The following is a 55,987-nucleotide window of genomic DNA, read 5'->3' on the forward strand; positions in this document are numbered from 1 at the left end:
AGGACACTATCGCCGCCTTCAAGGGCCGCACTATCCACGCCTTCCACACCGAAGGCGCCGGGGGCGGCCATGCACCCGATATCATCAAGGTTTGCGGGCTGGAAAACGTCATCCCCTCATCGACCAACCCCACCCGTCCCTATACGGTCAACACGCTGGCCGAGCATCTCGACATGCTGATGGTCTGCCACCATCTCGATCCCTCGATCCCCGAAGACGTCGCCTTCGCGGAAAGCCGCATCCGCAAGGAAACCATCGCTGCCGAAGATATCCTCCACGACATGGGCGCGTTCTCGATCATTTCGTCGGACAGCCAGGCGATGGGGCGGGTCGGCGAGGTGATCATCCGCACCTGGCAGACCGCAGACAAAATGAAGCGCCAGCGGGGACGGCTGCCTCAAGAGACAGGCGACAACGACAATTTCCGCGCCAAGCGCTATGTGGCCAAATATACGATCAACCCCGCCATTGCGCATGGCATTGCCGAGCATATCGGTTCGGTTGAGGTCGGCAAACGTGCCGATCTGGTTCTCTGGAGCCCTGCCTTTTTTGGCGTGAAACCGGAAATGGTGCTGCTGGGCGGCATGATAGCGGCGGCCCCAATGGGCGATCCCAACGCCTCGATTCCAACGCCGCAGCCCATGCACTACCGCCCCATGTTCGGCGCCTACGGCAAGGCGATTGCCAATACCTCCATCACCTTTGTCTCCAAGGCCGCGTTCGAAAGCGGTCTCCAAGAGAGGCTCGGTGTAGACAAGGGGATGCTCGCGGTCGGCAACACCCGAGGCGGCATCGGGAAAAAAGCGATGATCCACAACAGTGCGACCCCGCAGGTAACGGTCGATCCGGAAACCTATGAGGTCCGTGCCGATGGAGAACTCCTCACCTGCGAGCCTGCCGAGGTGCTTCCCATGGCGCAGCGGTACTTCCTGTTCTGAAAGATATCGCCATATTGAATTAAATTGCTCCTCCGGTCTTTCCACCACTTGCACTGCGCTATCCGATGTTGAGGGTCCGGTAAAAGCGTCAGCTAGAGGCGAAGCTTGTGAGCGATGTCGCGATCTTGGTAATAATTGCCGCAGTGGCGATTGTAGCTTTTCTGGCTATGTCCGACCGAAAACGAGGCAACAAGCCCTTCAAGCAAGGTTGGACGCCGAGAACCGTATCCCAAAATTTCAATACCGCGTCCGTCATCCGCGACGCGCACGATCAACTGCGTGTTGTCACCAATGCCAAGTTCGAAGTGTCCAAAGTAATGAACGCTTCGGAATACCGCGTGTTTAGGATTATTGAGAACGAAATTCGCAGACAGTGGCCGCGATATCGGGTCTTTTCTCAGACATCTCTTGGGGAGATCATCAGATCTCCGGATCCCCAAGCCCATAGTTGTATAAATTCCAAGCGGGTTGATGTCGTGGTAATTTCTCCTTTGGGGACACCTGCATTGGTCGCTGAATATCAGGGCGGCGGACACTTTCAGAATAGTGCCGCTGCACGCGACGCCGTAAAGAAAGAGGCATTACGCCGGGCGGGTGTCGCTTATCTGGAAATACTAGAATCATCTTCGGACACCGACATTATCACCTTGATCCGTCGTGAGATGGTTCAAGAATCTGATGGTTCACGAGCTCAAGCTCCGGCATTTAGACAGCTGAATTCGCCCCAACCGACATGGAAAGGAGCGACGGCGCGAGAGTAGCAGAATAATTTCAGCTATCGAGAGCGCGAATGACCTGCTAGGTATCAGACACCGGCAGTTCGATATATCCCATCCCAATGCCCCAATCTTTCCCCCTCGATAGTTTTCGCTCGGGCATGCGATCCAGCCTTGCCGTAACGCTGGGCTATTTTCCGGTTGGTATCGCTTTTGGCATTGCAGCGGCACGGGCCGGATTTTCGGTTTTTGAGGCCGGGTTCCTCTCGGCCATCATCTATGCCGGATCGAGCCAGTTTCTGGTGGTAGCCTTGCTCGGTTCCGGCGCACCGCTAGTCGTTACGGCGCTCTCCATTCTGGCGACCAATCTTCGCCACGTGCTCTATGCGCCCGCCATTCTTGAAAAGGCACGCGACCGGGCCGCGACCCGTTATGCCTGGGGTTGGTCCGGCGGGTTGAGCGACGGCGTGTTCGGGGCCGCAATCGTTGCGCTCAATAAATCCCGCGAGCATTTCTCCGAGCGCTTCATGTTCGGGCTCGGCCTGGGACCATATTTGTCATGGCTTTTCGGCACCATCGCCGGGGCGCTTTTTTCAGGCGCGGTGTCAGGCTATCCGGTGGTCGATGCCGCGCTCGGCTTTCTGATGCCCGCCTTGTTTCTTGCCATGCTGCTGGCAATGGTTTCGCGGCGCACGCTTGGCGTCGTCGCCGTCACCATTCTGGCGGCCATTCCTTTGACGCTGTTTGTCTCGACCACCGTCGGCATTGTTGGCGGCATGGTGGCCGGGGCGCTTTCCGGCCTTGTTGACTGGAGGAGGCTCGGCAAATGAATACCGATCTGCTCATCACCGCCCTGATTGTCGGCATTGGCACCTGGCTGATGCGCTTTCTGCCCACGCGGATCGATACAAGTGCCATCACGCCGGACGGCCCCGTCAGCCGGTTTCTCGATGCTACCGGCCCGGCGGCCATCGCGGCATTGTGCGTGGCATCCTTCTTGCCCATGATGGAAGCAGATTGGAGTGCATTGACGATGCTGGCCGCAGGGGTGGCTGGAACATTTCTGGGCTTCCGCTTGCGCCGGGATATATCGCTGGCCTGCGTTTGCGGTGCGGCGGCCTATGGGCTGGCATATTGGCTGGTGTGACACGCCGCCTTGGACTCGTCATCGAACTGGATTAGGTTTCGTTCAATCGTCATCCGGTCCTTGAGGAGAAGGTCCCGTGAAAAAATTCATTGTAGCGGCAGCGTTGGGCTTGGCCGCCTTTCCAGCGCCAGCCGTCGAAACGTCGATGCAGCTCGTCCTCACCCTTGAGGGCAACGCGCAACGGGATGTCGTTATCTATCAGTGCCAGGGGATCGATGACTCCTTGACGGTCGAATACGTCAATGCCCACCCGATCTTCCTCGCCATTGTGCCGGTCGACGGTGAACGCCTGATTTTCGTCAACGTCATTTCTGCCTCGGGCGCCCGTTATGCCTCCGGCCAATACGTGTGGTGGTCGCGTGGCAACGATGCCCAGCTTTTTGACGAGATGGCCGGCGAGGATGCCGAGCCGGTCTCATGCTTTGCCGACGCCGATACGCCCTGAGGGCACTGGCACGCTTCGTGCATCGGCACAACGGACATTGGATCAGTCGGGGGAAGAAGATGCGTGTGGTAGGACACGATCACAAGGGACATAATCGCGGAACGCCGTTCGATGTGGCCGTACTCGCCCATGACGAGCGGGTTTTGCGCCGCAAGCTCATAACGCTCCGGAATGGCCATGAGGTTCTCGTGGATCTCCCCCACACAGTCGCCTTCGAAACCGGCGATGTGCTTGTGCTCGAAGATGGCCGGGTCGTTGAAATCGTCGCCGGTGAAGAGGCCCTTTATGAGGTGAGAGCGCGCGACGCCCAGCACCTGGCCGAACTCATCTGGCATATCGGCAACCGCCACCTGCCCTGTCAGATCGAAGCGCAAGGCGGCCGCCTTCTGATCGGGCGCGACCACGTAATCAGGCAGATGCTGGAAGGCCTGGGCGCCTTTGTTCGCGACGTTATCGAACCCTTCTCTCCGGTCCGGGGCGCCTATAGCGGTGACGGTCATCATCATCACCATCATCATGGCTGAGCACGACCGGCTTTTGCGGCTGTTCACATGGCTTTCGCCGGCCTTTCCCATCGGGGGTTTCGCCTATAGCCAAGGGCTCGAAACCGCGATTGCAGACGGGCGGATCGCTGACGCGCCAACATTGGTCCATTGGCTCGAAGGCCAGCTTCACCTCGGCTTCATCCGCGCCGATGCCTATTTTCTTGCCATCGCTGCCCGCGCCGTGAGCAGCGTTGACGCGCAAGCTTTCGCCGAAACTGCAGAGCTGGCGCTTGCACTTCAGGTTACCGCCGAACGCCATCTCGAAACATGCGAACAGGCGCGTTCGTTTCTTTTCGCTGCCGCAGCCTGGCCGGTAGAAACACCCCCCTGGCTTGATGCCGCGCTGTCCAAGCCGGTTGCGCTGCCCATCGCCTTTGGCGCGCTGGTGTCTGCGCATGGGATCGGGACACGCGCCGCAGTGCTCGGATTCATCAATGCCGCGATCGGCCAGCAGATATCCGTTGCCGTCCGGCTCGTCCCGCTCGGCCAGACCCAGGGGCTCGCCGTCCAGGCGCAGCTGGAACCGAGGGTTACAGCACTTGCCGATGACGCTGCCGTCGCGAGTCTCGAGGATATTGGCGGTATCGCCTACGGCTCCGATATTGCCGGGATGCGGCATGAAGATCTCAACGTAAGGATATTCCGCTCATGAGCACATCCAATGGTCCGCTTCGCGTCGGCATCGGTGGTCCGGTCGGCTCGGGCAAGACAACCCTCACCGAAAAGCTGTGCAAGGCCTTACGCGAGCAGTATTCGATCGGCGTCGTCACCAACGATATCTATACAAAGGAAGACGCGCTGATGCTGGCGCGGCTTCAGGCGCTGCCTGAGGAGCGTATCGTGGGGGTGGAAACCGGCGGCTGCCCGCACACCGCGATCCGGGAGGATGCATCCATCAATCTGCGTGCCATCGCCGAGCTCGGTAGCCGCATCCCCGATCTCGATATCGTTTTCATCGAATCTGGCGGGGACAATCTGGCCGCGACCTTCTCGCCCGACCTTGCGGACCTGACGCTCTATGTCATCTCGGTCTGCCAGGGCGAGGAAATCCCGCGTAAGGGCGGCCCGGGTATCACGCGCTCAGACCTTCTCGTCATCAACAAGGCCGACCTCGCGCCTTATGTCGAAGTCGATCTCGATGTGATGAATACCGACGCCGCACGGATGCGGGGGGGCAAACCCCACGTTTTCACCGACCTCAAGCGTTCCAAGGGCGTCGAGGAGATCGTCGCCTTTCTCGAAAAACATGGCGGGCTCGCACGGCGGAAAACCGTGGCCTGATTCCGGCAACGTTTGAGCCCCGTTTCGGCTTCTGCTATCGTTTGTCCATTATGGCCGAACCGATCCAAATGCGCAGAGACCTGTCGGCGGATTTTCCGGAGCCGTCCTGGCCCGAGGGCGTAGTGCCGGTGCTGTTTTCCGAAACGATGGCTCCAGAACTCCATACGCTTCTGACGGCTGCCTATTGCAAGGGCGAAGGCGACGTGTCCGATTTTGAAACGTGGTGGCATGCGACCCGTACGGATCCCGAATACGACGCTGAGTTGATGCTGGTCGCGCAAGGGCCGAATGGCGCACTGGTTGGTCTCGCCCATTGCTGGAACTCGGCATTTCTCAAGGATTTCGCCGTCCTACCCGGCTGGCGCCGGCAGGGGATTGGCGAGGCTCTTCTCTTGCGGTCTTTTGAAGCCTGCCGCAATCGCTACCGTACGGCGATCGATCTCAAGGTTAAGCCGGATAACCTCGCGGCCATCCGGCTTTACAGGCGCGTAGGTTTTGTGCCGCTCGACTGAGCGCTCAGCAGGCGGCAAATCGAGTGCACCCATCCACAGAGGGTTCCTGGGGCCGTTGGGCTTTCCCTTTTGGCCATAGCGCCCTCTCGTCGTCGGGCCGGGCGCCGCCCAAGTTGTAGATGCTGACCAAGGCTTCTTCCCGGGCGGCTTGGGCGGCGACAGTCGCCAGATCGGCGTCGGTCAGTCCGAGATCTTCTTGAAGTCGCGGGTCGAGTTTTCCAAGTGTGCGAAGCGTATGGCGGTAACGCCGCCATTGGCGGAATGCGGCAAGCGCTGCATAGAGCATTGTGGTAATCCTTTTCTTGCGGAGCAGCATGGCGTCTCAAAGACAGCCATTTCTGCAATACGTTTCCGGATCGTTTGAGAAGAGCTACGGTCCGGATGAACAAGAATTGCGCATATCCAAGGGGCTGCGCTACGGAAACAAACGCAATATTCTTTTCAGGAATGAAAAACATTCGCCGCGCGACAGACCGCTTCAACCGCGATCACAGGCGTCCCGGCTCAGGTCACGTATTTGCAGGCAAGCGCCTGCGAGCGTAAACTGGCGTAATGAGCCAGTACGATTCCAACGAGCCACTACTTGTCGATGGCCGCCAGTCGCCCACGGCCCTGGGTGTGCAGCGCGGCGTGATGCGGTTCTTGCGCTCGGTCCACGATATGGCGTGCTACGCCGAAGTGCCGCTCGTCAACGGGCGACGGGCAGACGTTCTCGCGGTCGGCGCTAGGGGAGAAATCTGGATTGTCGAGATCAAGTCGAGCCTCATCGACTACCGCGTCGATGCCAAATGGCCGAACTACAAGGATTTCTGCGACCGCTTCTTTTTCTGCAAGCCGCCTGAACTCGACCCCGGGATATTCCCATTTGAGGAGGGGCTGATGGTCGCGGACGGGCATGGCGGGGACATTTTACGCCCCGCCCCCCTCGATACGCTTGCCCCTGCCCGCCGCAAGGCAATGATGCTCAAGCTGGCCCGGCTGGGGGCCGACCGGGTCCATACGCTCATGGACCCCGGTCTCTAAGGCGCTTATTGCGCCGAAAGAGTGGCCAGTTCCCTGTCGTCCGCATCGAGCAGCGTCAGGGTTCCGTCTTCGAGCACGTACCGGGTCGCCGCGCTGAGCGCTTCAAAGAAGGCGCGCTCTTGTTCCATTGCCGGATCGTCGCAAGCCATCATGGTCGAAAAGACCTCCGTGATCGCGATCCCGCTTTGGCCTGTCAGGGCCAGCGAGCCGCCATAGACATTGCATCCGCCTTCGCCACCCACTGCGCCTTCGTCGATGTTGAGCGTTGTCGTCACCCCATCGCTCACCGCCGAGTCGCCCAAGGCGACAAGGCGCCAACTGGTACCATCGAGAGAGCCGCCCTGCCCCCCGGCAAACGCCGTGGCCCCCAAGGCAAGTGCCGCAAATACCGAAATCGTCAAAATGCCCATGCGATACGCCATCTCAATGTCCTTTCATGAAATTTGAAATGCTGAACCCGCCTTTTAGTGCTCGCCCCCTGAACCCGCGCTGAATACTGTTGGTTCCCCCACCTTCCTGAAGACATGAATTGCGACGCTTCCAGCCAGGCAGCCGAATGCCATGCGCCACGCCGGGCGCCACCTTGATCGCCACGTCCGATTTCCGTTGAACGGGCGTCACGCTCTCTGGCAAAAGGGGTTCTGGTATCTGGAGGAAGCTGAATGATCGTCGTTTACGGGTCCATCAATATCGACGTTGTCGGACACGCGCCCACGCTCATGCGACCGGGCGAAACGGTCATGGGTACGACGCTCGAATTTGCGCCGGGAGGCAAGGGAGCCAATCAGGCACTCGCGGCGTGCCGTGCCGGCGGCGAGGTGAGGATGGTCGGCTGCGTGGGGCAGGATGATTTTGCCAACCGAGCCCTTGCGCTGTTGAGCGAAGCGGAAATCGACCTTTCCTTCGTCCGCGTCATGGACCGGCATACCGGCACGGCGCTGATCGTCGTCGACGATGCGGGCGAGAACATGATCACCGTGCTCCCGGGTGCCAATTCGCGCCTCACCTGCACTGCGCTCGAACAGGCCGGGCTCCAGTCCGGCGACTGGCTGCTCCTTCAGCTTGAAACGCCGCTCGACGGCGTGCTCGCGGCAGCCCGTTATGCGCGCCGACAAGGAGCAAGGACAGTGCTTAACCTTGCTCCCTTCATGGCTTTCCCGGCACCACTGCTCGACGAGATCGATATTCTCGTCGTCAACGAAACCGAACTCGAAGGCGTGCTCGACATGCTCGGCGCCCCGGCTCTTGACCGCGGATCGTCCGTTCGCTGGCTGGCCGAACGGCTGGATGTCACCGTGGTCGCAACCCTCGGCGCGGAGGGCGCCCTGGCTGTGTCGGAAAGCGAAGCGATTCACGTGCCCGCGATCAAAATAACCCCCCTCGACACCGTGGGAGCGGGCGATACTTTTGTGGGTTATCTCGCGGCCGGACTTGCTGGCGGACTTGATATCAGGTCTTCGCTCAATCGCGCTTCGGCCGCAGCCGGCCTTGCCTGCCTCAAATCGGGGGCACAGAATTCCATCCCTGAACATTTCGAGGTGGACGACTGGCTGGCCCGATTGGCATGACCCCTGCGCAAACGCTAGAAATCATCGGGCTTGGCCATCGGGGCGAGGGAATAGCGTATGTCGAGGGGGCGCCGGTGTTCGTGCCCCATACGCTGGCGGGCGAGACCATTATCGCCGAGGTCAGCGGCAATCGCGGACGCCTTCTCGACATTGTTGAACCTTCTCCGGACCGCGTCGCTCCGTTCTGCCCCCATTTCGGTCGTTGCGGGGGCTGCCAGCTCCAGCATATGGCGCCCTCTTCATATGGCGCTTTCAAGCGTGACCTCGTGGTGTCAGCGCTCGCCCATGCAGGGGTCGAAGCGGACGTTGCTGAACCGGTGATCGCTCACGGCACCGGGCGCCGCCGCGTGACGCTCCACGCGACAAGGCATGGTGCGGGCTTCATGGGCCTGCGCAGCCACGACATCCACCCGATTGAAGCCTGTCCGATCCTCGTGCCCGCCCTTGTCAAGGCGCCCGAGATCGCTGCGAGGATCGCGGCGCTTCTCGGTCCCTGCGATGTCGCCTTCACGGTGGCCGATACCGGCCTCGACGTCGCAATCAAGGGCAAGGGTTTAAAGCCATCCGCCGCCATTGCCGAACTTGCACGCCGCTACGATATTGCGCGCGTATCGCTCAACGGGGAACCACTCTATTCGGTTCGCGCGCCCTTGCTCGCCCTCGGCAAGGCCGGCGTCGCTCTCCCGGTTGCGGGTTTCCTGCAGGCAACCGCCGCAGCTGAAGCCGAACTCGCCACGCGCGTTACCGATGCCGCCCGAGGGCTCAAATCCATGGCCGACCTTTTCTCCGGCATTGGCCCCTTCGCCTTGCGTCTTGCACAAATCGCACCTGTTTTTGCTGCCGACAGCGACAAGGCGGCAATCGATGCGCTGGCCAAGGCGGTACGCACAACGACCGGCCTCAAACCGTTGTCCGCGGAATGCCGCGATCTCTTCCGCGAACCGCTGACACCGTTTGAACTCAACCGGTTCGATTGCGTCGTCCTCGATCCGCCGCGTGCGGGGGCGAAAGCCCAGGTGCTGGAGCTGGCAAAGGCAAAGGTCAAACGCGTCATTTATGTCGCGTGCGATCCCCAGAGTTTCGGCCGAGACGCTGCGATCCTCGTCGCTGCCGGATACCGCATCGGAACGGTCACCCCGGTCGACCAGTTCGCCTTTTCGGCCCATATCGAACTTCTTGCCGTTTTCGACCGTTGAAATCCAAGTGCGTTTTTCACAGACGGCCGCTTTGATTTCGCACACGTGTGCAAAGTCGTTGCCAAGGGCGGATCGGGTTGTCACAATGGCGTCATGGTAGACGCAAAAATGCGCTGCCATCGGCATACGAGCCGGCCGGGGAGGATGTTGAAGCGACTGGAGGGCGCAGTACGGCGGGCATGGAGTCCGGCAGGTTTTCAACCGTCATACAATTGTCATCCAAATGTCACCCGTGGTTTATCACCACGGTCTAGGCATCCCTCCCGACGGCGTGTTGCCGCCTGGCCCCTGCGGCCAGCGTTTTAACAATGATCGGGAGACTATCATGCTGAAATCTCTTTTGGCCTCAGGTGTCGCGCTGGCGGCACTCTCGGCCGGCGCGGCCCAGGCCCAGACCGAAATCCAGTGGTGGCACGCCATGGGCGGCGAACTGGGGCAGAAGCTCGAGGCCGTTGCCGAAGCTTTCAATGAAACCCAGGGCGATTACCGCATCGTGCCTGTGTACCGCGGTACCTATCCGGAGACCCTGACCGCGGCAATCGCGGCATTCCGCGCCAACGAACAGCCAGCGATCGTACAGGTCTTTGAAGTCGGCACCGGCACCATGATGGCTGCCCAAGGCGCCGTCTACCCGGTCTACCAGCTCATGGCCGATCACGATAAGCCCTTCGATCCTGCCGATTATCTCTCCTCGGTGGTGGGCTATTATTCTGACACCGAAGGCAACATTCTGTCGCTGCCCTTCAACTCGTCCACCCCGATCATGTACTACAACAAGGAAATCTTTGAAGCTGCCGGTCTCGACCCCGAGACACCTCCGGCCACCTGGGCCGAAATGGAAGCAGCGATGAACCAGATCGTTGAAAGCGGCGCCGCACCGTGCGGGCTGACCACAGCCTGGATTTCCTGGATCCACACCGAAAACTTCTCGGCACTTCACAACTCCCCCATCGGCACCCTGGAAAACGGCTTTGGCGGCCTCGGCACCGAGTTCACGCTCAACAACGAAATCGTCGCCCGCCACTGGGACAATTTCAAGCGCTGGCAGGATGAAGGTCTTTATCGCTACGGCGGTCCGGTAGGCGGACCCGATGCCCAGCCCATGTTCTTTGCCGGCGAGTGCGGCATCTTCATGAACTCCTCGGCCGGCCGTGCCGCGGTCGTCGCCAACACCGATTTCGAAGTCGGTTTCGCTCCGCTTCCCTATTACGACGACATCGTCGACAGCCCGATGAACTCGATCATCGGCGGCGCAACCCTGTGGGTTCTCCAGGGGCGTCCGGCCGAAGAATATCAGGGTGTCGCCGAGTTCTTTGCCTATCTCAGCCAAGCCGATGTCCAGGCCTCCTGGCATCAGGATACGGGCTATCTCCCGATCACCAACGCCGCTTATGACCTTGGCGTCGAGCAGGGCTACTATGAAGCCAATCCGGGTTCGGACGTTTCCATCCTGCAAATGACCCGCGTTGAACCCAATGAAAATTCCAAGGGCCTGCGCTTTGGGTCCTACACCCAGATCCGTACGATGATCGACGAAGAGTTCGAAGCCGTGCTCTCTGGCGACAAGACCGGCATCGAAGCGCTCAACTCGCTGGTTGAACGCGGCAATGCGCTCCTGCGTGAATTTGAAGCTGCAAACAGCTAAACGCTGATCAACCAAAGGGGCCCGCGTCCGGCTGACGATGCGGGTCCCCTATCCGTTTTACGGACAATAAGAACAACGAGACTAATTGCGGGGCGTCATGCAGACCAAGCGCACGATCTTTTCCAACAAGGGGCTGCCATATCTGCTGCTGGCGCCGCAATTGGCAATCACCATCGTCTTTTTCATCTGGCCGGCAGCGCAGGCGGTAAAGTCGAGCTTCGAGCGCGAAGATCCCTTCGGTCTACGCACGAGCTTTGTCTGGTTCCAGAACTACACACGGCTGTTCACCGACCCCAACTACCTCAATTCCTTCGGTCGTACGCTGATCTTTGCCGTTTCGGTTACCTTTCTGGCGATGGCCATTGCCCTTCTGCTGGCCGCTGCCGTCAACCGTCTGATCCGATCCTCCAATGTCTACACAACCCTGCTGGTCTGGCCGTATGCGGTCGCGCCGGTTGTGGCCGGTATCCTGTGGTGGTTCATGTTCAACCCCTCGATCGGGATTCTGCCTTATGCGCTCGGCCAGTTCGGGATCACCTGGAACCACCGCACCAGCGGCACCGACGCGATGATCCTCGTCATCATCGCGGCGACTTGGAAGCAGATTTCCTACAACTTCCTGTTCTTTCTCGCCGGCATGCAGTCGATCCCCAATTCGCTCACCGAAGCTGCGGCGATCGACGGAGCGGGGCCGTTCAAGCGGTTCTGGACCATCGTCTTTCCGCTGCTCTCGCCGACGACCTTCTTTCTCATGATCATCAACATCAACTATGCCATGTTCGATACCTTCGGCATCATCGACGGCACGACCTCGGGCGGCCCCAATCAGGCGACCAATATTCTGGTCTACAAGGTCTATGACGACGGCTTTTTGGGATTGAACATCGGGTCATCGGCCGCCCAGTCGGTCATTCTCATGCTCATCGTCATCGCGCTCGTGTTCGTGCAGTTCCGCTTCATCGAGCGGCGCGTGCAGTATTGAGGAGAGTGACCCATGGTTGAAAATCGTCCCTTCCTCAATGTCCTGACCCATCTGGTTCTGATCCTCGGGGTCGCCGTTGTCGTCTTTCCGGTCTATGTGGCCTTCATTGCCTCAACCCAGGCACCGGGAACCTTCTTCCGCGGCGTGACCCCACTGTTGCCGGGCCCGGCGATGGTCGAGAACTATGCCCACATGCTGACCGAGGGCATGTCGACCTCCGGCGCACCGCCGCTTTGGCTGATGCTGATCAATTCCACCTGGATGGCCATCATCATCACTGGGGGCAAGATCGCTATTTCGATCATTTCGGCCTACGCCATCGTCTATTTCAAGTTTCCCTTTCGGACTCTGGCCTTCTGGATCATCTTCGTGACGCTGATGCTGCCGGTCGAAGTGCGCATCATTCCCACCTTCGCGGTTGTCTCTAACCTGGGACTGCTCAACTCCTATGTCGGTCTCACGCTGCCGCTGATCGCGTCAGCGACAGCCACATTCCTGTTCCGTCAGTTTTTCCTGACCATTCCGGACGAATTGATGGAGGCGGCGCGAGTCGATGGGGCAGGACCAATCAAGTTCTTCAAGGACATCCTGCTTCCGCTGTCGCGCACCAATATCGCCGCACTCTCGGTCATCATGTTCATCTATGGCTGGGTGCAGTATCTGTGGCCGCTGCTCGTGACCACCGACAGCCGCTATTATACCATCGTCATGGGCATCAAGCGCATGGCCGCCTATGCCGACCAACAGCCGCAATGGCATCTCGTCATGGCCGCCGTAATCCTTGCCATGCTCCCTCCTGTCCTCGTCGTCATCTTCATGCAGCGCCTGTTCGTCAAAGGCCTTGTTGAAACGGAGAAATAAGAACAATGGCAAGAATAGAGATTTCCGGCGTCTCCAAGGTCTATCCCGGTAATGTCGAGGCCATCAAAGACCTCAGTCTCTCGATCAATGACGGTGAGCTTGTCGTGCTCGTCGGGCCGTCGGGCTGTGGGAAATCGACGCTGCTGCGCATGATCGCGGGGCTGGAGACCATTACCGGCGGCACGATCAGCATCGGGGAAACAGTGGTGAACAAGCTCGAGCCTGCCGAGCGCGATATCGCCATGGTGTTCCAGAACTACGCGCTCTATCCGCATATGAGCGTGCGCGGAAACCTCGAATACGGCCTCAAAAACCGCGGCACGCAGCGCGCAGAGATCGACAAGCGCGTGGCCGATGCCGCCCGCATTCTCGAGATCGAGGCCTTTCTCGATCGCAAGCCGCGCCAGCTTTCCGGTGGTCAGCGTCAGCGCGTCGCCATGGGTCGGGCCATCGTGCGCCAGCCCAAGGCGTTCCTGTTCGACGAACCGCTATCGAACCTCGATGCCAAGCTGCGCGCCCATATGCGGGTCGAAATCCGCCGCCTGCAGCGCGCATTGGGCACGACCTCGGTCTATGTCACCCATGACCAGCTCGAAGCCATGACGCTGGCCGACAAGCTCGTGGTGATGAATGGCGGGGTGATCGAGCAGGTAGGCAAGCCGCTCGACGTCTATTCCGATCCCCAATCGCTTTTCGTCGCCGCCTTCATGGGGTCGCCGGGGATGAATCTCATCGATATCGAAAGCCTGCGTGCAATCGGCGCCGATCTGCCCGGCTCGATCCCGACAGCGACCGGAACCGTTGGCGTCCGGCCCGAAGACATCGTACTCGAAAAGCCCGCAGGACCGCATCTGACGATCGCTGCGACCCTCGACGCGGTCGAACTGGTGGGGTCCGAGAGCCTCGTTTACGCCAACGCCAAAGGAATTGAAAAGGATATCATCCTGAGGAGTTCCGGCATTCATCGCGGCAATCCGGGCGACGTGCTGGCGCTTCATATTCCCCATTCCGCGCTCCATAGCTTTGCGCGCGAGTCGGGCCGCAAGGTTGCGGCTGCCTGACACGGCTACGCCTTTCGTGCTAAGGACTTCCGCATTCCGGTGGTATCGACGTGTGGAGGTCCATGCGATGAAGTGGTTGATGGCGGTAGCTTTGGTGGCGCTTGCGGGTTTTTCGGCGAGCGTTGCCGCCGAGGACGCCGATTCCTCCCCTTACTTCAAGACGCTGTACAAATCCCTGCCCGAAGGCAGCTATGAGGCGCTGGACGGTTGGGAGGAAGCGCTGCGCGACCACCTCAAGATGATGCTTGAGGAACATGGCGACGCCGAAAACAGGGCGGGTGCCGAGGCTATACTGGAACTGGCCGATGCGCCCCGGATCGATATGGAAAGCGACGACGAGTTGATCGGGAACTGGCGGGTACGCAGCCTGCAAACCGACGCTCTCGGTGCTTACGTTTATTCCTGGTTTCCGGCTCGCATCTACCAGGAAGGCCAGGCGCTGGTCTTTGATAAGAATTCGGGTAGCCAGCGCCATCGCGGATTGATGGCCCGCGCCAGTGCCGGCACGGTCTTTTTCGCAGGCGCGCTCTATTATGGTTATCAAGAGCCACGCCTGCACAGCGTCCACATGGCCCCGGAGGCTAATGCCGATCCCGAAATGGACGCCACTGCCCTCATCTACAAACTCGCACCCGAGCGTTATCTGATGGTGTTCGATTACGCACCCAGCTATTTCCGCTTCTACGAAATCGCGAAATAGCTTCCTTGCGAGTCAAATCGCCTCGCAATTGACCGCTCTCGTGCCCCGGCGATCCACGGTCGGCCCCCGAAAGCCACTGTATGTATTTGCCATCTAGGCCGCGACGCTACCGACGGCATTTGGCGGACTCGGCTCGGTTCTTACCCTAGCTCTCGGCGCGCGACGAGGTCAGGATGAACGTTGCGGGCAATCCAGAACAACGCTTTGCCCAGAAATAAGTCAGGCCGTCCACACTAGAGCAGCGATAGCGTGAAAGATTGCGACCATCACCACTACGGCAGGGTCCTTGGTTCGCAGCGCAGTAGCGCCTGCCCCCTGCCCGTCGACGAGCAAGGGGCCGAATTACAGGGTGACCAACCACCGGTACCGCCGGGCCGAACTGCAAGCAAAGCAAAAGCGACAAGCCAGGAGTTGTCCTTGACCTATCTCAAATACAACCGTGGTGAGGCCCCTTAATGTCGGGCAACATCTTCAGCCCGGTAGTCAGCATGTCCCTTCCTGCTCCACTTGCTCAGGCACTGGCAATGGTGCCCGCCCGATTGGCAGCTCCCGCCGCCGATTGGGCCTTCAACGCCGTGCTCGGCCGACACCCGCTTCTGCTGGACAGGATGGGGAAACACGCCTCAGCGAGCTTTCTCATCAAACCAACAGATCTCCCCCACGGCTTCCTTTTGCACCCCGACAAGCATCAGATTTCGGTCGTCAAGGGCCGTAAGATGCCCAAGGCCGACGTGACGATAAGCGGTCCCATTCTCACCCTGCTGGCATTGCTCGAAGGCAGGCTCGACGGGGATGCCGCGTTCTTTTCCCGCAAACTGTCCATTGAAGGCGACACTGAAGCCGTCCTCGCCTTGCGCAATGCGATTGACGATGCGGCCCTCGACCTGCCCACTGAACTTTCAGCGCAAACAGGCCCTTTTGCCCCGGCGATCAAGCGACTGCTTGAGCGCATCCGCAGCAAGGCCCTTGGCAAGGAGGGCGGTGCATGGAACTGATCTGCCCCGCCGGAACGCCTTCGGCCTACAGGGACGCCGTCGATGCCTGCGCCGATGCTATCTATTGCGGATTCCGCGACGAGACTAACGCCCGCAACTTTCCCGGTCTCAATTTCTCGCGCCGGGAAATGGCCGACGCAATCGCCTACGGGCGGCACCGAGGCGTCAAGACGCTGGTGGCCATCAATACGTTCATGCGCGCAGGAGAGGAAGGCCTCTGGTACCGGGCAGTGGACGACGCAGTGGAATTCGGAGCCAGCGCTGTCATTCTCGCCGATTTGGGTCTCATGGCCTATACGGCCTCTGCGCACCCCGATCAGCGACTGCACGTTTCGGTGCAAGCTGCCGCGACCAATGCCGAAGCCATCGCGTTTCTTGCGGCCGCGTTCGGCGCCCGCCGGGTCGTCCTGCCGCGCGTCCTGACCCTCAACGAAGTGGCGGCTATAGCGAGCACGGTTTCATGCGAGGTCGAGGTCTTCGTCTTCGGGGGATTGTGTGTCATGGCGGAAGGCCGATGCTCGCTCTCATCCTATGCCACGGGCCAATCCCCTAACATGCATGGCGTGTGCTCGCCCGCGAGCCATGTACGCTACCGGGAGGATGGCACCCACATGGTGTCCGAGCTCGGCGGCTACACCATCAATCGTTTTTCCCGCGATGAGCCGGTCGGCTATCCCACGCTGTGCAAGGGCCGTTTCAACATCGGCGATGCCAATGGATACGCGTTCGAAGACCCAGTGAGCCTCGACATCCTAAAGGAAATCGACGTTCTTCGCAAAGCCGGGGTAAAGGCCCTGAAGATCGAAGGCCGCCAGCGCGGGCGAGCCTATGTCGCAAGCGTGGTTTCCACCATCCGCAAAGCCCTGGCCGCTCCGCCAGAAGCCGTTGCGGACGTGACGGCCGGTCTTAGGGAATTCAGCGAAGGCCAGAAGACGACCAGCGGTGCTTACAAAAAGAGATGGCGATGAATACTCGGGCGATGAACATAACCCTCGGCCCCGTTCCCTATCTCTGGGCGGTGGACGAGTGGCGCGATTTCTATTTCAGGATCGCCGACGAAGCCCCGGCCGATACCGTCACAGTTGGCGAATTTGTCTGCTCCAAGCGCCTGCATTTTTTCGATTCCATGCTCGATCAAGTGATCAGCCGGCTCGAACGCGGCGGCAAGAAAGTTCATCTCGCCGGTCTGGGGTTGTTGACCCTTGAACGCGAGCATCGCGCCCAACGCCGCCTGATTGGGGGGCACGACCAGATCGTCGAGGTCTCCGACCTCTCGACGCTGATGCAGGTGAAAGGGCGCCCCCACGCCATCGGCCCGCTGGTCAACATCTACAACGTCGCTACCACGCATCTATTTGCCGCCAATGGGGCGATCTCGATTTGCCTGCCGCCTGAATTGCCTATGCGCTCGGTCGAAATTATCGCTGCAGATTTTCCGGATCTGACGATCGAGGTTCTCGCCTTCGGGCGCACCCCGCTCGCCATTTCCGCGCGCTGTGCCCACGCTCGCGCCAAAGGCAATACCAAGGACAACTGCCAGTTCGTCTGCGGCGAGGAGCCCGACGGGCTGGTCGTCCAAACCCTCGACCGTCAGCCCTTCCTGGTTCTCAACGGCGTCCAGACCATGTCCTACACCTGCCATGTGGTTCTGGCTGAACTGCCTACACTTGCCGCAGCGGGGGTCAGAAGTATCCGTCTCTCACCCCAGCGTTGTGACATGGTGGCCGTCGCCCGGACCTATCGCGCCCTGCTCGACGGCGCGTTGGAGGCCGGCGCCGCACGAGAAGAACTGGCCACGATCTATCCCGGCGTCCCGTTCTCCAACGGGTTCATTCACGGCATTGCCGGTGCGGAGTGGGTCGATGCCGCCTGATCGAACGCCCAGCAGGACAGCTATGCCTATATCGGTTGCTACAAGGGATCGCCCATCGGCTTTCCGACATGATCGGCATCGATCCCGGCTGGCTTCCTCGGGCCGAGCTGCGCGAAGAGTCCATGATACAAGCATCTGAGTATGAGGACGGCTAGCCCGCCCAGGCCTATCTGACGTTCCCGGGCCAATGAAAGACCTTCGCGAACAGCGGGGGAATTGATCTACCTCAAAGAGTGCGCCGACGTAGAGGGTTAAGGTACCCAGAGTTTATCTGGAGGCTGGCTATGTTCGATTTTCCGAGACTTGATCGCAGTATGGAGCAAATGAACCGCATGTTGTCCGCCAATCGGCGAGACGTTGCGGGGGCATTCATCGCGGGGACCCTCAGCGGCGATCAGTTCCGCAGCGCCGCCTTCCGGTGCATGGGCTGCGGCCACAAGGCCGCATGCGATCAATGGCTTTCGAACCACGAAGATCTACCGACACCGATGCCGCCCGCCTATTGCCGCAACCGGGAAACGATCCTCTCGATGCCCCTGCAGGCATCCGACCTCTAGAAAAAGCCGCTCATGCGGCGCCCGGCAAGTTAAAGCGCACGTGCGGAGACCTGTCCCAGGCCCAGGCGAAGGACACGAACGCGTCGACATTGGGCTATGCGACGCGATCCCCGTCATATAGGTCAAAAACGGCTAGCATGCAGAATTGTCGCAGTTAGTTTTTGTCAACAAAATGGCACGGCCGTCATTTGCAGGATCAAATCATTAATGAATTAAATCTTTCGATGTAAAAATGGCTTCCCTATATCTTAGGTCTGTATTTGTATTTATGGAGAATAACGACAAGTAGATCGAAATTTGACATGCTTGCCTCATATTGCTAGCGTCCGACCACCTTAAACATTGTTGGAGGCATGAATATGCTTTTTAAATCCGGTGGCGTTGCCGCCGCGATGGGTGTTGTCGCGCTCTCAGGGACGCTTTTTGCGGCCACATCCATACCGGCTCTCGCGCAGGAGACGACGTGCGGAACAGACCGTAACATCGATATTGCCGAAATGACCTGGCCGTCTGCCGCTGCTCTGGCACACATCCATGCGATCATTCTCGGGGAGGGCTTTGGCTGCAATGTTGAGATCGTGACCGGCGACACGGTGCCGACTTCGGCCTCCATGCTCACACGCGGCACGCCTGCTGTGGCGCCCGAACTCTGGACCAGTACCATTGAGGATGCCTGGGCTGAAGGCATCGAAGATGGTCTTGTGGTGCAGCTAGCGGACGCCATCACCGACGGCACTATCGAGGGTTGGTTCATCCCCCGCTATATGCAGGAAGAGCACCCCGAGCTAACGACCGCCGAGGCGGTTATCGCGCGGCCCGACCTCTTCCCCGATCAGGAAAACCCTGAGCTGGGTCGACTCTATTCTTGCCCTCCGGGCTGGGCATGCGAGCTGTCGACGACAGCGCTTTTTGAAGCCTATGACATGGAAAGCCAGGGCTGGACATTGTTCTCGCCGGGTTCCGGGGGTGCACTCGATGCCTCGATTGCGCGCGCATTCACCCGCGAAGAGCCGATCCTTTTTTACTATTGGGGGCCGACCTCCATCCTCGGCCAGTATGACGCCGTTCAGCTCGATCTGGGCGAGGTCGACATGGCGATCTATGCCTGCAACACCAATACCGATTGTACCGATCCGGCGGGCATCACAGCCTATCCGTCATCGCCGGCGGTGATCGGTGCAGCCGCATGGGTGCCTGAGGAAGCGCCTGAAGTCGCCGAATATCTCGCCAAGGCAGGCCTGACCAACAACCAGATCAGCGGGCTGCTGGTCTATGGCGAAGAGAACATGGCCGGCGCTGCCGAAACGGCTGAGAACTTCCTCCTCACCGAACAGGATCTCTGGACCTCCTGGGTTCCGGCCGATGTTGCCGAGCGCGTTCTGGACAGCCTCAGCTGAGCCAGGCCGTCAGGCATATCTGGTTTTGCGACCGGGCCACGCGCCCGGTCGCATTTTTCCATTTTCGGCCAATCGCGTGAGGGATGGCGATGTTTCCCCAACTGTTTGATACTAGGCCCATGCGCAGGTCTGTGGATGAGGCTCTCAATTGGGTCGTCCGCAACTGGGGCGGTGAACTCGAGGCGGCGGCGTTTCCACTCTTGATGCTTCTTAGTTCCATCGAGCGCCTGTTGATTGCCATTCCATGGTGGGCAGTCATCGGCATTCTCGTGGGTTTGGCCTGGCTGGCCACGCGCACCTGGAAACTGCCCTTAATTGTCTTTGTGTCGCTCATGTTTTTGGGCGTGATGGAGCTGTGGCGCGATGCCATGGTGACCACCGCGTTGATGCTGACCGCGACGCTTACGGCGATTGTCATATCCATCCCTGTCGGGGTGTGGATGTCGCGGTCAACCCGCGTTCGCCAGATCGTCACCCCCGTGCTCGATCTCATGCAGACCATGCCGAGTTTCGTTTATCTCATTCCGACTGTCATGATATTCGGACCCGGCAAGATTCCGGCATTGTTGGCAACCATCGTTTATGCGTCGCCCCCTTTGATGCGACTCACCGATCTTGGTCTGCGCAATGTCGATCCCGCAGTTATGGAGGCGAGCCGCGCCTTTGGCGACACCCCGACCCAACGCCTTTTCGGCGTGCAGATACCTCTCGCACTGCCCACCATTCTCGCAGGGGTCAACCAGACCACCATGATGGCGCTCGCCATGGTCGTTATCGCTTCAATGATCGGGGCAGGCGGGCTTGGTTATCAGGTGCTTCAGGGCATCGGCAGACTTGAAGTCTCACGCGGCCTTTTTGCGGGTCTCGGGATTGTTGTTCTGGCCATCGTTTTTGACCGTATCACGCAAGCCTATGGCAAACGTCTCCAGGCGCGCTTCGGACTGTCGGAGGTACGCTGATGGACGTTTTGGGAAATACCGATCTCGCCATCGCCATGAGGGGTGTCACAAAAATCTTTGGCCCCGATCCGCAATCGGCTTTGGCGCTTATGCGCAAGGGAAAATCCAAGGATGAGGTACAGGCCGAAACCGGCCACGTCGTCGGTCTCGACGATGTCACCCTTGATGTCGAAAAGGGACAGATTTTCGTGGTCATGGGCCTTTCGGGGTCGGGAAAATCAACCCTTATCCGCCACGTCAACCGCCTGATTGATCCAACCTCCGGCGAGATCGTCGTTGATGGCGCCGATGTCACCCAGATGAGCCTTGATCAGTTGCGGACATTCAGGCGTACGCAGATCGCAATGGTATTCCAGAAATTCGGCCTGTTGCCGCATCGTTCGGTGCTCGACAATGTCGCCTATGGTCTTGAAATCCGGGGCATAAAGAAAGCCGAGCGACTGGAAAAGGCTGCGCACTGGATCCACGTCGTCGGCCTTTCGGGCTACGAAAAAGTACGACCCCGTCAGCTCTCCGGTGGCCAGCAGCAGCGGGTTGGTCTGGCCCGCGCGTTGGCGATGGACACCGAAATCCTCTTGATGGATGAGGCCTTTTCCGCGCTCGACCCGCTCATCCGTTCGGGGATGCAGGATCAGTTGATCGAACTGCAATCTTCCCTCAACAAGACCATCCTCTTCATCACCCATGATTTCGATGAAGCGCTCAAGATCGGCAACCGCATTGCGGTGCTCAAGGACGGCGCTGTCCAGCAGGTCGGCAAACCCGAGGAAATCGTGCTCCACCCTGCCAATGAACACATTGAGGAGTTCGTCCGCGATGTGAACAAGGCACGGGCCATCCATGTCCGCACCATTATGGACCGCACCAATCTCGAACCATGCGAATTGATGGTGCCCGAAGACGCGCGTTGCGAGGATGTGCTGCCGCTATTTGCGGAACATAAATGGGTTGGCGTCGCCAATGCCGAGGGCAAGCAGATCGGCCAGATCACCGCAAAGCAGGTGATTACCGCGCTGGCACGCTACTCGCCCGACGTTCCCACTCAATAGTTGGCATTTCAGGCGAGCGTCGCCGCCTCGACAACGATGCGATAGTTGTCATCGCCCTTGAGCGTCCGCCCACATGCGGTGTTGATATCGCACATCGCGATCACCTCCACCTCCGAGGTAATCCCGTGCTCGCCGCAGAAGTCTGGCATTTCCTTGGCCTCCGGCACGCCGTTGATCGATGAACGCGACATTGATCGGCGCTTGCACACCAGAAAAGCGCCGGAGCGCACCTGGGCTGCAGGGAAACCTAAGGACGGACGAGAGCAAGGGATGGAGCGGGTGAAGGGAATCGAACCCTCGTCGTAAGCTTGGGAAGCTTCTGCTCTACCATTGAGCTACACCCGCATAATGGGACCTGCGTTGTCCAGCATCGCCCCTGCTTTCAGGGCAAGGACAGCTGCTGAGAAGCTTCTAGCGCCTTATGATTCGAGGGGCAAGTGGGATTGCATCTGGGTCGAAAGTGCGACGAAGCCGCGGGCACGGTTTGGCGAAAGCCCATCCACCGCAATGGCATTAAAATGCCCCCTACGCCCTGTCGGCTGCAAGATCCAATTCGAAAAAAGGCGGGCGGAGAGCCTTGGGATTGGCGTCGCTCCGCCAACCGCATGGGGTTCGGCCTAGCTTTGGCCGGGCCATCGCAATGTTTGCGGTTCGCTTCGCGTTGATAAGCGGTTGACACGCGACTGGTTTCGATAGAAGTTCGCTTTGCTTTCGTTTTAATAAGAACAGAATTCGAAAGCGAGGGAGAGTCTTCGTGCCTGAAGAGCAATACGACATATTCGTCGTTGGAGGCGGCATCAATGGCTGCGGCATCGCGCGCGATGCGGCGGGACGCGGCTTCTCGGTGTTCCTGGCCGAGATGCACGATCTGGCCAGCGGGACGTCATCAGGCTCAACCAAGCTGGTTCATGGTGGCCTGCGCTATCTTGAGCACTACGAATTCAGGTTGGTGCGCGAGGCGCTCAAGGAGCGCGAAGTGCTCTGGGCCATGGCGCCGCACATCATCTGGCCGCTCCGGTTCATCCTGCCACACCACAAGGGCCTCCGGCCTGCATGGCTGCTGCGGCTCGGACTCTTTATCTATGATAATCTCGGCGGCCGGAAGCTCCTGCCGGCCACGAGGGTTCGCGATCTCCGATCGGACAGCATCGGCAGCGTCCTTAAACCCGGATACGGCAAAGCGTTCGAATATTCCGATTGCTGGGTGGACGACGCCCGCCTCGTTGTCCTCAATGCGCAGGATGCGGCGGCCAGGGGAGCTGAAATCCGCACGCGCACGCGCGTCGTTTCCGCCCGACGCGAGAACGAACTGTGGGTCGTCACGATCGCCGATGACGCGTCGGGCGAAACCGGGACGGTGACGGCAAGGATGCTGGTCAACGCTGCCGGGCCATGGGTCTCGGAGGTCTTGACCGGTTCGATCGGCTCAAACGAAACGCACAAGGTCCGCCTGGTCAAAGGCAGCCATATCGTAGTCAACAGGCTCTACGACGACGCGCGATGCTTCTTTTTTCAGAATAGCGATGGCCGCATCTTCTTTGCCATTCCCTACGAAACTGATTTTACGCTTATCGGCACCACGGATGAAGACTTCGAGGGCGACCCCCAGGGCGTGGCAATTTCCGATAGCGAAATCGACTATCTCGTCGCCGCAGCCAGCTCTTATTTCGCCGCTCCCATAACGCGCGACGATATCGTATGGACCTATTCCGGCGTTCGCCCGCTCTACGACGATGGGGCCCCCAAAGCGCAGGAGGCGACGCGGGATTATGTTCTCAAGCGTTCGGGCGGCGGTGGCACGGCTGCGCTTCTCACCGTAATCGGCGGAAAGATCACGACCTATCGCCGGCTGGCGGAAGCCGCTCTCGAACACATCGAAGCCGCGCTCGGTAAACGCGGAAAGCGATGGACGGCCGCTTCCCGCTTGCCGGGTGGCGATTTCGGAACTCAGGAGGTTGAGGCCCAGGTCGCCGCTCTCGCCACAGCCTACCCTTTTCTGAACGCCGGTCATGCCGCCGCATTGTTACGCCGCTACGGCACGCTGACCAGGACCATCCTGGGCGAGGCAGAGGCATATGCGGACTTGGGGGATCATTTCGGTGCGGGACTTTACGCCGCCGAAGTCCGCTATCTTGTCGAGCGGGAGTGGGCGCGGTCAGCCGAGGATATCCTCTGGCGGCGGACCAAGCTGGGACTGCGGTCCAGCGTGATAGACGGAAAGAAGTTGGAGATGTTTATCGCCGAACTGTGCAGGGAGCGGGATACCGCCGACGGGCGGGGGCGCTCGGGAGGGGAGGATATAAAGCATGCTCGAGCTTAGGAACGTCTCGAAAACTGTCGGGGCGGAAACCCATATCGATGCTGTTGATCTGACCCTTGAACATGGAAGCCTCAACGTGCTTCTAGGCCCGACGCTTTCCGGCAAGACAACGCTCATGCGCATCATGGCTGGGCTCGAGCGGCCGACGTCGGGAAGCGTATGGTTCGATGGCGCCGATGTTACCGGCATTGCCCCGCAGCGGCGAAACGTGGCCATGGTCCATCAGCAGTTCATCAACTACCCCTCGATGAGCGTTTACGAAAACATCGCCTCCCCGCTCCGCCTTGCCGGGCTGGACCGAAAGACGATCGATGCCAAGGTGCGCAAGGCCGCGGATCTGATGAAACTGACTCCCATGCTCGACCGGTTGCCGCTCAATCTCTCTGGCGGGCAGCAGCAGCGCACGGCGCTCGCGCGCGCAATCGTAAAAGATGCAGCACTTGTGCTGCTCGATGAGCCCCTTGCCAACCTTGACTACAAGTTGCGCGAGGAACTGCGCGCCGAACTGCCGCGCATCTTTGCCGAGGCGGGATCGATCTTCGTTTACGCAACGACCGAGCCTTCCGAAGCCTTGCTCCTGGGCGGCAACACGGCAACCCTTTCTCAGGGGCGGGTTACACAATTCGGACCAACCATCGAGGTGTTCCGGCGCCCGAACGATCTTCTGACGGCCCAGACTTTTGCCGATCCGCCCCTCAATACGATCTTGCTGGACAAGAAAGGGAACAGGTTCCTCCTGGATGGTGGGGTTGGACTCCCGGTTCCCGTCGAAGCGACCTCCGCGCCCGACGGGTCCTATACGATCGGGTTTCAACCTCACCATCTTTCCCTCGCACCGGCAGGACCCGATGCAGTCGGGGTCACGGCCCGGGTGACCATAACCGAGATCACCGGGTCGGAAAGCTTTGTCCACCTCGCTTACGGCGATGCAGCCTGGGTCATGCTAACCCCGGGAATCCATACCTTTGAAGTCGATGAGACCATAGAGGTGTTCATCGATCCACGGCATCTCATGGTGTTCGATCCCGCAGGCCGGGCGGTCCATAGTCCGCCGCTGGCGGCATAAGGCCGGAGAGGGAGGAAACCACAATGGCCAAAATCGATCTTTCGCACATCAAGCATTCCTACCTGCCCTATCCCAGCCGGGACGAAGATTTCGCGCTCAAGGAAGTGGATCATAGCTGGGAAGATGGCGGCGCCTATGCGCTTCTGGGACCGTCGGGCTGCGGCAAGACTACGCTCCTCAATATCATTTCGGGACTGCTCAATCCCTCGCATGGCTCGATTCTGTTCGATGGACACGACGTAACCCATTTGTCGACCCAGGAACGCAACATCGCGCAGGTGTTCCAGTTCCCGGTCATCTACGACACCATGACCGTCTACGACAATCTGGCATTTCCCCTGCGCAATCGCGGTGTGCCTGAAGCGGACGTTGATCGCTCGGTCAGAACCATTCTCGAAATGATCGATCTCTCCGACTGGGCCAAGCGCAAAGCCCGTCGGCTCACGGCCGACCAGAAGCAGAAGATATCGCTGGGACGCGGCCTGGTGCGCTCCGACGTCAACGCGATCCTCTTTGACGAACCGCTCACGGTGATCGATCCGCATATGAAGTGGCTGCTGCGCAGCCAACTCAAGCAGCTTCACCGCCAGTTCGGCTATACGATGGTCTACGTCACCCACGACCAGACCGAGGCGCTCACCTTCGCTGATACGGTTGTGGTGATGTACGAGGGCGAGATCGTCCAGATCGGCAAGCCTGACGAACTCTTCGAAAGACCCAGCCACACCTTTGTCGGCTATTTCATCGGGTCGCCGGGAATGAACGTCATGCCGATCGAGCTCGATGGCGCCAATGCGCGCATCGGATCGGCGACCGTTGCGCTGCCAGGCGGAGCCAATGTGGGTGCCGGCAAGACGATCGAACTCGGCGTGCGCCCTGAATATGTGCGCATCGGCCGCGAGGGGCTCCCTGTCGCCATCCGCAAGGTCGAGGATATCGGCAGGCACAAGATCGTGCGCGCCGAACTCGAGGGGGTGGAACTGGCAGCAATCGTGGGCGAGAACGAAGACATCCCCGCCGATCCCAGGATCCGCTTCGAGCCCAAAGGGATCAACCTTTACGCCGACAGCTGGCGTGTCGAGCTGGGGGCTTAGCCAATGGAAAAGACCTGGAACAATAAAGCCTGGTTTCTTGTCCTGCCGGTACTGCTGCTCGTGGGATTTTCCGCCGTCATACCCCTGATGACGGTGGTCAACTATTCGGTGCAGGACACGTTCGGCAACAATGTCTTTTTCTGGTCAGGCCTGACCTGGTTCGAACAGGTTCTCCATTCGCGCCGCTTCCATGAGGCGCTGCTCCGCAACCTCGCCTTCTCGTTCACGATCCTTGCGATCCAGATTCCGCTCGGCATCTTCATTGCGCTCAATATGCCGCGCAAAGGCATAGGCGTTCCGATCTGTCTCGTGTTAATGGCCTTGCCCTTGCTCATTCCGTGGAACGTCGTAGGGACGATCTGGCAGGTTTTCGGCCGCGTCGACATCGGACTGTTGGGCCGGACCCTCGCGGCAATGGGGATAAATTACAATTACGCCACCGATCCCGTAGCGGCATGGGTGACGGTGATCGTGATGGACGTCTGGCATTGGACGTCGCTCGTGGTGCTCCTGTGTTATGCCGGGCTGGTATCGATCCCGGACGCTTATTACCAGGCGGCAAAGATCGATGGCGCGTCGCGCTGGTCTGTTTTCCGATACATCCAGTTGCCCAAGATGCACCGCGTGCTGCTGATCGCCGTGCTGCTGCGCTTCATGGACAGCTTCATGATCTACACCGAGCCATTCGTGGTCACGGGCGGCGGGCCGGGCTCGACGACGACGTTTCTTTCGATCGACCTCGTCAAGATGGCCATCGGCCAGTTCGACCTCGGGCCCGCGGCGGCAATGTCGATCATCTATTTCCTCATCATCCTGCTCTTGAGCTGGGTTTTCTATACGGTGATGACAAACTATGACTCGGGGCGCTGACATGACCAATTCCACCCAACCGGGTATCCTCAAGGGTGAGGCCATGATGCGGACGCAACCGGCGGCTGCAGCGCCAAAGCGTGCGCCGTTCGACGAGGCACTGGCGCGCAAAATGCGGCGCCGAGGTCAGAAGTCCCGATATTCCTGGCTGGTGCCCACACTCTATATCATCTTCCTCATGTTGCCGATCTATTGGCTGGTCAACATGAGCTTCAAGACAAACCAGGAGATTCTGGGCAGCTTTACCCTGTTCCCCAGCAACCCCACATTGCGCAACTACATGGTGATCTTCACCGACTATTCCTGGTACTCGGGCTACATCAATTCGATCATTTATGTCGTGATGAACACGGTGATCTCGGTGGCCGTGGCACTTCCTGCGGCCTACGCATTCTCGCGCTACAGGTTCCTGGGCGACAAGCATCTGTTTTTCTGGCTTCTCACCAACCGAATGGCTCCCCCGGCCGTGTTCGCCTTGCCATTCCTGCAGCTCTATTCGGCGTTCGGCCTGGTCGACACCCATATTGCAGTGGCCCTGGCGCACTGTCTTTTCAACGTGCCCTTGGCCGTATGGATCCTCGAGGGCTTCATGTCGGGCGTTCCCAAGGAGATCGACGAGACCGCCTATATCGACGGCTATTCCTTCCCGAGATTCTTCGTCAAGATCTTCATGCCACTCATCTCCTCGGGCATCGGGGTGGCGGCATTCTTTTGCTTCATGTTCTCCTGGGTCGAACTCCTGATCGCGAGAACGCTGACGACGACTGCGGCCAAGCCGATTGCTTCGACCATGACCCGAACGGTCTCGGCCTCTGGCCTCGACTGGGGTGTACTGGCGGCGGCCGGCGTGCTCACCATCATCCCGGGCGCACTCGTCATCTACTTTGTCCGCAACTACATCGCCAAGGGCTTTGCCCTGGGCCGGGTATAGGAGGCAGACGCCATGAATTTTGCATGGATGGCCTGGACGTGGCCCACAGCAATTTTCTTCATCACGATTTTCGCGCTCATCGCTGCCATGGGGGTCTGGGAATATTTCCGGCCCGGCGGCGATCCGCGTGTCGGCATCCTGCGCTTTGAAACGACGCGAGGGGACAGGCTGTTCATCTCGCTTCTCGGAAGCTCATTCATCAACCTCGCATGGTTGGGTCTCGTTGACACCAACCTGTGGTGGTCTCTCGCTCTCAGTGTGGCCTACGCGATCCTCGTGTTTCGCTACGTCTAGAGCAGGGAGGAGCGGACGTGGTCAGACGCCCGCTCCCGATATCGCACTCGCAATCCAAAGGGAGGATTTTTATGCGACGGTATCTTTTAGCATCGACAGCGGCCGCTGTCCTCATGGGCGCGGCAACCGTGCCGGCATGGGCGGACATGAACGCCGCCCGCGCCTTTCTCGACGCGGAGATCGGCGATCTTTCGAGCCTGAGCCGGGCCGAGCAGGAAGCCGAAATGCAGTGGTTCATCGACGCGGCCGAGCCCCTCAGAGGCATGGAAATCCGCGTCGTGTCGGAAACCATCACCACCCACGAATATGAAAGCCAGGTGCTTGCACCTGCTTTTTCCGCCATCACCGGTATTCGCGTCACCCATGATCTGATTTCCGAAGGCGACGTCGTTGAGCGCCTGCAGAGCCAGATGCAGACGGCCGAAAACCTCTATGACATGTACATCAACGACTCGGATCTGATCGGCACCCACTGGCGCTATGATCAGGTACGCAACCTCACCGACTTCATGGCGGGAGACGGTGCGGACTTCACCAACCCAGATCTCGATCTTGACGATTTCGTGGGCCTTTCGTTCACCACGGCCCCCGATGGCAAGGTCTATCAACTGCCGGTCCAGCAGTTCGCCAACCTCTACTGGTTCCGCTACGACTGGTTTACCGATCCCGAGATCATGGCTGAATTCGAGGCCGAGTACGGTTATGAACTAGGGGTGCCCGTCAACTGGTCGGCCTATCAGGACATTGCCGAGTTCTTCACCGGCAAGCAGATCGACGGACGCACGGTCTATGGCCATATGGACTATGGCCGCAAGGACCCCTCGCTCGGATGGCGGTTCACCGATGCCTGGCTCTCGATGGCCGGAAACGGCGATCGTGGCCTGCCCAACGGTTTGCCGGTGGACGAATGGGGTATCCGCGTCAATGAGGCCGGTCAGCCGGTCGGTTCCTGCGTCGCGCGCGGCGGCGATACCAATGGTCCAGCTTCGGTCTATGCCATTCAGAAATATCTTGACTGGCTGTCCGCCTACGCTCCGCCGGAAGCCCAGGGCATGAACTTCTCGGAATCCGGTCCGGTACCCGCTCAAGGCGGAATCGCCCAACAGATCTTCTGGTATACCGCCTTCACCGCCGACATGGTTGGCGAAGGTGCAACCGCCGTGCTTAACGAGGACGGCACGCCCAAATGGCGTATGGCACCTTCACCCCATGGCGTCTATTGGGTCGATGGCATGAAGCTGGGTTATCAGGACGCCGGTTCGGTAACCCTGATGCAGTCCACGCCGCTCGATCGGGCGCAGGCCGCCTGGCTTTACGGCCAGTTCATCGCCTCCAAGACTGTCGACGTGAAAAAGAGCCATGTCGGCCTTACCTTCATTCGTGAATCGACCATCCAACACGACAGCTTTACCGAACGGGCTCCCCTGCTCGGTGGCCTGATCGAGTTCTATCGGTCTCCGGCCCGCGTCCAGTGGTCGCCGACCGGCACGAATGTTCCTGACTATCCGCGTCTGGCACAGCTCTGGTGGCAGCATATCGGCGATGCCTCCTCGGGCGAAAAGACCGCTCAGGAAGCGATGGACGCGCTTTGCGCCGAGCAGGAAGCAGTCATGGCGCGCCTGCAGGCGGCAGGGGTTCAGGGCGAATACGGCCCCATGCTCAACGAAGAGCAGTCACTTGAGTACTGGGTCGAACAGGCTGCGGCGGACGGCACCCTCGCTCCCCAGCCCAAAAAGGACAACGAAGAAGAAGAACCCATTACGATCAGCTATGACGAGTTGATCCAGAGCTGGGCTGCAATCCAGTAAGGGTTGACGCCAGCGCAACCTGTCGTGCCGGGGCCCTGGGCTCCGGCACTTTTTTGTCTGCGGCCTGGCTGCCTATGCACCGTTGATCAAGCCAGCGGTTTGAGCGTTCTGGCGGCACGGGGAATAGCGACGGCGCGCGTACAACAACGTTCGCGGCTAAAAGCGAATGCCGACGTTGCCGTCCGGTTCGACTAAAGCGTCGCCATGTCGATGACGAACCGATACCTGACATCGCCCTTGAGCATGCGCTCATAGGCGGTGTTGATCTCGTTGGCCGCGATCACCTCGACATCGGAGACGATGCCATGCTCTCCGCAAAAGGCCAGCATTTCAGCGGTCTCGGGGATTCCGCCGATCGTCGAACCCGCAATCGAGCGCCGCGCGCCGATGAGTTGGCCCACCGAAAGCGGCGGGGGCGCGTGTTCGGGAATGCCGAGCATCACCAGAACCCCGTCACGGGTCAAAAGCCGGACATAGTCATTGAGATCGTGCTGGCCCGAAACCGTATCGATAATCAGATCGAAGCTGCGGCGATGCGCACCCATCTGTGTCTTGTCGGTCGACACAACCACGTCTTGCGCGCCGAGCTTTTCGGCATCTGCCGCCTTGGATGGCGATGTGGTGAACATGACGACGTGCGCACCCATCGCGCGAGCGAATTTGACGCCCATATGTCCAAGCCCGCCCAGACCCACAACGCCGACCTTCTTGCCCGGCCCAGCGCCCCAATGCCTGAGCGGAGACCATGTGGTAATCCCCGCGCAAAGCAGGGGCGCCGCCGCGGCAGGATCGAGATTTTCGGGGATGGCCAGTACGAAATGCTGGTCGACGACGATGCGCTTTGAATAGCCGCCATAGGTGACGCCGCCCGAAAACTTGTCGGCGTCATTATAGGTGCCGGTAAACCCTTCGTCGCAATAGGCTTCCAGACCCTCGCGGCACGATGGACAGGTGCGGCAGCTATCGACCATCACGCCGACGCCGACCATGTCGCCGACCTTGTAGCGCGATACAGCGCCACCCATCCGTGAAACGCGACCAATGATCTCGTGCCCCGGCACGACCGGATATTTGGCTCCGCCCCATTCGTTACGCACCGTGTGCAGGTCCGAGTGACAGACCCCACAATAGAGAATGTCGATTTCGATATCACCCTGCCCGGGCTCACGGCGTTCGATCGTAAGGGCTGCGAGCGGAGCAGTAGCGGCGCTGGCGCCGTAGGCGGCTATGGTCTGCATCGTGGTCAACTCAGTTTTGCGGAAACGGCTTGAAGTGCTTTGACAGTTTTAGGCTCTGCGCCTGGTAATTGGATCCGAGCGCCGAACCGTAAAGCGTATCGGGCCGCTCTGCCATCTTTTCATAGAGCAGCCGCCCCACCGTCTGTCCATGCCCCAGAAGGAACGGCACCTCGCGGCTCCTGACTTCCAGAACCGCACGGGATCCCTCGCCGCCCGCCGCCGAATGGCCGAAGCCGGGGTCGAAGAACCCTGCGTAATGTACCCGGAATTCGCCAACCAGGGGGTCGAACGGCACCATCTCGGCGGCGTAATCGGGGGGCACATGCACGCTTTCGCGGGACACGAGAATATAGAACTCGTCGGGGTCGAGGATCAGTTCATTGTCGCCGCGATTGTACAGTGGCTCCCAATAATCGAGCACGTCGAGCGCGTTCTTTTTGTCCACATCGACCACTGCCGTGTGACGCTTGGAGCGGAAACCGATCAGTCCTCCACGTCCATCGCCCCTGAGATCGATTGAAAGCGACACGCCCTCGCCCACATCCATGTTGGGCTCGAACACCAGCGTCTCCTTCTTGTGAAGCGCCTTGTGCTGGGCGACCGATAGACGCGGGTTGCCCGAACGGAACCGCATCTGGGAGAGGCGCGATCCGGTTCGCACCAAAACGGGAAATGTGCGCGGTGAAATCTCGAGATAGAGCGGGCCTTTATAGCCGGCGGGAACGGTATCGAAGCTGCGCGCGCCGTCGGTTATGACACGGGTGAAGATATCGAGCCGCCCCGTCGAGCTCTTGGGATTGGCCGCCGCTGCCACTTCCCTCGGCAGGTCGAGGCTTTCAAGCAAAGGGACGATGTAGACGCAGCCGCGTTCGAGCACCGCTCCCTTGGTCAGGTCGATCTCGTGAAGCTTGAGATTTTCGACCCGCGCAGCGACGGTCTTTTCCGGGCCGGGGAGAAAGCTCGACCGCACGCGTAGCGCCTTCTCGCCCAGGCGCAGGTCAAGGCTCGCCGGCTGAACCTGATCGGCGTCGAATTTCTTGCCCGAAGCAATTGCGCCTGTCTTGGCCAAGGCCTTGATGAGCCGGGTCGAGAAGATACCCTGTGGCCACGCTTCACCCATGATGCGGCTCCGCCTCCCGTGAACTCTCCGGTTCAGGCTTACCAACGCTTGCGATTGACGCCAAGCCGCATTTGGCGGTAAGTCACCGCTGACTGCGCGTGTCGCGGTCAGGTGGTGATTTGGCCGGTCAGATTGCAGGCCACCTAAAACAAGTTGCTAAAGCGACCTATCTTTCGCACCGGCCGCGTCATACGCGTGCCGGTTTTTTGTTGAGGTGACCCATGTCGAAAGAAAAGAACCCGCTTTTTGACCACACGCGCCGCAAGGCGCAGACGATGCTGGTTCACGGCGGCATGGAGCGCAGCCAGCACGGGGAAACCTCCGAAGCGATCTTTTTCAATTCCGGCTTCGTCTACCCCACTTCGGCTGGCGCCGAAGCACGGTTCAAGGGCGAAGAGCCGGGCCATATCTATTCGCGCTTTTCCAACCCTACCGTCGAAATGTTCCAAAAGCGCGCCGCGTTGCTCGAAGGCGCCGAAGCTGCTCGCGGTACGGCCACAGGCATGGCCGCTGTGACCACCGCCGTAATGAGCCAGGTGCGCGCGGGCGATCATGCTGTCGCGGCACGCGCGCTCTTTGGGGGCTGCCGTTATGTTGTCGAGGACTACCTGCCGCGCTGGGGGGTGGAGTCGACGCTGGTCGATGGCCGGGACCCGGAAAACTTCGCCCGCGCCATGCGGCCCAACACCAAGGTGGTGTTCGTCGAAACGCCGACTAACCCGACGCTCGAACTGGTGGATTTGAAGGCCGTTGCCGATATCGCTCATGCCCACGGCGCCGTGCTGATCGTCGACAACGTCTTTGCCACTCCGATCTGGCAGAAACCGCTCGAGCTTGGCGCTGACCTTGTCACCTATTCGGCCACCAAGCACATGGATGGGCAGGGCAGGGCGCTGGGCGGAGTAATCCTTGGCCGCAAGGAACTGATCGAGGCTGACGTTCATACCATCATCCGGCAGACCGGGCCCTCGATGAGCCCGTTTAATGCGTGGGTGTTTCTCAAGGGTCTCGAAACCCTGCCCTTGCGCGTAAAGGCGATGACGGAAAGCGCGGCCAAGCTCGCGGATTTCTTTGCCGGTCACCCCAAGATTGAACTGGTGAGCTACCCCTTTCATCCCTCGCACCCGCAATACGACCTCGCCAAACGACAGATGGGCGCCGGATCGACGCTCGTTGCAATTACCGTCAAGGGGGGAAAAGAGGCGGCGTTCAAGGTTGCCGATGCATTGGCGGTGGTTGCCATTTCCAACAATCTGGGCGACGCCAAATCGATCGTCTCCCACCCCGCCACCACTACGCACCAGCGGTTCTCGGACGCCGACAAAGCCGAAATGGGCATTACCGAGGGCCTGCTACGCCTCTCGGTCGGCCTGGAGGATTCCGAAGACCTCATCGCCGACTTTGCTTACGCGCTCGATCAGGCCTAAAGAGAGCGCGCGCTGGCGGGACCTATTCCGCCGGCGCCACCTGCGGCGCTTCATGGTGCCGGCCCGCGATCATTTCACGAAAGGTCGGGGCATTGGGGGTCATGAAGGCCCAGCGCAGGAAGGCCGCGATGTCTGCGCCGATGCCAAGAATGGCGGGCACGAGGAACAGGACCAGCAGCGTTGCAAGGCTTAGCCCCGAGACGATGGTGAGTGCCATCGGGATCAGGAACTGAGCTACAAGGCTCTTCTCGAAAAGGAGTGGCGTCAGCCCTCCGATCGTCGTCAATGATGTGAGGATAACCGCCCGCAACCGGTCCTTGGAAGCGCCGATGGAGGCCTGCCGCAACCCTTGTCCGTCGGCCAGCCTTTCGTTCATGCGTGCGATCATGACGATGGAAGCGTTGACCAGAATGCCGCCTAATCCCAGCATTCCCATCATCGAAACGACAGTCAACGGATAGCCGAGGAGGAAATGCCCCCAGGCCGCTCCCGCGATGCCGAAGGGGATGATGGCCATCACCGCAAAGGGCGTGAACCACGACGCGAAAATCCACGAGATGATGATATACATCACCGCCAGCGCGAATACGGCGCCGATGCCGAGATCGGCGAAGGCGGCGTTCTGTTCGGCCCGGCGTCCACCGAATTCGTAGGCTATGCCATAACGTGCCGTGATCTGTGGCAGGTAGTCCGATGCCAGCCGCGCAAGGATGGCGCCCGAGTCGGCACCCTCATCGACGTTAGCCCTGACCGACACCGCCGTCCGCCCATTCTCGCGCGCAATAAAGGCAAAGCCTTGCCGCTCGGAGAAATCGACGATCGAGGCGAGCGGGACATAGGTCCCCGAGGGCGCGCGCACCCACATTTCGCGCAGCGCCGCCGAGCCGGACCGTTCGTTCTCCCGTAGCAGCTTGACGGCTATTTCGTCTTCATGGGCTGCGATGGTTCCCACAGTCCGCCCCTCGAAGGCGTCTCGTACCTGGGTGCCCAGCGTGTTGAGGTCAAAGCCGAGCGCAGTCCCCCGGGCGTTGAGGTTCATGATCAGCTCGGGACCGCCGTAAAAGAGCGTATCGGAGGTCGAACTGACTTCAGGAAAGCCCTCGAGCACGTCCTGAAGCGCTTCTGATGCCTGCTTGAGCACACTCGCCGAAGCGCCGATGAAGCGGATATCGATGGCCTGCCCCTGCGGGCCGCCCCGGAACTCGCGCACGCCGATGCTTGAAACGCCCGCAACGGCTGGCAGGTTGTCCCTGAGCGCCTGGGTTATGACGGCAGTGCGCACCGAACGCTGTTCGGACGGCGTAAGGTAGACGTTGAAATCCGCCCGGCCCTCTTCGAGGTCGAGGCTTGCATAGGTCGTGACGATCAGCGTTTCGCCATTGGGCGCGAGGTTTCGCTCGACCTCGGCGACCGAGCGCTCGATATCTTCGATGATCGCTGCCATTTCGCTCTGCGGCGTTCCGGCCTGGAACTGGGCAGATACGTTGAAGCTTTCGCCTTCGGCGGTCGGGAAGAATTCGAACCGTAACTGGTTCGAGCCGAGCAGCCCCAGCGCGCCGATGCAAATGGCAAGCGCGATCGCGGCGGTCAGATAGCGCCAAGAATAGGACCATTCGGCGAGGGTCCCGAACAACCTTTCGCGGAAAAAGTCGAATCCCTTGTCGAACGTCCGCCGGAACTTGCCCGCCCTTTTGCGCTGGCGCGGCAGGGCGTGCGCGAGGTGTCCGGGAAGGATGAAAAAGCTTTCGAGCAGGCTCGCCGCCAATACCGCCACGACGACGAGCGGCAGCGGTGACATGATCTGTCCCACCACGTCCCCCACCAGCCAGATCGGCGCAAAGGCTGCCATGGTGGTCAATGCCGATGCGATGATGGGAGGCGCCATCCGGCTGGCCGCCTGTATGGCGGCTTCTGCGCGCGAGAGGCCTTGGCGGTAAAGGGTTGAGGTGTGTTCTCCCACCACGATGGCGTCGTCAACGATAATCCCGAGCACCATCATGAGCGCGAACATCGAAATCATGTCGATGGTCAGCCCCATGACGTACATCGCGCCAAGCGTGCCCAGAATGGCGATGGGGATGCCCGCCGCTACCCACATTGCAACGCGCCCGTCGAGGAAAACGAACAGCACCACGAGCACCAGCACGAACCCGGCCACCCCGTTGGCGATCAGAAGGCCCAGCCGCTGGTTTACCTGCTCGGCGGCGGCATCGAACACCACGGCGTTGAGCGATTGGGGCAAGGTAGGCTGCAGCGCATCCACATAGTCGCGCACCGCCTCATAGGTCGTCACAGTATCGGCATTGGCGGCACGCGAAACCTGCAACTTGATCGCTGGCTCCCCCCGCATATAGCCGAGCGGCGTGTTGGGATCGAAGGTGTCGGTGATGGTTGCGATATCGCCGAAAGTCAGGGTCTGTCCGGTCGCCGAAGAGAAGATTTCGGTTTCCGCGATCTGGCGCGCCGAAAGCTCGCGTGCCGCCGCCCTGATCTGCGCGTCAAGGTCGCCTTGAAGCGTCCCTGAGGGCTGGTCGGCGAAATTGGGAGACAGTGCATTGGATAGATCGGCGAGCGTCAATCCAAGCTGGCGCAATCGGGCGTCGTCTACCTCGATCCGCAATTGCCGGTCGCGATAGCCGGTAAATTCGACCCTGTCGACACCCGCCGCCAGCAGCCCGTCGCGGATCTCGCGCGCATAGCGCCGCAGCGCTTCTTCGGGGAACGGGCCGGATATGGCGATGGCGGCCACGGGATCGAAAAAGCGCTGGGCCGAGACCACCGGCGTCGAGGCGCCGGACGGAAGGCCGGTAATCGATGAAACCACCGATTGCACCCGTTGTTCGGCGGTCTGGAGGTTGACGGTGCGCTCGAAATTCACGCGGATCTGCGCCCGTCCTTCGCGCGCGAACGAATTTCTCGAGATCACGCCGTCTATCGCGCCTAACGCCGGTTCGATCAGCAGCAATATGTTTCGCTCGACGTCCTCGGCCGACGCCCCGCTCCAGTTTACCGTCACATTGACGGTGCGGGTTTCGGTATTGGGCATGAGTTGCCGGTTGAGATTGTTGACCCCCCAAAGGCCGAACAGCACAAACAGGATCATGAAAAGATTGGCTGCGTTTCTGTGCTTGACGAAACCGGCAAGCAAGCCCTGTGACGCCTGGAGCGATGGACGCATCATCCGCCTCCCGGCCCGCGCATCACAATGCCGCCGCCACCGCCTGGCCCCATGATGACGGGGCTACCGTCAGGGCGGGTTTGCGGCTCTTCCCCCTCCACCGTGACAGCAACGCCCGCGCCGGCCTGTGAAAGCCGCGAGGTGATGATGCGTTCTCCCTCCGGGATCTCGGCGCTGACGATCAGCTGATCGTTCTGGCGCGCGAGAATGGTCACGGCGATCGCCGCCATGCGACCATCGCGGACGACATAGAGGTGGTCGTCGTCATAAACCGCCGTTTCGGGCACCATCAGGCTGCTTTCATGCGCTATGCCTTCGATCGTTACCGAAACGAAAGTGCCCGGCCGCAATCGGCCCGCGTCCCCTGCATCGAGCCGGGCGAAAAGCGTGACGCCTCCTGTCGATGCGTCGACTTCCGCCGCCGTGCGCGTGATGCGGCCTTGCGCGGTAACCGGACGCGACCCCGCATTCCAGGTAACGGTTACAGGGCGCCCCAACATCCCGGCAGCGCTCAATTCGCCATATTGCCGGTCCGAGAGCGTAAAGCTCACATCCAGCGCGGCAGTTTCGTAGAGTGTCCCGAGATTTTCGGTGGCGTTGACATATCCGCCCTCGGTCACGGTGCCAGTGGTGACGGTCCCGTCGAATGGCGCAGTGATCTCCGTGTCGGCTCGGTTCCGCTGGGCAACGTCAAGTTGATGCCGTGCCTGCGCAATGGCCGCCTGTTGGCGCAGGATCTGTGCGTCGAGCGTAAAAATGTTGACTTCGCGCTGGCTGAGCGCCTGTTGGCGTTCGGCGACCGTCAGGGCGCGTGTATCGACCGTCTGCTGGGTCGCCGCGCCGGTGGAAAGTAGCGAACGGGCGCGGTCGAGATCGGTTTCAGCGGCAGCGAGCGAGGCGCGCGCCGTTTCGATGTTACGCTCCTCAAGCGCCCTGGCCTCGCGCGCTTCGGCCAGCGCCAGTTCCGCATTGGCGATGGCAGCCCGCGCCTCGATTACCGCCGCGTCGTAGGCGAAAGGGTCGATCCGCACTAGCACTTCGCCTGCCATGACCTGCCCGCCGGCGAGGAAATTGGGCGAAACCTCAACCACCCGCCCCTGGACCTGCGCCCGCAAATCGAGTGTGCGCGCAGCTACCACCTGGCCAAACGTGCCGATATCGGCCCGGTGTTCTCCATAGGTGGGTTCGACGACATTAACGGTAAAGCTGCGTTCCCTGTTCATGCGCTGGGGCGCTTCTGGGCGGCTGGAGACCCAGCTATAGGCCTGGTAGCCCGCTACGCCGACGACGATCAAGGCAATGGCAAACCGCATAAAAGCGGACATCAACCCGAAACGGCGGGGAGGGCGTTCGGCCGTCTCCGCTGGATGGTGTTCGGATAAAGAAAGCTGCGCCGAATCCGGCCCGCCGGTCTTGTCCAATGAAGGCGTCCCTGAAAATGAAAAAGCGTCGCCCGCCAAAAAGCGTCCGGGCAAGGCTAATGATTCAGGCGCGACGGCTCAAATGAACTTTTCGCAAGGATTTGGAAAGCCTTGCCGTCGACCGATCAGAACTGGTTGGGATTGAAGTGATAGTGCGTCGAGCAGAACTCGCACACCACTTCGATTTCCCCGTCGACCACCATATCCGTCCGGTCCTCGGGCGAAAAATCGTGGATCATCTGCTCGACCCGCTCGGCTGAGCAGGTGCAGCGCTCGACCAGCGGCTGGGGCTCGAACACGCGCACGCCTGCCTCGTGATAAAGCCGGAACAGCAGGCGCTCGGACGAAAGGTCAGGGTCTGCAAGTTCGGCGTCGGTCAGCGTATCGAGCAGCGCCTTGGCCTCCGTCCAGCCGTCGTCCTCAACGAAATCGGGATCGGCTGTCGCCTCGTTCTCGAAATCTCCGTCGCCCGGCAGGTCCGGCATATGCGAAATTCCGGTCTCGGGCAGGTGCTGGAGCAACACGCCCCCTGCCCGCCAGCGCGAGCCCGGGCGTCCGCGCTCGGAGTATTCCGCGACGGCGAGCCGCACACGCGTCGGGATTTGCTCGGACTGTTGGAAATAGGTGTGCGCGACCTCTTCGAGCCCCTCATGGCCCTCGAGTGCCACGATCCCCTGATAGCGGTCCATATGCACGCCCTGATCGACGGTCAGCGCCAGGATGCCCTTGCCGAGCAATTCGGCGGGACTGGCCTTGCCGTTCCGCACGGCCTCAGCAATCACGTCAGCGTCGTAGCGCGCATAGGCACGCAAGCCGTCCGGGGTATCGAAATCGACGACCAGAAGGCTCACGGGCCCGTCGGTGCGGGACTGGAGAATGAAGCGCCCTTCGAATTTGAGCGAAGATCCGATCAGCGCGGCGAGCGTGATCGCTTCGCCCAGGAGACGGGCGACAGGCTCAGGATAGCCGTGGCGCGAGATGATGGTGTCGAGCGCGTCACCCAGGCGCACCACGCGCCCGCGGCTATCGAACGTCTCGAGCGCAAAGGGCACGGCGACATCGTCCCCGCTTTCGGGGCGGTTGAGGCCGAACTGTTCGAGCGTACTTGGGGTCATTGCAGTCCTTTTCACGCGCGCACCCGCCGGAGTGGCCGGGCGTGCGCAGTAATTCAGAGGGTTTCGATCCCGAAGGCCCAGCACAGGATCGCCTTTTGCACATGCAGGCGATTTTCGGCTTCATCGAACACCACCGATTGCGGACCGTCGATCACCTCGTCGGTAACCTCGTCCCCGCGATGGGCAGGCAGGCAGTGCATGAAAAGGGCTTTGGGATTGGCGTTGGCCATCAATCTGGTATCGACCCGGTAGGGTTTCAAGATACGCCTGCGCTCACCCTCGTCCGTGTCGCCCATGGAAACCCAGGTGTCGGTGACGATCAGATCGGCGCCCTCGGTGGCCGCGCCCGGATCGGTTCCGAGCGTCACAGCGTCTCCAGCCTCGGCAATGTCGGACAACAGGCCTTGATCGGGCCAGTATTCCTTGGGGCAGGCGATGGCGAGCGAGACGCCGAACAGGGGGGCTGCGTGGACCCAGGAGGCAAGCACGTTATTGCTGTCCCCGACCCAGGTGACCTTTTTGCCGGCCAGCGGCCCTGCGTGTTCCTCGTAGGTCATGATGTCCGCCATGACCTGACAGGGATGCGAGCGGCGCGTCAGCCCGTTGATCACTGGAACCGCAGACGCCCCGGCGAGATCGATCAGGTCGTCATGGCTGAGGATGCGGATCATGATCGCATCGACGTACCGGCTCATCACCCGCGCAGTATCCTCGATGGTCTCCTCGCGGGCGAGCTGCATTTCCTGTCCCGTCAGCATCAGCGTCTCGCCGCCGAGCTGGCGCATGCCGACATCGAAGGAAACGCGCGTGCGGGTCGATTGGCGCTCGAAGATCATCGCGAGCACCTTGTCGGCCAGAAGCCGCGGCCGTTCGCCCGCCCTCAGGCGCGCCTTGAGCGCGTGAGCAAAGTCGAGAATTTTGCGCAATTCCTCATGGGAGAAATCTTTGAGATCGAGAAAATGTCTGGGCTGTCCGGTCATGATGACTGGTCCTGAGGAGGCTGGAATGTGGTGGGAAACTGCGCGGCCTATTCAGCCGCGCTGGCGCTTTCGGCTTCGAGTTCGGCAAACGCATCCGAGATGATCGAAACAGCTTGTTCGATTTCAGCTTCATTAACGATCAATGGCGGCAGAAGGCGCAGGACATTGTCGCTGGCCGCAACCGTGAGCAGCTTGTGATCGCGCAGGCGCTGAACGAAATCGCGGACGGGCGGCGTGATCTTGATCCCGGCGATCAACCCCTTGCCGCGCACCTCGGTAATGTAATCGGGATAGCGCTGCATGAGCTGGTGAAGGTGGCGGGAAAGCACATGGCCCATTTTTTCCACATGCTCGAAAAAGCCTGGAGCCTCGATCCGGTCGAGCACAGCATTGCCCACCGCACAGGCTAGCGGATTGCCGCCATAGGTCGAACCGTGCGTGCCCGGCACCATGCACTTGGCAACCTCATCCGTCGCAAGGCAGGCGCCCAATGGGAACCCGTTGCCTATGGCCTTGGCCACCGCCATGATGTCCGGTGTCACCCCGGCCCATTCATGGGCGAAGAAACGGCCTGTCCGGCCATAACCACACTGCACTTCATCGAAAATGAGAAGCAGCCCATGCTTGTCGGCCAGCGCGCGCAACCCCTTGAGATAGGCGTCGGAAAACGCTGTTACCCCGCCCTCGCCCTGCACGGGTTCGATAAGGATGGCGGCAGTCTTCTCATCGATCGCGGCCTCGACCAGTGAGAGATCGCCGGGCTTTAGGTGCTTATATCCCGGCATCGGGCCGAAGCCCTCCGTATAGGCCGGGTTACCCGCTGCCGCGATCGTGGCTGTGGTGCGCCCATGGAACGAGCCCGAAAAGCCGATGATATCGACGCGGTCCCTCTCGCCCTTGTCCCAGAAATAGCGCCGCGCGGTCTTGATCGCGCATTCGAGCGCCTCGGCGCCCGAATTGGTGAAGAACACCTTGTCCGCGAAGGTCGCATCGACTAGGCGCTGGGCCAGCTTTTCCTGCTCGGGAATGGTATAGATATTGGAGACATGCCAAAGCTTGTCCGCCTGGCGCTTAAGCGTCGCGACGACGTGAGGGTCCCCGTGCCCGAGCGCGTTGACCGCGATCCCGGCGTTGAAATCGAGATAGGCCGTGCCGTCCTCCGTGAACAATCGCACGCCCTCGCCCCGCACAAAAGCGAGTTCGGACCGGGCGTACGTGCCATAGAGCGCAGACATCTTGAAAGCCACCTTCTCGAGTTCGGGTTAAGGGATGTTCCGGGGCATGTCCCAAAACGAAAAACGCGCCCGGCTCTTCAGTCCAAGCACGTATCATCCAGCCCCGCTTATGGTCGCGGATGCCGCAAAAGTCAATCTCCCGCGCCCCGTATGGCCCGGATTCAGGGCCTGTGCGGGGCTTTGACTCACACTGGCCACAATCGCGGGCTAAGTGAGCCTCGTGCTGGCGCTGTGTGCGGTGTGCAACAGCTTCCCCGGATTTGTGCACTTGGACAAATTTGAGCGGGGATTATCTTGGGAAACTCGCTCGCGACTCTTGAAAGCGATTCCCCCGCCTGTGTAGGATGATCGCCATTGGGAACACGACATCTCGTGTGGCGGACCCCATCACTCTACGAGAACTGGTATCTCGTCCATCGGATGTGTCCGGCGGAGAGTGATCGGATTCTGAATCGTCATTCGGCCTGGGAGCCTTTTTTGATTATGACCTGGACTGACGAACGTGTAGCTCTTCTCAAGAAGCTCTGGATGGAAGGTCTGAGCGCAAGCCAGATCGCAGCCGAGCTGAGTGGCGGGGTCACGCGTAATGCGGTGATCGGCAAGGTGCACCGGCTCAAGCTGTCAGCACGGGCCAAGCCGACCAATGTCTCCCCGCGCCCCAAAGCGCCGCGCACAAGCGCGCCGCGCCGGCCATCCCAAGGTACTGCCGGGAGTACGCGCACCAATCTCAACGCGGGCAGTCCACGCCGCACCGGCGCCGCGCCTGTCCTGGGAGCGACCGCGCTCAAGATCGATACGGACCTTGAGGCCGAAGCGGTCATTGAAGTGCAGACCAAAGCCGCCGAGCTCTACATCCCCGTCGAAGAACGCATCTCGTTGTTGCAGCTCTCTGAAAAGACCTGCAAATGGCCTATCGGCGATCCTATGTCGAGCGAGTTCCACTTTTGCGGTCGCACTTCCGAAGAGGGAAAGCCCTATTGCGACTTCCACGCCCGCCGCGCATACCATCAGGTCGACCGCAAGAAACGGTGACATATTGGGCATGGCGTTGAACGTGAGGCGGAATGAACAGGGCAGTTCCTTCAGTCAGCTGTAATGCGCGGATTTGGGCCGCTTCAGCAGCCGCCCTCGTTTGCTACCGCACAACGGTGACCCTTTCGGCCGCACGCGTAATGCCGGTATAAAGCCAGCGCGCCGCTTCCTCTCGGAAGACAAAGCTCTCGTCGAACAGATAGACGTTATCCCATTGGCTGCCCTGTGCCTTATGGACCGTAAGGCAGTAGCCATAGGTGAATTCATCGTATTGGCGACGGAGTTGCCAGCTCATCTCTGCATCCTCTCCAGTAAAGAATGCCTCGTGAGTCCTGACTTTGGTCTGGACCGCGGTACGATCGGCATCCTCGGGATCGATGGTCATTTCCAGCGTCCCGCCGGCCCGCTTCTTGATTTCCGCCACTGTCCATATCTGGCCATTCAAAAGCTTTTTCTGCGGATTGTTTCTAAGGCATACCAGCCGGTCCCCCTTCACGGGTATTTCCGGGGGCAGGTTTTTGAGTTCGCGGATGCGGTTGTTGTAGTGGAGCCGGGTCTTGTTGCGACCGACAAGCACCTGATCGACACAAAGCACCTCGGACTGGTCGATGTCAGCGCGCGGGATCACCTTGCTCTCGCCATAAGTTCCGTAGTCGAGCCCCCTGCCCTCGCGGATATCGAGAGAAAGCCGCACCAGCGGGTTGTCACGTGCCTGGCGGTGAATTTCGGTAAGCATGATATCGGGTTCTTTCGCCGTGAAGAATCCTTCCCCCTGCACGGGCGGTAACTGGAACGGATCACCGAGCACCAGCACCTTGGTGCCAAAGCTCAAAAGATCGGTGCCCAGCACCTCATCGACCATCGAGACTTCGTCGATGACGATCAAATCGGCATTGGCTGCCGCCGATTCCGGGTCGAGTACGAAACGCGGCTCGCCTTCCTTTTCGGAAATCCGCGTATAGATCAGCGAGTGGATCGTGGACGCGCCCTTGCAGCCGCGCTTGCGCATGACGAGTGCCGCCTTCCCTGTAAAAGCGGCGTATTTGACCGTTTTGACATCCTTGGCGAGATGCCGCGCGAGGGTGGACTTTCCGGTGCCCGCCCAGCCGAACAGGCGAAAAACCTGTGCGCCACCGGGATCCTTGAGCCAGGCCGCGACAGTTTTCAGCGCTGCGTCCTGCTGGCTGGACCAGACAACCATTTCCGGGCCACACTTCTCTTCAAGAATCACGAATGGGCGAGAGTATCCTCGCCCCAACGCGAACAAAACAGGAAATTCCCATGCAGTCCAAGGACGTTCTCGATTTCTGGTTTGTCGAACACGGGCCAGACGACTGGTATTCGGGCGATCCAGTGTTCGATGAAAAATGCGCAGAGCGGCTTTCGGCGGTCCACGCCAAGGCTGTGCGAAGCGAGCTTTGGACATGGCGGGAAACGGCCGAGGGGCGCCTTGCGGAAATCATTCTCCTCGACCAGCTTTCGCGGCAACTGTTCCGGGGCCGGCCCGAGGCTTTTGCTTCCGATACGTTGGCGCTGGCGCTGGCCCAGGAGGCTATCGCGCAAGGCTGTGACAAGCAGCTCGACCTCCATGGACGGCTTTTCCTCTACATGCCCTTCCAGCATGCGGAATCGCTGGTCATCCAGGAGGAATCGGTCCGACTTTTCAAAGGCCTGGGCGATGACGAATATCTGCCCTATGCGATCGAGCACCACGAGATCATCGAAAAGTTCGGCCGGTTCCCCTTGCGCAACAAGGCGGTGGGGCGAAAATCGACGCCGGAGGAAATCGCCTATATCGAGGGCCGTGGCGACAAGGCCTACTGAGCGGCGGCCTCGAGCTTTTCGCGCGGCACGATTGCGCCGTGATAACCGATGACGATAGCGGCTGTCGCATGGCCCGCTTTCGCCGCCGTCTCGGGATCGGCGCCCTTGAGCCGGGCGGCGAGATAACCGCCGTTGAAACTGTCGCCCGCGCCAGTAGCATCGACCACTCTATCCGTTTTTTGCGCGGCAACGCGCCACAGCCCTTCTGCAGTCACCACCAAAGCGGGGTTGCCGCCGTTCTTTACGACTACCTCTTCGGCCCCCGCCTCGCGATAGCGTTGCGCTGTCGCCATATCGTCGGCGTCGCCAAAATAGGGTACTTCATCCTCATGGGTAGGCAGGACGATACTTGATACGCCTGCCGCAGCCGTCAGCGCCTCGATCACCGCGTCCTTTCCGCTCCAGAGCGCGGGCCGGATATTGGGATCAAAGCAAACCGTGGCGCCGTTTCGGCGACGCTCACCGATAGCGCCGAGCAATTGCGCCTGCGCCTGGGGTGCCAGAATGGCGAGGGTGATGCCTGAAAAATAGATGACGTCAGCCCCGTCGAGCGCCTTGTTCAATGCGGCCTTGTCGTCGGCCAGGAGCTTGGCAGCCGAGGTGTCGCGCCAATAGGTGAAATGGCGGTCGCCATCGGCCTGATGAATCATATAGAGACCCGGGCGCTTGCCCTTGATCTCGCTCACATGAGCGGTGCCGATACCGAAACCCTCGATATGCGTCCGCATCTGCCTTGAGTAGAGGTCGTCGCCGAGCGCTGTCAGATAGTCGACCTCCCATTCATCGCCCAGCCGCATCTTCAGATAGTAGGCCGTGTTGAGCGTGTCGCCGGCAAAGCCCATGCGATAGGCGTTGTCCGCCCCCCCGCTCATTTCGATCATGGCCTCTCCGATGGAAACGACGCGCCCGACCATCTGTTGCTTCCTCTGCCTGAAAGATGGGTGTGATTAGCCTATCCGTGACGGGCAAGATAGCCCTCGGCCGAGAGGACGATATCGGCATCGATCTCCCCGAGCGCCGAGAAATCCTTGCCTTCATATTCGATCGGCCACAGCACCTGCTGGATGGCGGCGAGGCGCGCGCGCCTCTTGTCATTGGCCCGGATGACGATCCACGGCGAATCGGCGGTATCGGTGGCCGCGAACATGCGATTGCGGGCTTCGGTATATTCGTCCCAGCAATCGAGGGCCTTGAGATCGACCGGCGAGAGTTTCCAGATTTTCACCGGATCGTGCCGGCGGTCGTGAAAGCGCTTCAACTGCATTTCCCGCCCGATCTCGAGCCAGAACTTGAAAAAATAGACCCCGGAATCATTGAACAACCGCTCAAACCCCGGTGCCTCGCGCAGAAAGGTTTCGGTCTCGTCCGCCGTACAGAAGCCCATAACGGGTTCCACCACCGCACGGTTGTACCAGGAGCGGTCGAACAAAACGATTTCACCCCCCGCAGGGAAGTGTTCGACATAGCGCTGGAAATACCATTGCGTGCGCTCGCGGTCCGAGGGTTTGGGCAGTGCCACGGTACGCGCGTTGCGCGGGTTGAGGTTTTCGAGAAACCTCTTGATCGTACCGCCCTTGCCGGCCGAATCCCTGCCTTCGAAGAGCGCCAGCACCCGCTGGTCGGACTTGAGAAGATGGGACTGGAGCTTGACCAATTCGATCTGGAGCGCGCGCAGGCGCTTTTCGTACGCTTTGGAATCGAGCGGTTCCTCATAGGGATAGCCGCCGCTGGTCAGCGCGTTTTTTCTGATCGCCTTGGGCAACTCGGGATTTTCGAGATCGAACGCATCGGACATCTGGACCGCCTCTCCTTGGACACATTCTATTTACGCAGTCGGGGCCAAGCTGATAAGCCCTTGGGCGTCATCATCGCGTTGTCATGGATGTCCGATATGCCAGTGCCATGCTGGACGGTCGATTCGCTATGAGATTGGATCCGCCAGCCCACCTGTCGCCCCGTCGCGGCGTTCGTTTTCCCGCGCATCCGGCTTTCGCCGTCTGGATGGCCGGCGTTGTTATCCTGGGTGTATTGATGGCGTTCGGACGGCTTTCCCTTGTCGATGGTTTCGGGTCGGTTGTCGGCCTCGGCGTCCTGAGCACGCTTGTGGCGCGGCTCACCGGGCGGCGCGGCGGCGAGAACAGGCAAACGGCGGTTGATAGTGGGCTCGACCCCAACGTGGCCCGTTTCGCCGATACGCTCGCTGAACCCTGCCTGCTGGTCAACGAGCGCGCCGTGATTGTCTATTCCAACCCGGCTGCGGTCCAGCGTTTCCCGCGCGCCAAAGTGGGCGATCCCCTTGCCTTCACCCTGCGCAATCCCGAACTCGTCGAAGCTCTCGGCAGGGTGCAGGAAACCGGCGAAGCCCAGCGTAGCGAGCTTCATATCACTGCCCCCAACGACGTCTGGTATCGGGCCGTCGTCGTCCCGTACCGGCCCCATGGCGAGGATGGCGTGCAATTTACGTCCATTTCGCTTTACGACTTCACCGAACAGAAGCGTACCGACCGGATGCGCGCCGATTTCATCGCCAATGCCAGCCATGAATTGCGCACGCCGCTCACCTCGCTTTCCGGGTTCATCGAGACGCTGCAGGGGTCGGCGGCAAACGATGAAAAGGCGCGGGCGCGTTTCCTCGGCATCATGCGTGGACAGGCCGAGCGCATGTCGGCGCTGATTGATGATCTTTTGTCCCTCTCGCGCATCGAATTGCGCCAGCACGTCAAGCCAACCGGCGAGGTCAATCTCAACCTGCTGATCCGCGAGGTCGCGGAATCGCTCGAGCCGCGACTGGCCGAAGGCGGGGTGGCGCTAAAGCTCGATCTCCCGGATGCTCCGGTCATCATCAATGGCGACCGGCAGGAGCTCTACGAGGTCATCGAGAATCTCGCCGACAATGCACTCAAATATGGTGGCGCGGGCGGCAGGATCGAAATCACGCTTACCCCCGACGCCTCGCGCTCGGGGGCCCATCATGGATTGACGGTCACCGATTTCGGCCAGGGGATTGCCGAAGAGCACGTGCCGCGCCTCACCGAGCGCTTCTATCGTGTGGACAGCGAGACCACGCGCGGCAAGAAGGGGACGGGGCTGGGCCTGGCCATCGTGAAGCACATTGTCTCGCGCCACGAGGGCGAAATGACCATCCGCTCCAAGCCCGGCGAGGGAACACGGGTCGAGATCCTGCTCCCGCGCTGAGCCCGAACCTTCTCCCCCTGTAACGGAACTACCTGCACGCAATTGCTTTGCACAGATCTCGCGCTGAATTTCTCTTTTTTTCCAGCAATTTAAGCCGTCATCCAAGTGTCATTTGACCGTCATATAAGCGTTAGCTGCGGGTTCTAGGTTGCGCTCGTTTCGCGATGGGACGTCCTCTCGGGCGCGTTCATCACAGGGGGCAACAGCCCGGACGCTTCTGACACCAAGGAAGATCAGAATCATGAAAACCGCACTTTACGCCAGCGCCGCTGCGCTCGCCGTCGTTGCCGCATTTGGCGCAACCGCTGCGAACGCCCAGAGCCGTGACCAGATTCGCATCGTGGGCTCCTCCACGGTGTTCCCTTACACCCAGGCCGTTGCCGAACAGTTTTCCGCGATGACTGGCGGCACGGCGCCCGTCGTCGAAGGTACCGGTACAGGGGGTGGCATGCGCATCTTCTGCGAGGGCGTAGGCACCGAATACCCCGACATCACCGGCGCTTCGCGCCCCATGACCCGGTCTGAATATGACGCCTGCATTGCCAATGGCGTGGATAGCGTGACCGAGGTTCTTATCGGCTATGACGGCCTCTCCATCGCCATCTCGCAGGATGGCGCCGACATGGACCTGACCAAGGCCCAGATTTTCCAGGCCCTCGCTGCCAAGGTCGAGATCGACGGCGAAATCGTCGACAATCCCTACCGCCGCTGGTCCGATATCGACGCTTCGCTTCCCGACATGGAAATCGAGGTTCTCGGCCCCCCGCCGACCTCTGGCACCCGCGACGCGTTTGTTGAACTCGTCATGCACCCCGGCTGTGCCGCATTCCCGGCTATTGCCGCCCTTGAAGGGGACGAGCGCCGCAACGTTTGCGATCGCATGCGCCAGGACGGACCGTTCATTGAAGCCGGCGAGAACGACAACCTCATCGTTCAGCGCCTCAATGCCGACAGCGGGGTTCTCGGCATCTTCGGCTACTCGTTCCTTTACGAGAACCAGGACACCCTCAAGCCCGTCCTGATCGAAGGCGTCGAGCCCAATGAAGACACGATCGGCGATGGTTCGTACGGCGTAGCGCGCCCGCTGTTCTTCTACATCAAGAACGCCCACCGCGGCGTCATCCCCGGCCTTGAAGAATTCGTGACCGAGTACGTGTCCGAAGATTCCTTCGGCCCGGGCGGCTACCTCGAAGAACGCGGCCTGATCGCGCTTTCCGACGAAGACCGCGAAGCAACTCGCCAGCGCGTTGCCGCCGGCGAACACTTCGACCGCTACCAGTAAAAACGACGGGGGGCCGGAAAACATCCGGTCTCCCCTTTTTCCAGGGCAAAGACGGGGAATCATTGGCGATGCTTGGATATCTGGTTCTGGCCATCATCGTTTTCTCGCTTGCCGCCTTTTATGTCGGACGGTCCGCCGGCAACCGCTTTGTCGCCGTCGAGGGTGCAGCCACCCACTCGCTTCCCGGATATCACGGGGCTTTTGTCGCCATATGGGTAGGCGTGCCGGCGCTGGTTCTCGTGTTGCTCTGGCTCCTGTTCCAGGAAACGGTTATCGACGGCCTCCTGCTTGCCGGCCTGCCAGCCGGAGCGATAGACGGTCTGAGCGCGGCACAGACCCGGCTCCTTCTTTCCGAGATCAAGAACGTCGCTGGGGGGCGGATGTTCGGTACGCCGTCCGAGATGGTTCTCGAGGCCGCCCAAACCTATCTCCGCTGGCAGGGGATTGCAGGATGGGCGATGATCGTCGTCGCCGTCGCAATCATGCTGATCGGCGGATTCCTGGCCTATACGCGGCTTGCACCGCGTTTTCGCGCCCGGCACGGCGTCGAGCGGTTCGTGACCGCTTTCATGATTTTCTGTTCCGCCGCCGCGATCCTCACGACACTGGGCATCATCGTTTCGCTGGTTTACGAGTCGCTTCAGTTCTTTGCGATGGTCCCGGCGCATGAATTCTTCTTCGGCCTCAACTGGGAACCGCAGATTCCGATCCGCGACGACCAGGTGGCTGGTGCCGGCGCCTTCGGGGCGGTACCGGTCTTTCTCGGAACACTGCTGATCGCCACCATCGCCATGATCATCGCCATTCCGGTGGGGATATTCTCTGCAATTTATCTGGTCGAGTACGCCGACAAGAACGTACGCAACTTCATAAAGCCGATCCTGGAAATCCTAGCGGGCGTCCCGACGGTGGTTTATGGCTTTTTCGCCGTTCTGACCGTCGCGCCTGCCATCCGACAGGCCGGTAATCTCCTGGGCCTTTCGACTTCGCCCAATTCCGCGCTCGCCGCCGGTCTTGTCATGGGCATCATGGTCATCCCCTTCATTTCCTCGCTCTCGGACGATGCCTTGCGCGCTGTGCCGCGCTCGCTGCGCGATGGCTCGCTCGCGATGGGTGCGACGCGGGGCGAGACGATCACCAAGGTTCTGGTCCCGGCCGCCCTGCCCGGCATCATGGGCGGCGTCCTGCTCGCCTTTTCGCGTGCCATTGGCGAAACCATGATCGTGGTCATGGCCGCAGGTCTGATCGCCACCATGACCATCAACCCCCTCGACTCGGTGACAACGGTTACCGTGCAGATCGTGACGCTTCTGATCGGGGATACTGCATTCGACAGCCCCAAGACGCTCGCTGCCTTCGCTCTGGGGCTCGTGTTGTTTGTGGTGACGCTGTGCCTCAACGTCGTCGCGCTGACCATCGTGCGCAAATATCGCGAACAATATGACTGAGGACCGAAAGATGACCGATATCACCGCCCCCTCAGTTACCTTTGCCGACCCGGATCGCATGGCGGCGCTGCGTCGCCGACGCTATGCCGCCGACCTCCGGCTCCGTTTTTACGGCATCGCCGCCATCTGCACCGCGATCGGTCTTCTGGGCATTCTTGTCACGACGCTGGTCATCGGAGGGTATTCGGCCTTCACCCAAACCCATATCCGCGTTGCCTTCGATATTTCCGAAGACCTGGTGGACCGAGGCGATCCGGCGCAAGGGCGTTGGCGGACCGTCGTTTCCGACGCAATCGAGGAGATGTTCACGGGTGTAGAGGGCGCCGATATGCGTGCGGCGGGGCAGATTCTCACCAACAACACCCAGTTCATCGTGCGCGATGCGGTTTTGCGCAATCCGGGCGTCATCGGATCGACCCTGGTGCTCGAAATTCCCGCGGCCGACCCTTATGACCAGCTCAACAAGGGGGTCATCAACCGCGACCTGCCGGAGAGCCGCCGCCGCCTCAACGACGGCCAGATCGCGCTCTGGGACGTGTTGGTTGAACAAGGCCGCGTTTCGCGCCCGTTCAATTGGGCGCTGTTCTTTAACGCGGACAGCCGTTTCCCCGAGCTTGCCGGGCTCGCCGGCGCCATCACCGGCTCCTTCTATGCACTTCTTGTGTGTTTCGTGATCAGCTTTCCCGTGGGGATTGCTGCGGCGGTCTATCTCGAGGAATTTGCGCCGCGCAACCGGCTCACCGACATCGTCGAGGTCAATATCAACAACCTTGCCGCCGTGCCTTCCATCGTCTTCGGTTTGCTCGGGCTCGCCGTGTTCCTGCAGACCTTCGGGCTGCCGCGCTCGGCCCCGCTGGTGGGCGGCCTTGTGCTGGCGCTCATGACATTGCCCACTATCATCATCGTCACCCGTGCTTCACTCAAGGCGGTTCCGCCCTCGATTCGTGAGGCGGCACTGGGCATGGGCGCGTCGCGCCATCAGGTCATCATGCACCACGTGCTGCCGCTTGCGCTGCCCGGCATATTGACCGGCACGATCATCGGCCTGGCCCAGGCCCTGGGTGAAACCGCTCCGCTCCTGCTCATCGGCATGAATGCCTTTATTACCAGCCCGCCGGGCGGCGTCATGGAGGCCTCGACTGCGCTTCCGACCCAGATCTTCATCTGGGCCGACAGCCCCGAACGCGGCTTTGTCGCGCGTACGTCGGCAGGTATTCTCGTGCTGCTGGGCTTCCTCATCACCATGAACGCCGTCGCGATCTTTTTGCGGCAACATCTTCAGCGCACCTGGTAAACCAGCAAGGACCGCTCAAAATGGCCAATCCAGCTCCAACGCCGGCGATGGAAAGCTTCCAGACCGTCCGCACCGCCGACGCCAACGCCAATCCGGCGCGCTTGAAAGCAGACGGGGTCAACGTGTTCTATGGCGAGAAGCAAGCGTTGTTCGACGTTTCGATCGACATCCCGGAAAAGTCGGTTTCCGCCTTCATCGGGCCTTCGGGCTGCGGCAAATCCACCTTCCTGCGCTGCATCAACCGGATGAACGATTCCATCGAAGGGTGCCGGGTAACCGGAGATATCACGCTCGACGGCGAGAATCTTTATGATGCGCGCCTCGACGTAGTGGAGCTTCGCGCACGGATCGGGATGGTGTTCCAGAAGCCCAATCCTTTTCCGAAGTCGATCTTTGAGAATGTCGCCTACGGCCCCAAGATCCACGGGCTGGCGCGGGACAAGACCGACCTTGAGGAGATCGTTGTTTCCTCGCTCAAGAAGGCAGGGCTGTTCGAGGAGGTCAAGGACCGGCTTCATGCGCCCGGCACGGGCCTGTCCGGCGGCCAGCAGCAACGGCTTTGCATCGCGCGCGCCATTGCCGTCGGCCCCGAGGTAATCCTGATGGACGAGCCGTGCTCCGCGCTCGACCCGATTGCCACCGCCATCATCGAGGAACTGATCGACGAGTTGCGCGAGAACTACACCATCGTCATCGTCACCCATTCGATGCAACAGGCGGCGCGTGTTTCGCAAAAAACCGCTTTCTTCCACCTGGGCAAGCTGATCGAAGAAGGGCCGACCGAGGGCATATTCACCAATCCGCGCGAAAAGCGCACACAGGACTACATCACGGGCCGTATCGGCTAAGGGAGAAGCGGCGATGCCTAACAACGAACATATCGTCTCGTCCTACGAAGACGAGCTTACCGAGTTGGCCCGCGCGATTTCCGAAATGGGCGGTCTGGTCGAAAAGGCGCTCGCCAATGCGGTCGATGCTCTGGTGCGCACCGACGAGGAGTTGGCGATGGCCGTGGTCGTCGCCGACAAGAAGATCGACGCCATGCAACACCTGATCGACGAGAAATCTGTTTCGATCATTGCCCGCCGCCAGCCGGTCGCCTCGGATCTGCGCTTGGTTATCGCCTCGATCCATGTGGCCAACGACCTCGAGCGCATCGGGGACATGGCAAAATCCACCGCCCGCCGCGCGACCCAGTTCGAGGGGGTCACCATGTCTACCCAGTTCAAGAACGGGTTGCGTCACATGGGCGAATTGGCGCAGCGACAGGTCAAGCTCGCACTCGACGCCTTCGCTGCCAAGGACAAGGATACGGCGGTCGAGGTGTTCGAGCGAGACACCGATGTCGATGCCCTCTATGTCTCGCTCTTCCGCGAGCTTTTGACCTACATGATGGAAGATCCGCGCAACATCACCATGTGCACGCATCTCCTGTTCTGCGGCAAGAACCTCGAGCGCGTGGGCGACCATTCGACCAATATCGCCGAACAGGCCTATTTCCTCGCCACCGGTAAGTCTCTGATTTCCGATATCGAGGATTTGCGGCGCGAAAAGCTGCAACCGTGAGGGGGACGCGAAACGGATGATCCCGCAGGTTCTTGTCGTCGAAGACGAAGCCGATCTGGTCGAGCTTTTGCGTTACAACCTCGAAGCCGAGGGCTTTTCGGTCTCGGCAGCCGAGGATGCCGATGAAGCGGTGCTGCGCATTTCCGAGCGCAAGCCCGACATCATTCTTCTCGACTGGATGCTGCCCGGCACTTCGGGCATCGAGATCTGCCGCCGGCTGCGCGCGCGTCCGGAAACCGCCTCGGTGCCCATCATCATGGTCACGGCGCGCGGCGAGGAAGAAGAACGCGTACGCGGGCTCGCGACGGGGGCGGACGACTATGTCGTCAAGCCCTTCTCGATCCCCGAGCTCCTGGCCCGCATCAACGCACTCCTGCGCCGCTCGAACCCGCAATTGATCGCCGCCGTGCTCAAGGCCGGCGATATCGAGCTCGACCGCACCACCCATCGCGTAAGGCGTTCGGGCAAGGAAATCCACCTTGGTCCGACCGAATACCGCCTGCTCGAATATCTCATGGGCAATCCGGGGCGCGTCTATTCGCGCGAGCAATTGCTCGACGGGGTTTGGGGTACCGACGTTTATGTCGACGAGCGCACCGTGGATGTCCATGTGGGACGCCTGCGCAAGGCCATTAACCGTGGCCGCGTCAAGGACCCCATACGCACCGTGCGTGGCGCCGGTTATGCGTTCGATGAGAAGTTCGTATAGGACGGACAATCGCAGGAAAGCCATTGTCGCGTCTCGCCTTTTGCAGACTGAACCTTGGCCCACGGGCCCGGCGCAGGATCTGACCTTCCTCCAAGGGTAAGCACCCCTCACCTCTGGCCAGTTGACTCCCGACGCGCTTGGAGTCTTTAATAGAACAAAATAGGAACAATTCTATGGACAGAGCACACGATGCGCTGGGCCGGCTGCGTGCTATTGCCAGCATGTCCGCGCCTCTTATGGCGAGCGAGACGGTTTCTCTGGGCGGGCAATTGTCCGGCCTGCCGGCCCTTTCGCGCAGCACGGTGCATGAGTTTTTTGCCCTCCGGAAGGAGGATGCGCCCGCCACGACAGGGTTTGTTGCCGGGGTGGTGTCGCGCGCAGGGCGGGAAAGCCGCCTCTCGCTCTGGGTGCGCTGCGCGCCCTTGCGCGCGGGTGCGCTTTACGGCGCTGGCCTCGCCGGCATGGGCATCAACCCCGCAACGCTGATCCATCTGCCGGTGGACAATGAAAAGGATGCGCTTCGCGCCGCCCTCGAAGGGTTGCGCTGCAAAGGATTGGCCAGCGTCGTCATCGACATCGCCGGCCCCGCGCCCCATCTCGATCTGACGGCCACCCGACGCTTGAAACTCGCCGCTGCCGAACACGGCGTTACCACCCTGATCCTGCGCGCGGGAACCGACCCCAGCCCGAGCGCGGCGCAAACCCGCTGGCAGGTTGCGCCATCGCTCTCGGCTTCGCCGGGGCTTAGCCTGCCAGGCAATCCCGCCTTCGCAGTGACGCTTTTGAAACACCCGTCCGAGGGAACCGGACGCAGCTGGGAAATGGAGTGGGACCATGAAACCCGCGCCTTCGCTCCAAAGACGCTATCTCGCCCTGTGGCTTCCTTACCTTTCGACCGAACGCATCGAGAGGCTGGAGAGAGCCTCAGGGCGCGCGCCTGACAAAGCCCCGCTCGTTGTTGTCGGGCGGCGTGAAAACGCCCTCCGGCTGGTGGCCACGGGCCCCATGGCACGCAAGGCTGGACTGCTGCCCGGCCTTGCCTTCGCCGATGCCCGCGCCCGCGTGCCCCTCATGCGTGTCGAAAAGGAGGACGAAGCGGCGGACGCGATCCTGATCGGGAACCTCGTACGCTGGTGCGACCGCTATACCCCCGTCATCGCCCAGGACCCGCCCAATGGCCTGATGCTCGAGATCTCGGGCAGCACGCACCTGTTCGGGGGCGAGAAACCGCTGATGGACGATGCCATTACCAGACTCGCCCGCATGGGCCTGACCGCGTTTGCCACCATTGCGGGCACGACCCGCGCCGCCCGCGCGCTGGGCCGCTTCCGCGCCACCGGCACCATCGCCCCGCCGGGAGCCGAGCGCGATCATGTCGCAAGCCTGCCCGTAGAGGCGCTGGAAGCCGACGAAAAGGTTTCCCTGGCGCTAAGGCGTGCCGGATTGAAGACAATCGCCGATCTGGCGTCCCGCCCGCGAAAGCCGCTTGCCGCCCGCTTCGGGGAGGATCTGACCTTGAGATTGGCCGAAGTGCTGGGCGAGATCGATCGACCCCTTGTCCCCCATCGCCCGCCTCCGGTCTTTTCCGCCGAGTGCCGCTTTGCCGATCCGATCGGCCTTGCGGACGATATCGATGGCGCGCTGTCCGGCCTCGCTCATGAGCTGTGCGAGGGTCTTTCGAGGCTCGACCGGGGCGGACGGGCTTTCGAGGTCACCTTTTTCCGTGCCGATGGCGCGGTGCGGCAGATCGAGGTGTTGTCCGGCCAGCCTTTGCGTGCACCCAAAACCCTGTTGCGGCTGATTTCCATGCGGCTGGATGCGCTCCCCGATCCGCTCGATCCTGGCTTCGGGTTTGACATGATCCGTATTGCGGTTCTGGATGACGATGCAGCCTCCGCCGTCCAGCCGGGGCTCGATGGCGATAATGGGCACGAACGCTCGGTCATCGATCTCATCGACCGGCTTGCCGCGCGGTTCGGTTCGGATGCGGTCAACCGGTTCGTCGCGAAAGGTAGTCATCTGCCCGAACGTGCGGCCCTTGCGGTTCCGGCTCTCGGAGCGCAGACCGGATCGTGGCCCGAAATGGGGAC

56 protein-coding genes, 1 tRNA gene and 1 riboswitch (2 of these 58 only partly in view) are annotated in these 55,987 nt (G+C 60.7%); of the genes, 43 read left to right on the plus strand and 14 right to left on the minus strand.

Going from position 1 to position 55,987, the window contains the following annotated elements; all coding sequences use genetic code 11:
• From ureC to I2G20_RS11450, 9 genes are all read left to right on the plus strand, one after another.
• Positions 1-938, plus strand: the 3' portion of a protein-coding gene (gene ureC, locus I2G20_RS11410) for an urease subunit alpha (RefSeq protein WP_196259847.1). Its footprint begins 775 nt before the window's first position; only the last 938 of its 1,713 coding nucleotides appear in the window; its start codon lies off the left edge, out of view; its stop codon occupies positions 936-938.
• 107 nt (positions 939-1,045) lie between these two features.
• Positions 1,046-1,699 (plus strand): DUF2726 domain-containing protein, encoded by a 654-nt coding sequence (locus I2G20_RS11415; protein ID WP_196259848.1) that lies wholly within the window; start codon positions 1,046-1,048, stop codon positions 1,697-1,699.
• A gap of 77 nt (positions 1,700-1,776) precedes the next feature.
• The gene (locus I2G20_RS11420) at positions 1,777-2,484 is read left to right on the plus strand and encodes an AzlC family ABC transporter permease (RefSeq protein ID WP_196259849.1); all 708 of its coding nucleotides are present in this window, start codon (positions 1,777-1,779) and stop codon (positions 2,482-2,484) included.
• On the plus strand, positions 2,481-2,801 hold the full coding sequence (locus tag I2G20_RS11425) for an AzlD domain-containing protein (RefSeq protein WP_196259850.1): 321 nt from the start codon (positions 2,481-2,483) through the stop codon (positions 2,799-2,801). The genes I2G20_RS11420 and I2G20_RS11425 overlap by 4 nt, the downstream gene beginning before the upstream one ends.
• Before the next feature lie 76 nt (positions 2,802-2,877).
• Positions 2,878-3,246: an MliC family protein gene (locus tag I2G20_RS11430; protein ID WP_196259851.1), complete on the plus strand. Its 369-nt coding sequence runs from the start codon at positions 2,878-2,880 to the stop codon at positions 3,244-3,246.
• A gap of 59 nt (positions 3,247-3,305) precedes the next feature.
• Complete coding sequence (locus tag I2G20_RS11435; RefSeq protein WP_196259852.1) at positions 3,306-3,770, plus strand: urease accessory protein UreE; 465 nt, start codon at positions 3,306-3,308, stop codon at positions 3,768-3,770.
• Positions 3,736-4,443, plus strand: coding sequence for an urease accessory protein UreF (locus tag I2G20_RS11440; protein WP_343070334.1), 708 nt, complete (start codon positions 3,736-3,738; stop codon positions 4,441-4,443). Before I2G20_RS11435 ends, I2G20_RS11440 begins: the two co-directional genes overlap by 35 nt.
• Positions 4,440-5,072 (plus strand): urease accessory protein UreG, encoded by a 633-nt coding sequence (ureG, locus tag I2G20_RS11445; protein ID WP_196259853.1) that lies wholly within the window; start codon positions 4,440-4,442, stop codon positions 5,070-5,072. The genes I2G20_RS11440 and ureG overlap by 4 nt, the downstream gene beginning before the upstream one ends.
• Before the next feature lie 68 nt (positions 5,073-5,140).
• Positions 5,141-5,584, plus strand: coding sequence for a GNAT family N-acetyltransferase (locus tag I2G20_RS11450; protein WP_196259854.1), 444 nt, complete (start codon positions 5,141-5,143; stop codon positions 5,582-5,584).
• A 4-nt stretch (positions 5,585-5,588) separates the two neighbouring features.
• Here I2G20_RS11450 and I2G20_RS11455 read toward each other — a convergent pair whose 3' ends face one another.
• The gene (locus I2G20_RS11455; RefSeq protein WP_196259855.1) at positions 5,589-5,870 is read right to left on the minus strand and encodes a DUF1127 domain-containing protein; all 282 of its coding nucleotides are present in this window, start codon (positions 5,868-5,870) and stop codon (positions 5,589-5,591) included.
• Positions 5,871-6,136: 266 nt separating this feature from the next.
• On the opposite strand from I2G20_RS11455, the gene I2G20_RS11460 reads away from it, so the two are divergent.
• A complete protein-coding gene (locus I2G20_RS11460; protein WP_196259856.1) occupies positions 6,137-6,607 on the plus strand; it encodes an MmcB family DNA repair protein in 471 nt (156 codons plus the stop codon).
• A 5-nt stretch (positions 6,608-6,612) separates the two neighbouring features.
• Here I2G20_RS11460 and I2G20_RS11465 read toward each other — a convergent pair whose 3' ends face one another.
• Positions 6,613-7,029 (minus strand): META domain-containing protein, encoded by a 417-nt coding sequence (locus I2G20_RS11465; RefSeq protein ID WP_196259857.1) that lies wholly within the window; start codon positions 7,027-7,029, stop codon positions 6,613-6,615.
• 240 nt (positions 7,030-7,269) lie between these two features.
• Between I2G20_RS11465 and I2G20_RS11470 the strand changes: the two genes are divergently transcribed.
• From I2G20_RS11470 to I2G20_RS11535, 14 genes are all read left to right on the plus strand, one after another.
• A complete protein-coding gene (locus tag I2G20_RS11470) occupies positions 7,270-8,175 on the plus strand; it encodes a ribokinase (protein ID WP_196259858.1) in 906 nt (301 codons plus the stop codon).
• A complete protein-coding gene (locus I2G20_RS11475; RefSeq protein WP_196259859.1) occupies positions 8,172-9,371 on the plus strand; it encodes a class I SAM-dependent RNA methyltransferase in 1,200 nt (399 codons plus the stop codon). Before I2G20_RS11470 ends, I2G20_RS11475 begins: the two co-directional genes overlap by 4 nt.
• Before the next feature lie 325 nt (positions 9,372-9,696).
• Complete coding sequence (gene ugpB / locus I2G20_RS11480) at positions 9,697-11,016, plus strand: sn-glycerol-3-phosphate ABC transporter substrate-binding protein UgpB (protein ID WP_196259860.1); 1,320 nt, start codon at positions 9,697-9,699, stop codon at positions 11,014-11,016.
• A gap of 97 nt (positions 11,017-11,113) precedes the next feature.
• A complete protein-coding gene (gene ugpA, locus I2G20_RS11485; protein ID WP_196259861.1) occupies positions 11,114-11,998 on the plus strand; it encodes a sn-glycerol-3-phosphate ABC transporter permease UgpA in 885 nt (294 codons plus the stop codon).
• Positions 11,999-12,010: 12 nt separating this feature from the next.
• The gene (gene ugpE, locus I2G20_RS11490; RefSeq protein ID WP_196259862.1) at positions 12,011-12,859 is read left to right on the plus strand and encodes a sn-glycerol-3-phosphate ABC transporter permease UgpE; all 849 of its coding nucleotides are present in this window, start codon (positions 12,011-12,013) and stop codon (positions 12,857-12,859) included.
• 5 nt (positions 12,860-12,864) lie between these two features.
• Complete coding sequence (gene ugpC / locus I2G20_RS11495; protein ID WP_196259863.1) at positions 12,865-13,920, plus strand: sn-glycerol-3-phosphate ABC transporter ATP-binding protein UgpC; 1,056 nt, start codon at positions 12,865-12,867, stop codon at positions 13,918-13,920.
• 67 nt (positions 13,921-13,987) lie between these two features.
• Complete coding sequence (locus I2G20_RS11500; RefSeq protein WP_196259864.1) at positions 13,988-14,620, plus strand: DUF4893 domain-containing protein; 633 nt, start codon at positions 13,988-13,990, stop codon at positions 14,618-14,620.
• Between the two features lie 488 nt (positions 14,621-15,108).
• On the plus strand, positions 15,109-15,615 hold the full coding sequence (gene ubiT / locus I2G20_RS11505) for a ubiquinone anaerobic biosynthesis accessory factor UbiT (RefSeq protein WP_196259865.1): 507 nt from the start codon (positions 15,109-15,111) through the stop codon (positions 15,613-15,615).
• On the plus strand, positions 15,606-16,583 hold the full coding sequence (ubiU, locus tag I2G20_RS11510) for a ubiquinone anaerobic biosynthesis protein UbiU (protein WP_196259866.1): 978 nt from the start codon (positions 15,606-15,608) through the stop codon (positions 16,581-16,583). Before ubiT ends, ubiU begins: the two co-directional genes overlap by 10 nt.
• Complete coding sequence (gene ubiV, locus I2G20_RS11515; protein WP_196259867.1) at positions 16,580-17,488, plus strand: ubiquinone anaerobic biosynthesis protein UbiV; 909 nt, start codon at positions 16,580-16,582, stop codon at positions 17,486-17,488. Before ubiU ends, ubiV begins: the two co-directional genes overlap by 4 nt.
• A gap of 284 nt (positions 17,489-17,772) precedes the next feature.
• The gene (locus tag I2G20_RS11520; protein ID WP_281389696.1) at positions 17,773-18,045 is read left to right on the plus strand and encodes a DUF6455 family protein; all 273 of its coding nucleotides are present in this window, start codon (positions 17,773-17,775) and stop codon (positions 18,043-18,045) included.
• A 359-nt stretch (positions 18,046-18,404) separates the two neighbouring features.
• Positions 18,405-19,442, plus strand: a complete 1,038-nt coding sequence (locus tag I2G20_RS11525; RefSeq protein WP_196259869.1) for a glycine betaine ABC transporter substrate-binding protein — start codon at positions 18,405-18,407, stop codon at positions 19,440-19,442.
• An 89-nt stretch (positions 19,443-19,531) separates the two neighbouring features.
• Positions 19,532-20,401, plus strand: a complete 870-nt coding sequence (locus I2G20_RS11530; RefSeq protein ID WP_196259870.1) for an ABC transporter permease — start codon at positions 19,532-19,534, stop codon at positions 20,399-20,401.
• Positions 20,401-21,450: a quaternary amine ABC transporter ATP-binding protein gene (locus I2G20_RS11535; RefSeq protein ID WP_196259871.1), complete on the plus strand. Its 1,050-nt coding sequence runs from the start codon at positions 20,401-20,403 to the stop codon at positions 21,448-21,450. Before I2G20_RS11530 ends, I2G20_RS11535 begins: the two co-directional genes overlap by 1 nt.
• A gap of 8 nt (positions 21,451-21,458) precedes the next feature.
• On the opposite strand, the gene I2G20_RS11540 is transcribed toward I2G20_RS11535, so the two are convergent.
• Together I2G20_RS11540 and I2G20_RS11545 are read right to left on the minus strand one after the other, a co-directional pair.
• On the minus strand, positions 21,459-21,641 hold the full coding sequence (locus I2G20_RS11540) for a hypothetical protein (protein ID WP_196259872.1): 183 nt from the start codon (positions 21,639-21,641) through the stop codon (positions 21,459-21,461).
• Between the two features lie 80 nt (positions 21,642-21,721).
• Positions 21,722-21,795, minus strand: a tRNA-Gly gene (locus I2G20_RS11545).
• A 409-nt stretch (positions 21,796-22,204) separates the two neighbouring features.
• On the opposite strand from I2G20_RS11545, the gene glpD reads away from it, so the two are divergent.
• From glpD to I2G20_RS11580, 7 genes are all read left to right on the plus strand, one after another.
• A complete protein-coding gene (glpD, locus tag I2G20_RS11550) occupies positions 22,205-23,770 on the plus strand; it encodes a glycerol-3-phosphate dehydrogenase (protein WP_196259873.1) in 1,566 nt (521 codons plus the stop codon).
• On the plus strand, positions 23,757-24,836 hold the full coding sequence (locus I2G20_RS11555) for an ABC transporter ATP-binding protein (RefSeq protein ID WP_196259874.1): 1,080 nt from the start codon (positions 23,757-23,759) through the stop codon (positions 24,834-24,836). Before glpD ends, I2G20_RS11555 begins: the two co-directional genes overlap by 14 nt.
• A gap of 23 nt (positions 24,837-24,859) precedes the next feature.
• On the plus strand, positions 24,860-25,930 hold the full coding sequence (locus tag I2G20_RS11560) for an ABC transporter ATP-binding protein (RefSeq protein WP_196259875.1): 1,071 nt from the start codon (positions 24,860-24,862) through the stop codon (positions 25,928-25,930).
• Between the two features lie 3 nt (positions 25,931-25,933).
• The gene (locus I2G20_RS11565) at positions 25,934-26,800 is read left to right on the plus strand and encodes a carbohydrate ABC transporter permease (RefSeq protein ID WP_196259876.1); all 867 of its coding nucleotides are present in this window, start codon (positions 25,934-25,936) and stop codon (positions 26,798-26,800) included.
• 112 nt (positions 26,801-26,912) lie between these two features.
• On the plus strand, positions 26,913-27,731 hold the full coding sequence (locus I2G20_RS11570; protein ID WP_196260089.1) for a carbohydrate ABC transporter permease: 819 nt from the start codon (positions 26,913-26,915) through the stop codon (positions 27,729-27,731).
• 12 nt (positions 27,732-27,743) lie between these two features.
• Complete coding sequence (locus I2G20_RS11575) at positions 27,744-28,025, plus strand: DUF2160 domain-containing protein (RefSeq protein ID WP_196259877.1); 282 nt, start codon at positions 27,744-27,746, stop codon at positions 28,023-28,025.
• Between the two features lie 71 nt (positions 28,026-28,096).
• Positions 28,097-29,833: an ABC transporter substrate-binding protein gene (locus I2G20_RS11580; protein WP_196259878.1), complete on the plus strand. Its 1,737-nt coding sequence runs from the start codon at positions 28,097-28,099 to the stop codon at positions 29,831-29,833.
• 191 nt (positions 29,834-30,024) lie between these two features.
• On the opposite strand, the gene I2G20_RS11585 is transcribed toward I2G20_RS11580, so the two are convergent.
• Positions 30,025-31,071: an NAD(P)-dependent alcohol dehydrogenase gene (locus I2G20_RS11585; protein ID WP_196259879.1), complete on the minus strand. Its 1,047-nt coding sequence runs from the start codon at positions 31,069-31,071 to the stop codon at positions 30,025-30,027.
• A 10-nt stretch (positions 31,072-31,081) separates the two neighbouring features.
• Complete coding sequence (locus I2G20_RS11590; RefSeq protein WP_196259880.1) at positions 31,082-32,191, minus strand: 2'-deoxycytidine 5'-triphosphate deaminase; 1,110 nt, start codon at positions 32,189-32,191, stop codon at positions 31,082-31,084.
• 101 nt (positions 32,192-32,292) lie between these two features.
• Positions 32,293-32,372, plus strand: a riboswitch (SAM riboswitch).
• A 40-nt stretch (positions 32,373-32,412) separates the two neighbouring features.
• Between I2G20_RS11590 and metZ the strand changes: the two genes are divergently transcribed.
• The gene (gene metZ, locus I2G20_RS11595) at positions 32,413-33,618 is read left to right on the plus strand and encodes an O-succinylhomoserine sulfhydrylase (RefSeq protein ID WP_196259881.1); all 1,206 of its coding nucleotides are present in this window, start codon (positions 32,413-32,415) and stop codon (positions 33,616-33,618) included.
• A gap of 22 nt (positions 33,619-33,640) precedes the next feature.
• Here the strand turns inward: metZ and I2G20_RS11600 are convergent, their stop codons facing one another.
• The 5 genes from I2G20_RS11600 to I2G20_RS11620 all read right to left on the minus strand — a co-directional run bounded on the left by I2G20_RS11600 (position 33,641) and on the right by I2G20_RS11620 (position 41,547).
• Positions 33,641-36,799, minus strand: coding sequence for an efflux RND transporter permease subunit (locus I2G20_RS11600; RefSeq protein ID WP_196259882.1), 3,159 nt, complete (start codon positions 36,797-36,799; stop codon positions 33,641-33,643).
• Positions 36,796-38,217, minus strand: a complete 1,422-nt coding sequence (locus I2G20_RS11605; protein ID WP_196259883.1) for an efflux RND transporter periplasmic adaptor subunit — start codon at positions 38,215-38,217, stop codon at positions 36,796-36,798. The genes I2G20_RS11600 and I2G20_RS11605 overlap by 4 nt, the downstream gene beginning before the upstream one ends.
• Before the next feature lie 125 nt (positions 38,218-38,342).
• Positions 38,343-39,332 carry an Hsp33 family molecular chaperone gene (locus I2G20_RS11610; protein WP_196259884.1) on the minus strand — a complete coding sequence of 330 codons (990 nt, stop codon included), beginning with the start codon at positions 39,330-39,332 and terminating at the stop codon, positions 38,343-38,345.
• 53 nt (positions 39,333-39,385) lie between these two features.
• Positions 39,386-40,312: an ornithine carbamoyltransferase gene (argF, locus tag I2G20_RS11615; RefSeq protein ID WP_196259885.1), complete on the minus strand. Its 927-nt coding sequence runs from the start codon at positions 40,310-40,312 to the stop codon at positions 39,386-39,388.
• A gap of 47 nt (positions 40,313-40,359) precedes the next feature.
• Positions 40,360-41,547 carry an aspartate aminotransferase family protein gene (locus I2G20_RS11620; RefSeq protein WP_196259886.1) on the minus strand — a complete coding sequence of 396 codons (1,188 nt, stop codon included), beginning with the start codon at positions 41,545-41,547 and terminating at the stop codon, positions 40,360-40,362.
• A 483-nt stretch (positions 41,548-42,030) separates the two neighbouring features.
• Between I2G20_RS11620 and I2G20_RS11625 the strand changes: the two genes are divergently transcribed.
• Positions 42,031-42,579: a GcrA family cell cycle regulator gene (locus I2G20_RS11625; protein ID WP_196259887.1), complete on the plus strand. Its 549-nt coding sequence runs from the start codon at positions 42,031-42,033 to the stop codon at positions 42,577-42,579.
• Positions 42,580-42,682: 103 nt separating this feature from the next.
• Here I2G20_RS11625 and I2G20_RS11630 read toward each other — a convergent pair whose 3' ends face one another.
• A complete protein-coding gene (locus I2G20_RS11630; RefSeq protein ID WP_196259888.1) occupies positions 42,683-43,780 on the minus strand; it encodes an ATP-dependent DNA helicase in 1,098 nt (365 codons plus the stop codon).
• A gap of 80 nt (positions 43,781-43,860) precedes the next feature.
• On the opposite strand from I2G20_RS11630, the gene I2G20_RS11635 reads away from it, so the two are divergent.
• On the plus strand, positions 43,861-44,403 hold the full coding sequence (locus I2G20_RS11635) for a DUF924 family protein (RefSeq protein WP_196259889.1): 543 nt from the start codon (positions 43,861-43,863) through the stop codon (positions 44,401-44,403).
• On the opposite strand, the gene I2G20_RS11640 is transcribed toward I2G20_RS11635, so the two are convergent.
• Together I2G20_RS11640 and ppk2 are read right to left on the minus strand one after the other, a co-directional pair.
• The gene (locus I2G20_RS11640; RefSeq protein ID WP_196259890.1) at positions 44,397-45,317 is read right to left on the minus strand and encodes a sugar kinase; all 921 of its coding nucleotides are present in this window, start codon (positions 45,315-45,317) and stop codon (positions 44,397-44,399) included. The genes I2G20_RS11635 and I2G20_RS11640 overlap by 7 nt on opposite strands.
• Positions 45,318-45,355: 38 nt before the next feature.
• The gene (gene ppk2, locus I2G20_RS11645; RefSeq protein WP_196259891.1) at positions 45,356-46,198 is read right to left on the minus strand and encodes a polyphosphate kinase 2; all 843 of its coding nucleotides are present in this window, start codon (positions 46,196-46,198) and stop codon (positions 45,356-45,358) included.
• A 206-nt stretch (positions 46,199-46,404) separates the two neighbouring features.
• Between ppk2 and I2G20_RS11650 the strand changes: the two genes are divergently transcribed.
• The 9 genes from I2G20_RS11650 to I2G20_RS11690 all read left to right on the plus strand — a co-directional run.
• The gene (locus tag I2G20_RS11650) at positions 46,405-47,598 is read left to right on the plus strand and encodes a sensor histidine kinase (RefSeq protein WP_196259892.1); all 1,194 of its coding nucleotides are present in this window, start codon (positions 46,405-46,407) and stop codon (positions 47,596-47,598) included.
• A gap of 241 nt (positions 47,599-47,839) precedes the next feature.
• Positions 47,840-48,880 carry a substrate-binding domain-containing protein gene (locus I2G20_RS11655; RefSeq protein WP_196259893.1) on the plus strand — a complete coding sequence of 347 codons (1,041 nt, stop codon included), beginning with the start codon at positions 47,840-47,842 and terminating at the stop codon, positions 48,878-48,880.
• Positions 48,881-48,948: 68 nt separating this feature from the next.
• Complete coding sequence (gene pstC, locus I2G20_RS11660; protein ID WP_196259894.1) at positions 48,949-50,328, plus strand: phosphate ABC transporter permease subunit PstC; 1,380 nt, start codon at positions 48,949-48,951, stop codon at positions 50,326-50,328.
• A gap of 10 nt (positions 50,329-50,338) precedes the next feature.
• Complete coding sequence (pstA, locus tag I2G20_RS11665; RefSeq protein ID WP_196259895.1) at positions 50,339-51,622, plus strand: phosphate ABC transporter permease PstA; 1,284 nt, start codon at positions 50,339-50,341, stop codon at positions 51,620-51,622.
• A gap of 47 nt (positions 51,623-51,669) precedes the next feature.
• Positions 51,670-52,470 carry a phosphate ABC transporter ATP-binding protein PstB gene (pstB, locus tag I2G20_RS11670; RefSeq protein WP_196260090.1) on the plus strand — a complete coding sequence of 267 codons (801 nt, stop codon included), beginning with the start codon at positions 51,670-51,672 and terminating at the stop codon, positions 52,468-52,470.
• A gap of 13 nt (positions 52,471-52,483) precedes the next feature.
• Complete coding sequence (gene phoU, locus I2G20_RS11675; RefSeq protein WP_196259896.1) at positions 52,484-53,188, plus strand: phosphate signaling complex protein PhoU; 705 nt, start codon at positions 52,484-52,486, stop codon at positions 53,186-53,188.
• Between the two features lie 16 nt (positions 53,189-53,204).
• On the plus strand, positions 53,205-53,897 hold the full coding sequence (gene phoB, locus I2G20_RS11680) for a phosphate regulon transcriptional regulator PhoB (RefSeq protein ID WP_196259897.1): 693 nt from the start codon (positions 53,205-53,207) through the stop codon (positions 53,895-53,897).
• Positions 53,898-54,070: 173 nt separating this feature from the next.
• Positions 54,071-54,838 carry an ImuA family protein gene (locus I2G20_RS11685; protein ID WP_196259898.1) on the plus strand — a complete coding sequence of 256 codons (768 nt, stop codon included), beginning with the start codon at positions 54,071-54,073 and terminating at the stop codon, positions 54,836-54,838.
• Positions 54,732-55,987, plus strand: partial view of a Y-family DNA polymerase gene (locus tag I2G20_RS11690; RefSeq protein ID WP_246473042.1) — the 5' portion only. It continues 301 nt past the right edge of the window; 1,256 of the gene's 1,557 nt are visible here — the first part of the coding sequence; it begins with the start codon at positions 54,732-54,734; its stop codon lies beyond the right edge, outside the window. The genes I2G20_RS11685 and I2G20_RS11690 overlap by 107 nt, the downstream gene beginning before the upstream one ends.

The sequence above is a fragment of the Pelagibacterium limicola genome, from assembly GCF_015694405.1.
In the GTDB taxonomy this organism is placed as follows: Bacteria; Pseudomonadota; Alphaproteobacteria; order Rhizobiales; family Devosiaceae; genus Pelagibacterium; species Pelagibacterium limicola.

Bases quoted from the DNA above. Each gene is read 5' to 3' on its own strand.
- I2G20_RS11420 (WP_196259849.1), top strand. From the start codon at position 1,777: ATGCCCCAATCTTTCCCCCTCGATAGTTTTCGCTCGGGCATGCGATCC.
- I2G20_RS11425 (WP_196259850.1), top strand. From the start codon at position 2,481: ATGAATACCGATCTGCTCATCACCGCCCTGATTGTCGGCATTGGCACC.
- I2G20_RS11435 (WP_196259852.1), top strand. From the start codon at position 3,306: ATGCGTGTGGTAGGACACGATCACAAGGGACATAATCGCGGAACGCCG.
- ureG (WP_196259853.1), top strand. From the start codon at position 4,440: ATGAGCACATCCAATGGTCCGCTTCGCGTCGGCATCGGTGGTCCGGTC.
- I2G20_RS11450 (WP_196259854.1), top strand. From the start codon at position 5,141: ATGCGCAGAGACCTGTCGGCGGATTTTCCGGAGCCGTCCTGGCCCGAG.
- I2G20_RS11455 (WP_196259855.1), bottom strand. From the start codon at position 5,870: ATGCTCTATGCAGCGCTTGCCGCATTCCGCCAATGGCGGCGTTACCGC.
- I2G20_RS11460 (WP_196259856.1), top strand. From the start codon at position 6,137: ATGAGCCAGTACGATTCCAACGAGCCACTACTTGTCGATGGCCGCCAG.
- I2G20_RS11465 (WP_196259857.1), bottom strand. From the start codon at position 7,029: ATGGCGTATCGCATGGGCATTTTGACGATTTCGGTATTTGCGGCACTT.
- I2G20_RS11470 (WP_196259858.1), top strand. From the start codon at position 7,270: ATGATCGTCGTTTACGGGTCCATCAATATCGACGTTGTCGGACACGCG.
- I2G20_RS11475 (WP_196259859.1), top strand. From the start codon at position 8,172: ATGACCCCTGCGCAAACGCTAGAAATCATCGGGCTTGGCCATCGGGGC.
- ugpB (WP_196259860.1), top strand. From the start codon at position 9,697: ATGCTGAAATCTCTTTTGGCCTCAGGTGTCGCGCTGGCGGCACTCTCG.
- ugpA (WP_196259861.1), top strand. From the start codon at position 11,114: ATGCAGACCAAGCGCACGATCTTTTCCAACAAGGGGCTGCCATATCTG.
- ugpE (WP_196259862.1), top strand. From the start codon at position 12,011: ATGGTTGAAAATCGTCCCTTCCTCAATGTCCTGACCCATCTGGTTCTG.
- ugpC (WP_196259863.1), top strand. From the start codon at position 12,865: ATGGCAAGAATAGAGATTTCCGGCGTCTCCAAGGTCTATCCCGGTAAT.
- I2G20_RS11500 (WP_196259864.1), top strand. From the start codon at position 13,988: ATGAAGTGGTTGATGGCGGTAGCTTTGGTGGCGCTTGCGGGTTTTTCG.
- ubiT (WP_196259865.1), top strand. From the start codon at position 15,109: ATGTCCCTTCCTGCTCCACTTGCTCAGGCACTGGCAATGGTGCCCGCC.
- ubiU (WP_196259866.1), top strand. From the start codon at position 15,606: ATGGAACTGATCTGCCCCGCCGGAACGCCTTCGGCCTACAGGGACGCC.
- ubiV (WP_196259867.1), top strand. From the start codon at position 16,580: ATGAATACTCGGGCGATGAACATAACCCTCGGCCCCGTTCCCTATCTC.
- I2G20_RS11520 (WP_281389696.1), top strand. From the start codon at position 17,773: ATGTTCGATTTTCCGAGACTTGATCGCAGTATGGAGCAAATGAACCGC.
- I2G20_RS11525 (WP_196259869.1), top strand. From the start codon at position 18,405: ATGCTTTTTAAATCCGGTGGCGTTGCCGCCGCGATGGGTGTTGTCGCG.
- I2G20_RS11530 (WP_196259870.1), top strand. From the start codon at position 19,532: ATGTTTCCCCAACTGTTTGATACTAGGCCCATGCGCAGGTCTGTGGAT.
- I2G20_RS11535 (WP_196259871.1), top strand. From the start codon at position 20,401: ATGGACGTTTTGGGAAATACCGATCTCGCCATCGCCATGAGGGGTGTC.
- I2G20_RS11540 (WP_196259872.1), bottom strand. From the start codon at position 21,641: ATGTCGCGTTCATCGATCAACGGCGTGCCGGAGGCCAAGGAAATGCCA.
- I2G20_RS11555 (WP_196259874.1), top strand. From the start codon at position 23,757: ATGCTCGAGCTTAGGAACGTCTCGAAAACTGTCGGGGCGGAAACCCAT.
- I2G20_RS11560 (WP_196259875.1), top strand. From the start codon at position 24,860: ATGGCCAAAATCGATCTTTCGCACATCAAGCATTCCTACCTGCCCTAT.
- I2G20_RS11565 (WP_196259876.1), top strand. From the start codon at position 25,934: ATGGAAAAGACCTGGAACAATAAAGCCTGGTTTCTTGTCCTGCCGGTA.
- I2G20_RS11570 (WP_196260089.1), top strand. From the start codon at position 26,913: ATGCGGCGCCGAGGTCAGAAGTCCCGATATTCCTGGCTGGTGCCCACA.
- I2G20_RS11575 (WP_196259877.1), top strand. From the start codon at position 27,744: ATGAATTTTGCATGGATGGCCTGGACGTGGCCCACAGCAATTTTCTTC.
- I2G20_RS11580 (WP_196259878.1), top strand. From the start codon at position 28,097: ATGCGACGGTATCTTTTAGCATCGACAGCGGCCGCTGTCCTCATGGGC.
- I2G20_RS11585 (WP_196259879.1), bottom strand. From the start codon at position 31,071: ATGCAGACCATAGCCGCCTACGGCGCCAGCGCCGCTACTGCTCCGCTC.
- I2G20_RS11590 (WP_196259880.1), bottom strand. From the start codon at position 32,191: ATGGGTGAAGCGTGGCCACAGGGTATCTTCTCGACCCGGCTCATCAAG.
- metZ (WP_196259881.1), top strand. From the start codon at position 32,413: ATGTCGAAAGAAAAGAACCCGCTTTTTGACCACACGCGCCGCAAGGCG.
- I2G20_RS11600 (WP_196259882.1), bottom strand. From the start codon at position 36,799: ATGATGCGTCCATCGCTCCAGGCGTCACAGGGCTTGCTTGCCGGTTTC.
- I2G20_RS11610 (WP_196259884.1), bottom strand. From the start codon at position 39,332: ATGACCCCAAGTACGCTCGAACAGTTCGGCCTCAACCGCCCCGAAAGC.
- argF (WP_196259885.1), bottom strand. From the start codon at position 40,312: ATGACCGGACAGCCCAGACATTTTCTCGATCTCAAAGATTTCTCCCAT.
- I2G20_RS11620 (WP_196259886.1), bottom strand. From the start codon at position 41,547: ATGTCTGCGCTCTATGGCACGTACGCCCGGTCCGAACTCGCTTTTGTG.
- I2G20_RS11625 (WP_196259887.1), top strand. From the start codon at position 42,031: ATGACCTGGACTGACGAACGTGTAGCTCTTCTCAAGAAGCTCTGGATG.
- I2G20_RS11630 (WP_196259888.1), bottom strand. From the start codon at position 43,780: ATGGTTGTCTGGTCCAGCCAGCAGGACGCAGCGCTGAAAACTGTCGCG.
- I2G20_RS11635 (WP_196259889.1), top strand. From the start codon at position 43,861: ATGCAGTCCAAGGACGTTCTCGATTTCTGGTTTGTCGAACACGGGCCA.
- I2G20_RS11640 (WP_196259890.1), bottom strand. From the start codon at position 45,317: ATGGTCGGGCGCGTCGTTTCCATCGGAGAGGCCATGATCGAAATGAGC.
- ppk2 (WP_196259891.1), bottom strand. From the start codon at position 46,198: ATGTCCGATGCGTTCGATCTCGAAAATCCCGAGTTGCCCAAGGCGATC.
- I2G20_RS11650 (WP_196259892.1), top strand. From the start codon at position 46,405: ATGGCCGGCGTTGTTATCCTGGGTGTATTGATGGCGTTCGGACGGCTT.
- I2G20_RS11655 (WP_196259893.1), top strand. From the start codon at position 47,840: ATGAAAACCGCACTTTACGCCAGCGCCGCTGCGCTCGCCGTCGTTGCC.
- pstC (WP_196259894.1), top strand. From the start codon at position 48,949: ATGCTTGGATATCTGGTTCTGGCCATCATCGTTTTCTCGCTTGCCGCC.
- pstA (WP_196259895.1), top strand. From the start codon at position 50,339: ATGACCGATATCACCGCCCCCTCAGTTACCTTTGCCGACCCGGATCGC.
- pstB (WP_196260090.1), top strand. From the start codon at position 51,670: ATGGAAAGCTTCCAGACCGTCCGCACCGCCGACGCCAACGCCAATCCG.
- phoU (WP_196259896.1), top strand. From the start codon at position 52,484: ATGCCTAACAACGAACATATCGTCTCGTCCTACGAAGACGAGCTTACC.
- phoB (WP_196259897.1), top strand. From the start codon at position 53,205: ATGATCCCGCAGGTTCTTGTCGTCGAAGACGAAGCCGATCTGGTCGAG.
- I2G20_RS11685 (WP_196259898.1), top strand. From the start codon at position 54,071: ATGGACAGAGCACACGATGCGCTGGGCCGGCTGCGTGCTATTGCCAGC.